General features: G+C 61.6%; 57 protein-coding genes and 2 pseudogenes (1 of these 59 running past the window's edge). 26 read left to right on the forward strand and 33 right to left on the reverse strand.

Annotated elements, in window-relative coordinates; all coding sequences use genetic code 11:
• Positions 1–29: 29 nt before the first annotated feature.
• From C7U61_RS01585 to dnaN, 5 genes are all read right to left on the reverse strand, one after another.
• Entirely contained in the window at positions 30–317 is a 288-nt protein-coding gene (locus tag C7U61_RS01585) for a DUF1330 domain-containing protein (protein ID WP_075856622.1), read from the reverse strand.
• A gap of 27 nt (positions 318–344) precedes the next feature.
• On the reverse strand, positions 345–1037 hold the full coding sequence (pyrF, locus tag C7U61_RS01590) for an orotidine-5'-phosphate decarboxylase (RefSeq protein WP_106996388.1): 693 nt from the start codon (positions 1035–1037) through the stop codon (positions 345–347).
• A gap of 1 nt (position 1038) precedes the next feature.
• Positions 1039–1626, reverse strand: a complete 588-nt coding sequence (locus C7U61_RS01595) for a histidine phosphatase family protein (RefSeq protein WP_106996389.1) — start codon at positions 1624–1626, stop codon at positions 1039–1041.
• 20 nt (positions 1627–1646) lie between these two features.
• On the reverse strand, positions 1647–2240 hold the full coding sequence (gene pmtA / locus C7U61_RS01600; protein ID WP_106996390.1) for a phospholipid N-methyltransferase PmtA: 594 nt from the start codon (positions 2238–2240) through the stop codon (positions 1647–1649).
• A 271-nt stretch (positions 2241–2511) separates the two neighbouring features.
• On the reverse strand, positions 2512–3630 hold the full coding sequence (gene dnaN / locus C7U61_RS01605) for a DNA polymerase III subunit beta (protein ID WP_106996391.1): 1119 nt from the start codon (positions 3628–3630) through the stop codon (positions 2512–2514).
• A 252-nt stretch (positions 3631–3882) separates the two neighbouring features.
• On the opposite strand from dnaN, the gene rsmI reads away from it, so the two are divergent.
• From rsmI to C7U61_RS01635, 6 genes are all read left to right on the forward strand, one after another.
• Positions 3883–4791 (forward strand): 16S rRNA (cytidine(1402)-2'-O)-methyltransferase, encoded by a 909-nt coding sequence (rsmI, locus tag C7U61_RS01610; protein ID WP_106996392.1) that lies wholly within the window; start codon positions 3883–3885, stop codon positions 4789–4791.
• A complete protein-coding gene (locus C7U61_RS01615) occupies positions 4784–5164 on the forward strand; it encodes a YraN family protein (protein WP_106996393.1) in 381 nt (126 codons plus the stop codon). Before rsmI ends, C7U61_RS01615 begins: the two co-directional genes overlap by 8 nt.
• A 102-nt stretch (positions 5165–5266) precedes the next feature.
• Positions 5267–6262, forward strand: coding sequence for an endonuclease/exonuclease/phosphatase family protein (locus C7U61_RS01620; RefSeq protein WP_106996394.1), 996 nt, complete (start codon positions 5267–5269; stop codon positions 6260–6262).
• A 98-nt stretch (positions 6263–6360) separates the two neighbouring features.
• Entirely contained in the window at positions 6361–6864 is a 504-nt protein-coding gene (locus C7U61_RS01625; protein ID WP_106996395.1) for a cupin domain-containing protein, read from the forward strand.
• Positions 6865–6987: 123 nt separating this feature from the next.
• Complete coding sequence (gene gshB / locus C7U61_RS01630; protein ID WP_106996396.1) at positions 6988–7935, forward strand: glutathione synthase; 948 nt, start codon at positions 6988–6990, stop codon at positions 7933–7935.
• 189 nt (positions 7936–8124) lie between these two features.
• Entirely contained in the window at positions 8125–9657 is a 1533-nt protein-coding gene (locus C7U61_RS01635; protein ID WP_106996397.1) for a YifB family Mg chelatase-like AAA ATPase, read from the forward strand.
• Between the two features lie 446 nt (positions 9658–10103).
• On the opposite strand, the gene C7U61_RS01640 is transcribed toward C7U61_RS01635, so the two are convergent.
• The 4 genes from C7U61_RS01640 to C7U61_RS01655 all read right to left on the reverse strand — a co-directional run bounded on the left by C7U61_RS01640 (position 10104) and on the right by C7U61_RS01655 (position 12643).
• Entirely contained in the window at positions 10104–10514 is a 411-nt protein-coding gene (locus tag C7U61_RS01640) for a DUF2442 domain-containing protein (RefSeq protein WP_106996398.1), read from the reverse strand.
• Positions 10507–10734, reverse strand: a complete 228-nt coding sequence (locus C7U61_RS01645) for a DUF4160 domain-containing protein (protein ID WP_106996399.1) — start codon at positions 10732–10734, stop codon at positions 10507–10509. The genes C7U61_RS01640 and C7U61_RS01645 overlap by 8 nt, the downstream gene beginning before the upstream one ends.
• Positions 10735–10920: 186 nt before the next feature.
• The gene (cysK, locus tag C7U61_RS01650; RefSeq protein ID WP_106996400.1) at positions 10921–11889 is read right to left on the reverse strand and encodes a cysteine synthase A; all 969 of its coding nucleotides are present in this window, start codon (positions 11887–11889) and stop codon (positions 10921–10923) included.
• Between the two features lie 136 nt (positions 11890–12025).
• Positions 12026–12643 (reverse strand): LysE family translocator, encoded by a 618-nt coding sequence (locus C7U61_RS01655; protein WP_106996401.1) that lies wholly within the window; start codon positions 12641–12643, stop codon positions 12026–12028.
• A 129-nt stretch (positions 12644–12772) separates the two neighbouring features.
• Here C7U61_RS01655 and C7U61_RS01660 point away from each other — a divergent pair, with 129 nt between their 5' ends.
• Together C7U61_RS01660 and C7U61_RS01665 are read left to right on the forward strand one after the other, a co-directional pair.
• Positions 12773–13330 carry a cysteine hydrolase family protein gene (locus C7U61_RS01660; protein ID WP_106996402.1) on the forward strand — a complete coding sequence of 186 codons (558 nt, stop codon included), beginning with the start codon at positions 12773–12775 and terminating at the stop codon, positions 13328–13330.
• Between the two features lie 24 nt (positions 13331–13354).
• The gene (locus C7U61_RS01665; RefSeq protein WP_106996403.1) at positions 13355–13987 is read left to right on the forward strand and encodes a LysE family translocator; all 633 of its coding nucleotides are present in this window, start codon (positions 13355–13357) and stop codon (positions 13985–13987) included.
• A gap of 48 nt (positions 13988–14035) precedes the next feature.
• Here the strand turns inward: C7U61_RS01665 and C7U61_RS01670 are convergent.
• Positions 14036–14339: pseudogene (locus C7U61_RS01670) on the reverse strand (NIPSNAP family protein).
• Entirely contained in the window at positions 14336–15250 is a 915-nt protein-coding gene (locus C7U61_RS01675) for a DMT family transporter (protein ID WP_106996404.1), read from the reverse strand. The pseudogene C7U61_RS01670 and the gene C7U61_RS01675 overlap by 4 nt, the downstream one beginning before the upstream one ends.
• Before the next feature lie 108 nt (positions 15251–15358).
• Between C7U61_RS01675 and C7U61_RS01680 the strand changes: the two genes are divergently transcribed.
• The gene (locus C7U61_RS01680) at positions 15359–15823 is read left to right on the forward strand and encodes an Lrp/AsnC family transcriptional regulator (protein ID WP_106996900.1); all 465 of its coding nucleotides are present in this window, start codon (positions 15359–15361) and stop codon (positions 15821–15823) included.
• Here C7U61_RS01680 and C7U61_RS01685 read toward each other — a convergent pair.
• Positions 15820–16713, reverse strand: coding sequence for a GNAT family N-acetyltransferase (locus C7U61_RS01685; RefSeq protein WP_106996405.1), 894 nt, complete (start codon positions 16711–16713; stop codon positions 15820–15822). The two genes, C7U61_RS01680 and C7U61_RS01685, sit on opposite strands and share 4 nt — an antisense overlap.
• Entirely contained in the window at positions 16713–17183 is a 471-nt protein-coding gene (gene dut, locus C7U61_RS01690) for a dUTP diphosphatase (RefSeq protein ID WP_106996406.1), read from the reverse strand. The genes C7U61_RS01685 and dut overlap by 1 nt, the downstream gene beginning before the upstream one ends.
• 91 nt (positions 17184–17274) lie before the next feature.
• Between dut and C7U61_RS01695 the strand changes: the two genes are divergently transcribed.
• The 3 genes from C7U61_RS01695 (at position 17275) to tsaA (ending at position 20545) form a co-directional block, all read left to right on the forward strand.
• Positions 17275–18858, forward strand: a complete 1584-nt coding sequence (locus tag C7U61_RS01695) for a peptide chain release factor 3 (RefSeq protein WP_106996407.1) — start codon at positions 17275–17277, stop codon at positions 18856–18858.
• A gap of 113 nt (positions 18859–18971) precedes the next feature.
• A complete protein-coding gene (locus C7U61_RS01700) occupies positions 18972–19997 on the forward strand; it encodes an ABC transporter substrate-binding protein (protein ID WP_106996408.1) in 1026 nt (341 codons plus the stop codon).
• A 23-nt stretch (positions 19998–20020) separates the two neighbouring features.
• Entirely contained in the window at positions 20021–20545 is a 525-nt protein-coding gene (tsaA, locus tag C7U61_RS01705) for a tRNA (N6-threonylcarbamoyladenosine(37)-N6)-methyltransferase TrmO (RefSeq protein WP_106996409.1), read from the forward strand.
• Between the two features lie 73 nt (positions 20546–20618).
• Here tsaA and betC read toward each other — a convergent pair whose 3' ends face one another.
• Together betC and C7U61_RS01715 are read right to left on the reverse strand one after the other, a co-directional pair.
• Positions 20619–22133, reverse strand: coding sequence for a choline-sulfatase (gene betC / locus C7U61_RS01710; RefSeq protein WP_106996410.1), 1515 nt, complete (start codon positions 22131–22133; stop codon positions 20619–20621).
• Positions 22134–22153: 20 nt separating this feature from the next.
• Positions 22154–23104, reverse strand: a complete 951-nt coding sequence (locus tag C7U61_RS01715) for a choline ABC transporter substrate-binding protein (RefSeq protein ID WP_181315782.1) — start codon at positions 23102–23104, stop codon at positions 22154–22156.
• Between the two features lie 96 nt (positions 23105–23200).
• Here C7U61_RS01715 and C7U61_RS01720 point away from each other — a divergent pair, with 96 nt between their 5' ends.
• Entirely contained in the window at positions 23201–24103 is a 903-nt protein-coding gene (locus C7U61_RS01720; RefSeq protein ID WP_106996412.1) for a LysR family transcriptional regulator, read from the forward strand.
• A gap of 10 nt (positions 24104–24113) precedes the next feature.
• Here the strand turns inward: C7U61_RS01720 and otsA are convergent, their stop codons facing one another.
• Together otsA and otsB are read right to left on the reverse strand one after the other, a co-directional pair.
• Entirely contained in the window at positions 24114–25490 is a 1377-nt protein-coding gene (gene otsA, locus C7U61_RS01725; protein WP_106996413.1) for an alpha,alpha-trehalose-phosphate synthase (UDP-forming), read from the reverse strand.
• A 47-nt stretch (positions 25491–25537) separates the two neighbouring features.
• The gene (gene otsB / locus C7U61_RS01730; protein WP_106996414.1) at positions 25538–26332 is read right to left on the reverse strand and encodes a trehalose-phosphatase; all 795 of its coding nucleotides are present in this window, start codon (positions 26330–26332) and stop codon (positions 25538–25540) included.
• Between the two features lie 662 nt (positions 26333–26994).
• On the opposite strand from otsB, the gene C7U61_RS01740 reads away from it, so the two are divergent.
• The gene (locus C7U61_RS01740; protein ID WP_106996416.1) at positions 26995–27810 is read left to right on the forward strand and encodes a class II glutamine amidotransferase; all 816 of its coding nucleotides are present in this window, start codon (positions 26995–26997) and stop codon (positions 27808–27810) included.
• On the opposite strand, the gene coaBC is transcribed toward C7U61_RS01740, so the two are convergent.
• Both coaBC and C7U61_RS01750 read right to left on the reverse strand, forming a co-directional pair.
• Positions 27797–29008, reverse strand: coding sequence for a bifunctional phosphopantothenoylcysteine decarboxylase/phosphopantothenate--cysteine ligase CoaBC (gene coaBC / locus C7U61_RS01745; RefSeq protein ID WP_106996417.1), 1212 nt, complete (start codon positions 29006–29008; stop codon positions 27797–27799). The two genes, C7U61_RS01740 and coaBC, sit on opposite strands and share 14 nt — an antisense overlap.
• Before the next feature lie 153 nt (positions 29009–29161).
• On the reverse strand, positions 29162–29926 hold the full coding sequence (locus C7U61_RS01750) for an SDR family oxidoreductase (protein WP_106996418.1): 765 nt from the start codon (positions 29924–29926) through the stop codon (positions 29162–29164).
• 119 nt (positions 29927–30045) lie between these two features.
• On the opposite strand from C7U61_RS01750, the gene C7U61_RS01755 reads away from it, so the two are divergent.
• Positions 30046–30951, forward strand: coding sequence for a LysR family transcriptional regulator (locus C7U61_RS01755; protein ID WP_106996419.1), 906 nt, complete (start codon positions 30046–30048; stop codon positions 30949–30951).
• On the opposite strand, the gene C7U61_RS01760 is transcribed toward C7U61_RS01755, so the two are convergent.
• Positions 30952–31827 (reverse strand): LysR family transcriptional regulator, encoded by an 876-nt coding sequence (locus C7U61_RS01760; protein ID WP_106996420.1) that lies wholly within the window; start codon positions 31825–31827, stop codon positions 30952–30954.
• A gap of 96 nt (positions 31828–31923) precedes the next feature.
• Between C7U61_RS01760 and C7U61_RS01765 the strand changes: the two genes are divergently transcribed.
• The 5 genes from C7U61_RS01765 to C7U61_RS01785 all read left to right on the forward strand — a co-directional run bounded on the left by C7U61_RS01765 (position 31924) and on the right by C7U61_RS01785 (position 34912).
• The gene (locus tag C7U61_RS01765) at positions 31924–33207 is read left to right on the forward strand and encodes an MFS transporter (RefSeq protein WP_106996421.1); all 1284 of its coding nucleotides are present in this window, start codon (positions 31924–31926) and stop codon (positions 33205–33207) included.
• Between the two features lie 14 nt (positions 33208–33221).
• Positions 33222–33608: a VOC family protein gene (locus C7U61_RS01770; RefSeq protein ID WP_106996422.1), complete on the forward strand. Its 387-nt coding sequence runs from the start codon at positions 33222–33224 to the stop codon at positions 33606–33608.
• Positions 33609–33694: 86 nt separating this feature from the next.
• A complete protein-coding gene (locus C7U61_RS01775) occupies positions 33695–34036 on the forward strand; it encodes a metalloregulator ArsR/SmtB family transcription factor (RefSeq protein WP_106996423.1) in 342 nt (113 codons plus the stop codon).
• Positions 34020–34502 carry an SRPBCC domain-containing protein gene (locus C7U61_RS01780; RefSeq protein WP_106996424.1) on the forward strand — a complete coding sequence of 161 codons (483 nt, stop codon included), beginning with the start codon at positions 34020–34022 and terminating at the stop codon, positions 34500–34502. The genes C7U61_RS01775 and C7U61_RS01780 overlap by 17 nt, the downstream gene beginning before the upstream one ends.
• A gap of 5 nt (positions 34503–34507) precedes the next feature.
• Positions 34508–34912 carry a GFA family protein gene (locus C7U61_RS01785; RefSeq protein ID WP_106996425.1) on the forward strand — a complete coding sequence of 135 codons (405 nt, stop codon included), beginning with the start codon at positions 34508–34510 and terminating at the stop codon, positions 34910–34912.
• 9 nt (positions 34913–34921) lie between these two features.
• Here the strand turns inward: C7U61_RS01785 and C7U61_RS01790 are convergent, their stop codons facing one another.
• From C7U61_RS01790 to C7U61_RS01820, 7 genes and pseudogenes are all read right to left on the reverse strand, one after another.
• Positions 34922–35590 (reverse strand): hypothetical protein, encoded by a 669-nt coding sequence (locus C7U61_RS01790; protein ID WP_106996901.1) that lies wholly within the window; start codon positions 35588–35590, stop codon positions 34922–34924.
• A 68-nt stretch (positions 35591–35658) separates the two neighbouring features.
• A complete protein-coding gene (locus C7U61_RS01795; protein WP_106996426.1) occupies positions 35659–37320 on the reverse strand; it encodes a urocanate hydratase in 1662 nt (553 codons plus the stop codon).
• Positions 37321–37381: 61 nt separating this feature from the next.
• The gene (locus C7U61_RS01800; protein WP_106996427.1) at positions 37382–37711 is read right to left on the reverse strand and encodes a cold-shock protein; all 330 of its coding nucleotides are present in this window, start codon (positions 37709–37711) and stop codon (positions 37382–37384) included.
• 109 nt (positions 37712–37820) lie between these two features.
• Positions 37821–38942, reverse strand: a complete 1122-nt coding sequence (locus C7U61_RS01805; protein ID WP_106996428.1) for a DUF917 domain-containing protein — start codon at positions 38940–38942, stop codon at positions 37821–37823.
• A pseudogene (locus C7U61_RS01810) lies at positions 38926–40220 on the reverse strand (Zn-dependent hydrolase); the annotation flags it as partial. The gene C7U61_RS01805 and the pseudogene C7U61_RS01810, both read right to left, overlap by 17 nt.
• On the reverse strand, positions 40217–41602 hold the full coding sequence (locus C7U61_RS01815; protein WP_106996430.1) for an amidohydrolase family protein: 1386 nt from the start codon (positions 41600–41602) through the stop codon (positions 40217–40219). The gene C7U61_RS01815 and the pseudogene C7U61_RS01810, both read right to left, overlap by 4 nt.
• Positions 41603–41628: 26 nt before the next feature.
• Positions 41629–43212, reverse strand: a complete 1584-nt coding sequence (locus C7U61_RS01820) for an aromatic amino acid lyase (protein ID WP_106996431.1) — start codon at positions 43210–43212, stop codon at positions 41629–41631.
• Between the two features lie 278 nt (positions 43213–43490).
• Between C7U61_RS01820 and C7U61_RS01825 the strand changes: the two genes are divergently transcribed.
• Positions 43491–43823: a DHCW motif cupin fold protein gene (locus tag C7U61_RS01825; RefSeq protein ID WP_106996432.1), complete on the forward strand. Its 333-nt coding sequence runs from the start codon at positions 43491–43493 to the stop codon at positions 43821–43823.
• A gap of 179 nt (positions 43824–44002) precedes the next feature.
• Here C7U61_RS01825 and ubiB read toward each other — a convergent pair whose 3' ends face one another.
• Positions 44003–45577 (reverse strand): 2-polyprenylphenol 6-hydroxylase, encoded by a 1575-nt coding sequence (ubiB, locus tag C7U61_RS01830; RefSeq protein WP_106996433.1) that lies wholly within the window; start codon positions 45575–45577, stop codon positions 44003–44005.
• Between the two features lie 62 nt (positions 45578–45639).
• Positions 45640–46416, reverse strand: a complete 777-nt coding sequence (gene ubiE, locus C7U61_RS01835) for a bifunctional demethylmenaquinone methyltransferase/2-methoxy-6-polyprenyl-1,4-benzoquinol methylase UbiE (protein ID WP_106996434.1) — start codon at positions 46414–46416, stop codon at positions 45640–45642.
• A gap of 246 nt (positions 46417–46662) precedes the next feature.
• On the opposite strand from ubiE, the gene mutM reads away from it, so the two are divergent.
• The 4 genes from mutM to dnaA all read left to right on the forward strand — a co-directional run bounded on the left by mutM (position 46663) and on the right by dnaA (position 51250).
• Positions 46663–47553 carry a bifunctional DNA-formamidopyrimidine glycosylase/DNA-(apurinic or apyrimidinic site) lyase gene (gene mutM, locus C7U61_RS01840; protein WP_106996435.1) on the forward strand — a complete coding sequence of 297 codons (891 nt, stop codon included), beginning with the start codon at positions 46663–46665 and terminating at the stop codon, positions 47551–47553.
• A gap of 33 nt (positions 47554–47586) precedes the next feature.
• On the forward strand, positions 47587–48360 hold the full coding sequence (locus C7U61_RS01845) for an enoyl-CoA hydratase (RefSeq protein ID WP_106996436.1): 774 nt from the start codon (positions 47587–47589) through the stop codon (positions 48358–48360).
• A gap of 193 nt (positions 48361–48553) precedes the next feature.
• Positions 48554–48829, forward strand: a complete 276-nt coding sequence (gene rpsT, locus C7U61_RS01850) for a 30S ribosomal protein S20 (protein WP_106996437.1) — start codon at positions 48554–48556, stop codon at positions 48827–48829.
• A gap of 870 nt (positions 48830–49699) precedes the next feature.
• The gene (dnaA, locus tag C7U61_RS01855; RefSeq protein WP_106996438.1) at positions 49700–51250 is read left to right on the forward strand and encodes a chromosomal replication initiator protein DnaA; all 1551 of its coding nucleotides are present in this window, start codon (positions 49700–49702) and stop codon (positions 51248–51250) included.
• A gap of 90 nt (positions 51251–51340) precedes the next feature.
• Here the strand turns inward: dnaA and gcvA are convergent, their stop codons facing one another.
• The gene (gcvA, locus tag C7U61_RS01860; protein ID WP_181315767.1) at positions 51341–52237 is read right to left on the reverse strand and encodes a transcriptional regulator GcvA; all 897 of its coding nucleotides are present in this window, start codon (positions 52235–52237) and stop codon (positions 51341–51343) included.
• Between the two features lie 155 nt (positions 52238–52392).
• Between gcvA and C7U61_RS01865 the strand changes: the two genes are divergently transcribed.
• Entirely contained in the window at positions 52393–53316 is a 924-nt protein-coding gene (locus C7U61_RS01865) for a DMT family transporter (RefSeq protein ID WP_106996440.1), read from the forward strand.
• 105 nt (positions 53317–53421) lie between these two features.
• On the opposite strand, the gene hemW is transcribed toward C7U61_RS01865, so the two are convergent.
• The 3 genes in view from hemW to C7U61_RS01880 are tightly spaced (at most 11 nt apart) and all read right to left on the reverse strand, a layout consistent with a single transcriptional unit that may run on beyond the window.
• Positions 53422–54624 carry a radical SAM family heme chaperone HemW gene (gene hemW / locus C7U61_RS01870; RefSeq protein ID WP_181315768.1) on the reverse strand — a complete coding sequence of 401 codons (1203 nt, stop codon included), beginning with the start codon at positions 54622–54624 and terminating at the stop codon, positions 53422–53424.
• Between the two features lie 9 nt (positions 54625–54633).
• Positions 54634–55278: an RdgB/HAM1 family non-canonical purine NTP pyrophosphatase gene (gene rdgB, locus C7U61_RS01875; RefSeq protein WP_106996903.1), complete on the reverse strand. Its 645-nt coding sequence runs from the start codon at positions 55276–55278 to the stop codon at positions 54634–54636.
• An 11-nt stretch (positions 55279–55289) separates the two neighbouring features.
• A protein-coding gene (locus tag C7U61_RS01880) for a VOC family protein (RefSeq protein WP_106996441.1) crosses the window boundary here: on the reverse strand, positions 55290–55317 show its end. Its footprint extends 389 nt past the window's final position; the window shows 28 of its 417 coding nt (coding positions 390–417); the start codon falls outside the window, past its right edge; its stop codon occupies positions 55290–55292.

Below are 55317 nucleotides of genomic sequence, written 5' to 3' on the forward strand. Positions count from 1 at the left end.
TGCATTGCAGCGTCGGTTTTTCAAGGGGTTTAAACCCCTTCTACGACGACCATTTCGGCATCTGCCACCTGCTGCCGGATTTTGGCCGCGATTTGGTATTCCGGCGAGTTGTAGCAATCGACGGCGTGCTGCAGCGACGGAAATTCGATAACGACATTACGGCCGCGCGCCTGTCCTTCAAGCGGCGTGAACGCACCGCCGCGAGCAAGGAAATTCGCGCCATATTTCTCGAAGGCCGGCTTCGCGGCGGCGACGTAATCCTTATAGCGCTCGGGGTCGCGGACATCCACGCGCGCGATCCAATATCCCTTTGGCATGTTTTCCTCCCTGTTTGTTCTGGTCGTTTAGATTGCCGCGTCGATCTCGGCGAGAATGGCGCGGGCCGCCTCTTTCGGATCGGCCGCCTTGACGATCGGCCTTGCAACGACGAGATGGCTCGAACCGGCCTTGATGGCGTCGGCAGGCGTCATCACCCGCTTCTGGTCGCCCTTGTCGCTGCCGGCCGGACGGATGCCGGGTGTCACCAGCGCCATATCGGGCCCGATGACCTTGCGGACGGCGGCGGACTCCTCGGCCGAGCAGACGATGCCGCCCATGCCGGCGAGATGCGCCTGTTCGGCCCTGCGCAGCACCAGCGTATGCGGATCATATTCATAGCCGGCGGCGATGAGATCGCCTTCGTCCATGGAAGTCAGGACCGTGACGCCGAGCAGGCAGAGACCGGAACCCTTGGCGGCTTCGACAGCCGCCTTCATCGTCTTCGGATAGGCGTGCAGCGTCAGCATCGACATGCCCATCTTGACGATATTCTCCACGCCGGAGGCGACCGTATTGTCGATGTCGAGCAGCTTCATGTCCAAGAAGATCTTCTTGCCGCTGGCGGCCAGATCGCGGGCGAATTCGAGGCCGCCGGCAAAGGCGAGCTGATAGCCGATCTTGTAGTAGAGAATATCGTCGCCGAGGGCGCCGACCACTTTCTCGGCCTCCTGAAGGTTTGGAACATCCAGTCCAACGATCAAGCGGTCGCGTGCGGTCATATCAAGCCCATCCCATCCAGTCTTCCATGGGTGTCCAGTCGCATGAGACGGCGCGCTTCGCAAGATCGAAACAGAAAAGATTGCCGCCGCCCGGCGGCTGATCGCCCTGCCGCGCGATCGGCTTTCCTTGCAGATGACATTTCAGCAGCGTGCCGACGCCGCCATGGCCGACGAAGGCGATCGGCACGTTCGGATCGTGCCGCGCAAGAACGGCCTCGACATTCGAGACGATTCTCGCCTGCGCATCGATGGCGCGCTCCCAGCCCTTGAAGCTTTCATGCGGATTGGCGAAGAACCAGTCCGCCGCCTTTTCGAACTCCGGCGGCGCCAGGAAGCCCGTGGCACTGCGGTCGTTTTCATGCATGGCTTCGATGACCTCGATCGGCGCGCCGCTTGCCGTCGCCAAAGCATCCGCCGTTTCGATCGCCTTGCGCTCGCCGCTGGAAACGATGAGGCCGAGCTTGCCCGCCCAGGGCCGGCTTGCCGCCAGCCGCGCCCGCTCGGCCCCTGTTTCGGATAAGCCCCACTCCGGCACGGGCACGGCGGGATCGATGCGCACCTGCGGGTGCGTAATATAAAGAGCGTACATGGGTTGTTCCAGCGGTTGGCTCAGCCGCGGCTATAGATCCAGAGCTGGGCCGGCGGAATGTTGCGCACGATGAAGTCGAAATGGCGGATATGGTATCGATCCGGTTTGGCGATGATCGGCGAAACCGGGCCGTAGGAGATCTGCACCACCGGCCGTCCGGGCGGTATGCGATCCAGCAGGCTTTCGAGAAGCGCGACGCGCGCCTTCATCGGGAAATTGAGGAGGGGAATGCCCGAGACGATGGAATCGAAAGTCTGGCCGCGCAGTACGCCCAGCGTCTTATCGAGATCAAAGGCGTCGCCATTGATGAAATTGACGCCGGGATAACGGCGGACAAGATGATTGTAGAAGTCGGTGGAATATTCGATGGCGATAAGTTTCTGCGGCTCTATGCCCCGTCCGAGGATAGCTTTGGTAATCGCTCCGGTTCCCGGTCCGAGCTCCAGAACGGGCAGGCCCGATTGCGGGTTTATGACGCTCGCCATCTTGCGGGCCGTGATCGACGAGGTGGGGGCGATCGAGCCAACCGTCTTGGGGCCCTGCATCATGCCCTTGAAGAAACGAATTTCCTCGTCGAATTTCTTGCCAAGCCGTTCCTTGAGACGCAGCGCCATGCTCTTCCCCACCAGATTTTATCGTAGCGACTTACATATTGCTTCTCTAGGATCTTGCAACGAAATGACGCAATAACAAGAGAAAATGTCGCAACCGACAAAGGATCAAATAAAAGCGCCCCTGCGTTGCATAAACGCATGAAAGAGCGCTTTGGTTTCCCATGAGCCGGATGATTCCAGGTCTGTTCGGTCCGGAATCATCCGGCTCATGATTCAAAAAAGTGGAGCATGATGTCGTCCGAAAACCGCTCACACTCTTTGGCATCATGCTCTACACCCGCATCGGCATCAGCACATAAAGCGCGTCGTCGCCGGCCGTGTCGCGGATGAGCGTCGGCGAGCCGGCATCGGCCAGCAGGAATATAGCCGCGTCGCCGGAAAGCTGTGCGGTGATGTCGAGCAGGTACTTGGCGTTGAAGCCGATTTCCATCGGGTCCATCTCATAGCCGACGGCGACTTCTTCCGTCGCACTGCCTGAATCCGGATTGTTCACCGTGAGCAGCAGCTGGCCGTCGGAAAGGGCGAGCTTCACTGCGCGCCCGCGCTCCGAAGAGATCGTCGATACGCGATCGACGGCCTGGGCGAAGCTCTGGCAATCGACCCGCATTTCCTTGTCGTTGTTGGCCGGAATGACGCGCTGATAATCCGGGAACGTGCCGTCGATCAGCTTCGAGGTCATGACGATGGAGCCGATGGTCAGGCGGATCTTGGCGTCGGAGACTTCGACGGTGACGATCGCATCCGGCGTGTCCACGAGCTTCTGCAGTTCGCCCACGGTCTTGCGCGGGATGATGATGCCGGGCATGCCTTCGGAGCCCGAAGGCGCGCTGACATCGGCACGGGCGAGGCGATGCCCGTCCGTGGCGACAGCCCTGAGCTTCAGGTCCCCGCCACTTTCGATTGTGTGGAAGAAGATGCCGTTGAGGTAATAACGGGTCTCCTCGGTGGAGATCGCAAACTGCGTGCGGTCGATCAGCATCTTCAGATCGGACGCCTTCAGCTTGAAGGAATGGCTGAAGCTGCCGGCGGTGAGATCCGGAAAATCGGATTCCGGCAGGCACTGCAGCGAGAACTTCGAGCGGCCGGAGGCGACCGTCATCGAGCTGCCGTCGGTGTTGGTGGCGAGAAGAACTTCCGAGCCGTCGGGAAGCTTGCGTACGATGTCGTAAAGCAAATGCGCGGGAACCGTGGTGGCGCCGGCCTGTTCGACATTGGCGGGCGTTGCCTCGGTGATTTCGAGATCCAGGTCGGTCGCCTTCATGTCGAGATTCGTGCCGTCGGCCTTGAGCAGCACGTTGGACAGAATCGGGATCGTGTTGCGACGCTCGACCACGCGATGCACGTGGTTCAGCGACTTCAGGAGGTTCGACCGCTCAATTGTTATACGCATGGATGCTACCGCTTTCGACCGTGACTAGCCGGGCGGCCCGAGGCGCCCGAGCGACATGTTTTCGGACAAGGCCCGAAAGATTGGACAGGCAACTTGGCAGACTTCTCCATCCGAATGCAAGAGGTATGGATCAATTGCCGAGCGCCAATTCGCCATTTCGTCGGCAATGCTCCACAGGAATTGCACCGCTCTTGCCGTCCGGGCGCGCCTCGCCCATAAAGGCTGCCTATCCGAGATGAATTCAGGACCGGCATGAACGAAGAACAATCAGGCGGCGGGATGCGCAGTTTCCGCCTGCATAACAATCAGATCCCGGCCCGTCCTCTCGAACCGGCGCTCTATCTCGTTGCGACGCCGATCGGCAATCTCGGGGATATCACGCTAAGGGCGCTGGAGACGTTGGCCGGTGCTGACGTGCTGGCCTGCGAGGATACGCGCGTGACGCGCGTTCTGCTCGACCGCTATGGCATCCAGAACAAGCCCTATGCCTATCACGAATACAATGCCGATGAGGCAGGCCCCCGGCTGCTGCAGGCATTGGAAGCGGGACGGTCGGTAGCGTTGGTTTCCGATGCCGGCACCCCGCTCGTCTCCGATCCCGGCTATCGGCTTGCGGTGCAGGCAATCGAGGCGGGATACAAGGTCGTACCCATTCCCGGCGCCTCGGCGCCGCTGGCTGCTCTCGTCGGCTCCGGCCTGCCGAACGACGCCTTCTTCTTTGCCGGTTTCCTGCCCGCCAAGGACAAGGGCCGCCGCGATCGTCTCGCGGAGCTGACAGCCGTGCCCGCAACCCTCATCTTCTTTGAATCGCCGCATCGCATTGCCGCTACCCTTGCCGCCGCTGCCGATGTGCTGGGCGGTGAGCGCGCAGGCGCCGTTTGCCGCGAGCTGACGAAGACCTTCGAGGAATTCCGGCGCGGCACGCTCTCCGAACTCGCCGCATTTTATGATGCCGTCGAGAATGTGAAGGGCGAGATCGTCTGGCTCGTTGGCCCGCCGGCGGAAAGCGTTGCCGCGCAGGCGGATGTCGATGCCATCCTCGCCGATCTCTCAGGGGCGATGCCCACCGCCAAGGCGGCAACGGAGGCTGCGCGCTTGACCGGCTTGCCGCGCAAGGAGCTTTACCAGCGCCTGCTCGGCATGAAGGAGCGCCATGGCTGATACGAAGCCCGGGTCCGGCGAGAAACTGAAGCGGCAAAAAGCCTGGCGACGCGGGCACGTCGCCGAATATTTCGCGGCCGCCTTCCTGATGCTCAAGGGCTATCGGATCCTGGCGATCCGCCATCGCACCAAGCTTGGCGAAATCGATATCGTCGCGCGCAAGGGCGATCTCGCCGTCTTCGTGGAGGTGAAATCGCGGCGAGGCGCGCAGGAGGCGATCGACGCCGTTTCCTTCTCTTCGCAAAGGCGCATCCGTGCCGCAAGCGACCTCTGGCTTGCCCGCCAGCCGGATTTTGCCCGCCTGTCGCAACGCTATGACATTGTCGCGATGCTGCCCGGCCGCTGGCCGCAGCATTTTCCGGACGCGTTTTGAGCGGGGCGTTACAGGGCCGTCACAAAATCAGCCTATTGCCGGGCGGCTAGCGCCTGCGATTTCTCCGCCGGCGCTCCTCAGTTCATTTCGACAGGCCCGACCATGATCCGCAACACTGTTTCCGCTTTTACCGTTCCCTCGCAGGAGGAGCGCAAGAGCTTCCTTTCGCTTGAAAGGACCCCGGCCGTTCATGTCCAGAAGCTTTCGTCACTCCACTGCCTGAATACGGTGCGCATTGGCGGGACGGATGCCACGGTCGAGGCTCTGTCCTTTCCCTTTACCGTCGCTGCCTGGAACCTCGAGCGCTGCCTGTTTCCTGGGGAAAGCGCGGCCAAGCTGAGGGAAACCGGTGCGCCGCTCATCCTGCTCTCGGAAATGGATCTGGGCATGGCCCGCACGGAGCAGCGCGATCCGACCGCGATTATCGCCGGTGAACTCGGCATGAAGCATGCCTATGGCGTCGAGTTCCTGGAGCTCAGCCTCGGTTCGGAAATCGAGCGCTCCTACTGCCGCGACGATTTCAACGAGAAGGGTTTTCACGGCAATGCCCTGATGGCCTCCGTCGCTTTGAAGGATGCTTTCATGATCCGCCTGCCCGGCGAGGCCGTCTGGTTTAACGACAGCAATGAGCAGCCGCGCATCGGCGAACGCTGCGCCGTCGGCGCCGTCGTCGAGACGGAAGCCGGCCCCATGGTCGCGGTTTCCGTTCATCTGGAAAGTGTTGCCACTGCTGCCTATCGCGAGCGGCAGATGGCGGCGTTGATCGATGAGGTCGAGGCCTTCGCGCCTGGTCTGCCGCTTCTGATCGGCGGCGACCTCAATACCGGCAATCACACCGGCGGCGATTATTCGACGGATACGCTGTTCGCCATGGCGGAAAGCCGCGGCTTCGAATGTCATGGTGGCCCGCTCGATCAGGCAAGCACGCGCCCGAGCCTGATCACGCGCTTTCCCGATCGCGCCATGAAGCTCGATTGGTTCATCGCCCGCGGCTTGAAGATCGGCGAGAGCCACCTTGTTTCCTCCCTAAATGAAGAAGGCAAGCCGCTCTCCGACCATGACATGGTCGTCTGCACAATCGAGGGTTTTTCCGCCTGACCGCTGCAATCGTTAAAATGCACTCGGTTTCATGAACCCTGCCGTTACCTCTTCCATGCGATGAGATTGCAGACGCACATGGAATTTTGGGGGATTGCATGGTCTTGAAACTGATGTTGGCGAGCATGGCGGCCTTTGCCACCCGTGCCGCGCCGGTCGTACTCGCGATGCCGCAGTCGAAGAGCTTCGTGGCGGGCGCCAGCGGCGACATGGAAATGAAGTCCTCGCCGATCGAACCCTCCTGGATCTTGTCGGGCAATCCCGTTGCCCGCATCGCCGAGCACTCGCGCGGGCAGGACGATGCCGCGATGACGGCGCTGTGGGATTGCACCGCAGGCGAGTTCCGTTGGTATTTCGGCTGGGACGAAACCGTGATGATCCTTGAGGGTGAGGTGCATATCACTACGGAAGACGGTGTCGAGCGCACGCTGCATGCCGGCGATGTCGCCTATTTTGCCGGCGGCACCTGGGCGACATGGCGCATCGACCGCTATCTTCGCAAGGTCGCTTTTCTGCGCAAGCCGTTTCCGAAGCCTTTGACCATGGCCTATCGCCTGCGCAACCTCGTCCGCCAGGGCAGCACGCAGGGCCTGGCCGCCTGAGCGTGGCCGGCCCTGACGAAAGAGGTTCCGCACGAAGACATGCTTGACGGAAGCCCTTGAATAGCCGTTGCGTTTGCAGGCAGGCCGACCTACATCTGTCCGCAAATCGAGCGAGGGCTGACTATGGCTGGTATCAAGAATGTTGCGGTCCAGATGGACCATGTCCGGAGTATCAACATTGCGGGCGACTCCACCTTCGCCATGAGCCTTGAGGCGCAGAACCGCGGCTATAAGCTCTTCCATTACACGCCCGAGCGGCTGAGCATGCGCGACGGCAAGATCTATGCCTCCGTCGAGCCGATGGTCCTGCGCGATGTCAAGGGCGATCACTTCGAGCTCGGCGATCCCGAGCGCGTCGATCTCTCGACCATGGACGTGGTGCTGCTGCGCCAGGACCCGCCTTTCGACATGGCCTATATCACCTCGACGCATCTGCTCGAGCGCATCCATCCGAAGACGCTTGTCGTCAACGATCCGGCATGGGTGCGCAATTCGCCCGAAAAGATCTTCGTCACCGAATTCGCCGATCTCATGCCGAAGACGCTGATCACGCGCGATCCGGCTGAAATCCGCCGTTTCCGCGACGAGATGGGCGATATCATCCTGAAGCCGCTCTATGGCAACGGCGGTGCCGGCGTCTTCCATTCGACGCGCGACGACCGCAACCTGTCGTCCCTGCTCGAAATGTTCGGCCAGCTCTTCCGCGAGCCCTTCATTGCGCAGCAATATCTACCCGACGTGCGCAAGGGCGACAAGCGCATCATCCTCGTCGACGGCGAGGCCGTCGGCGCGATCAACCGCGTGCCGGCCGAGCATGACGCCCGCTCCAACATGCATGTCGGCGGCCGCGCCGAAGCGACCGAGCTGACCGCGCGCGAACAGGAAATCTGCAAGCGCATTGGACCGGCCCTCAAGGAGCGCGGCTTCCTGCTTGTCGGCATAGACGTCATTGGCGACTACATGACCGAGATCAACGTGACGTCGCCGACCGGCATCCGCGAAGTCAAGCGCTTCGGCGGCGCCGATATTGCCAGCCTGCTCTGGGATGCGATCGAAGCCAAGAGGGCCTGATCGGCAGTTTCCTCCACGTTTTCGCCGGACGATCGTGGTCACCCCGGGACGTCGATGATGTCAACATCCCGAGGAAGTTTTTGTTCGTTTATTGTTCTTGTTTCATTCCTTGTCTTGTGCCAGATTGCAACCCGAAGTTTGCCGGTCGGGGCACGTAACGGCAAACGGTTCGGCGACAGGGGATAGGGCATGGTAGCGCGCGTCAGTACGGTGGCGTTTCAGGGCATTGAGGGCGTACCTGTCGAAGTGCAGGTGATGATCGCGCCGGGCAAGGTGCTGATGCATATTGTCGGCTTACCCGACAAGGCTGTGGCTGAGAGCCGGGAGCGGGTTCAGGCAGCTTTGCATGCCTCCGGTCTCGCTTTGCCGCCGAAGAAGGTCACCGTCAATCTTGCACCGGCTGATCTGCCCAAGGAGGGCAGTCACTTCGACCTTGCGATCGCGCTCGGCCTGATGGCGGCGCTGGGTGCGATCCCAGCCGATGCGCTTTCGTCCTACACCGTCATCGGCGAACTCAATCTCGACGGCACGATCGCGCCCGTTGCCGGCGCGCTTCCTGCGGCGATCGCCGCCAACGCCATGGGCAAGGGGCTGATCTGCCCGGCCGAGAGCGGGCCGGAGGCCGCCTGGGCGGGCAAGGAGATCGACATTCTGGCGCCGCGCAGCCTGATCGCGCTCGCCAATCATTTCCGCGGCACGCAGGTCCTGTTGCGGCCGGAACCGTCCGTTCGTGCCAGTGCGGCCAATCTGCCTGACCTTGCCGATATCAAGGGGCAGGAAAGCGCCAAGCGCGCCTTGGAAGTTGCGGCCGCAGGCGGACACAATCTGCTGTTCGTCGGACCGCCCGGTTCCGGCAAGTCGATGCTCGCCTCGCGCCTGCCGTCCATCCTGCCACCCCTGTCGACGAACGAGCTGCTGGAGGTGTCGATGATTCATTCGATCGCCGGCCAGCTTTCCGGCGGCAAGCTCTCGGACCGGCGGCCCTATCGCGCGCCGCATCACTCCGCCACCATGGCGGCGCTCGTCGGCGGTGGCCTTCGCGCTAGGCCAGGCGAAGTCTCACTCGCCCATCACGGCATTCTCTTCCTCGACGAGTTGCCGGAGTTTTCGCCGCAGGCGCTCGATGCGCTGCGCCAGCCGCTGGAAACCGGCGAATGCGTTATCGCAAGAGCGAACCATCGCGTCTCCTATCCGGCCGGCATCCAGCTCGTAGCGGCAATGAACCCGTGCCGCTGCGGCATGGCCGGTGAGCCGGGTCACACCTGCGCGCGGGGACCGCGCTGCGCCTCCGATTATCAAGGGCGTATTTCCGGCCCGCTGCTCGATCGTATCGATATCCGCATCGATGTGCCGGCGGTCTCCGCCGCAGACCTTATCCGGCCGACAGCTTCGGAAAGTAGCGCCGATGTCGCGCTACGCGTCGCCCGAGCCCGCGAACGGCAGCGCGAACGTTTCGAACGAGCCGGCATGAAGGATGTCAGCACCAACGCCCGATGCTCGACAGCGATGATCGAGACCATCGCCGAGCCGGATGCCGCCGGCCTGCAATTGCTGCGCGACGCGGCCGAGAAGATGAAATTCTCCGCCCGCGGCTATCATCGCATTCTGAAAGTCGCTCGAACCCTTGCCGATCTCGATGATAAACCAACCGTCGGGCGCATCCATCTTGCCGAAGCGATTTCCTACCGTATTGCCGGCGAGCGGCTGACGGCGCATGCCTGAAAATTCCGGACTCTGCAGCGCCTAATCGTCTTCATCCTGCCCAAATAGAAAAAGGGCGCCGCAGCCCAGCCACTTACCTAAATGTGGATTCGTTTGAATGATCGGTAGCAATGTCCGTTACAACACCCGTGGTCGGGGGTATTGCTGATGCCGGAGATTTTTGCGGAAAACCCAAAGCGGCTTCGGCTGGCCCTGGCGGACTTGCACTTCGAATAGTCACCAGGCGCGAAGAATTGGGGATGGGCCTTCCTTTGTCCGTGAGGTGCGATGACAACTGCGCGCAAATGCGGGCGTGTCCTTGCCCACAGTAGATGACCGGGTTGGCCGCAGGCGGGTATTTCATCTACGCCCGAGTCTTATCCTGGCAGCTAACAGTTGGGCGACTGGAGTGACAACGTCATCGAGCGCTCGTGACGGCGGGGCTTGCATCAGCTATCTGCAAACGCCTAGCCGTTCTTCCGGGGGCGTCCGCCCTTCGCACCGTTAGCGCGGCTTGCCTCTACCTTGGCCGTTGAACGGGACTGGCCGCCTCGGCGCTGCGCATCCATGAACTTCGCAGTGCCGAATATGCCATTCATCAACCCGGAGATGGTAAAATCTACATCCAAGCTTTCCCAATGCAGGCCGGTGCCGCCGAGAAGCTCGACCTCCGCCAACTGCGCAACGGTTGCATTCTCCAGGCCCTGTATCGATCGGGCAGGCACCATGAACGCAGCGCCATTGGTAAAATCCACGACGATGCGGCCGGATGCCTCATCGAAACGGGCTGATGCCGGGATGGGCGCGCGGGCGCGTTCCGCCTCCCCCTTCACGGTGGCTTCTCGGTAGTGCCGATCTTCAAAGACAACTTCACCCATGGATGCTCTCCCATTTTTCGATGAACAGGCGCTTGTTCGCCTGAACAATGGCAAGGGCTACGCTTAAATCCCGCTTCTTCATTCCCCGGTTTGATATCACGGTGAGATCAAGGATACTTATGCGGGCTTCCCCATCTCCATAGACATGGGTGTGCGCCGGTTCGTGGTCATCCGTATAAATGACAAATCGCATTCCTGCTTCACGGAGAACGGTGACCATGCTCGAAAATAACCTAACAACTTGGGTTTTTCAAGAGCCATAAGGCGCTCGACTACCAGCTTTCGAACGCGAAATTGCACCGACGAAGACGTTGCGGTGATGTGGAACCGCCACAAATCGACTCCACATTTGAGTGAGTGGCTGGGCGCCACAGCACCCCTTTCCCAATCAGTTGCTGCCGTTGGTTCAGCCGCCTAGCCCTTCGAACAGCGCCGTCGATAGATAGCGCTCGGCAAAGGACGGGATGATGACCACGATGGTCTTGCCTTCGTTTTCGGGGCGCTGGCCGATCTTGATGGCCGCCGTGAGTGCCGCGCCGGAGGAAATGCCGACCGGCACCCCTTCGAGCTTGGCGACGAGCCGCGCCTGCTGGAATGCCTCGTCATTGCTGACGGTCACCACCTCGTCATAGACATGGGTATCGAGAACTTTTGGCGCGAAGCCCGCGCCGATGCCCTGGATCTTGTGCGGGCCGGGATTGCCCCCGGAAAGAACGGGCGAATCCGTCGGCTCGACGGCGATGACCTTGATGTCTGGCTTGCGGGCCTTCAGCACCTGACCGACGCCGGTGATCGTGCCGCCGGTGCCGATGCCGGAAACGAAGATATCGACCTTGCCTTCCGTATCGTTCCAGATTTCCTCGGCCGTCGTCTTGCGATGAATTTCCGGGTTGGCAGGATTTTCGAACTGCTGTGGAATGATTGCATCCGGCAGCGACGCGGCCAGCTCTTCGGCCTTGGCGATGGCGCCCTTCATGCCCTTCGATCCCTCGGTCAGCACCAGCTCGGCGCCGAGCAGCGCCAGCATCTTGCGCCGCTCGATCGACATGGTCTCCGGCATGGTCAGGATCAGCCGATAGCCCTTGGCGGCAGCCGCAAAGGCAAGCGCAATACCCGTATTGCCCGAGGTCGGCTCGATCAGCACGGACCGGCCGGGAGCGATCTTGCCCTGGGCTTCCAGGCTCTCGATCATGGCAACACCGATGCGGTCCTTGACGGAAGCGATAGGGTTGAAAAATTCGAGCTTGGCCAAGAGGTTGGCCTTGACGCCCTTCTCCTTCGCCAGCTTGTCGAAGCGGACGAGCGGCGTATCGCCGATGGTCTCGGTAATCGAGGCATAGACGCGGCCGCGGCCGGGTTTGCGGGTGTCGGACATGGGTAGCTCTCCCTACATTGGATGTATGCAACGACAATAGGATCAAACGCGCGCGGAAACCAGAGTGCGCACTCGTTCTCCGGGTGAAGTGCGTGAGAAAAGAATCTCTCAACGAGCTTCTTTGCGGAAGCTTTTTTCAGGCCGCGCGCACAGCGATGAAGGCGGCGGTGGCGGCGAGGATGCTGGCGGCCACCCGGTTCAGGATCTGCAGGGCCTTCGGCTTCTTGAGAAAGCTGCGCGCCCGCGACGCCAGCAGCATATAGGGCACGAGAACGATCAGAAGAATGATGAAAGTCGCCGCAACCAGCGTCGCATATTCGCGCAGCCCGATGCTGCCGATATCGATCAGCGTCGGCACCAGCGCGACATAGAAGAGCATCGTCTTGGGGTTGCCGAGCGTGACAAGCAGGCCCGAGAGGAAGGACATGCCGGCACTGTTCGATTTCTTCGCGGCAATATCGGCGGCAAGGAGGCCGGCGGTCCAGAGCTTCCAGGCGATATAGCCGAGATAAAGCGCGCCGGCGATCTTGATGACGATGAAGACTTCGATGAAGGCTTGCGCCACGAAGGCGAGGCCGAGAATGACCGCTGTCAGATAGATCGTGTCGCCGAGCACGAGGCCGAGGCCCATGAAGAAGGTCTCGCGAAAGCCGGACCCGAGTGCCCGTGCCACGATCGCCGTGATGCCGGGACCCGGGATCGCGGCGGCGATGAAGAGAGCGCCGCAGTAGGCAAACAGGGCCGTAAGCGTCATGGAATTCTCCTCCTGAGATGGTATTCGCTCTATCTCACCACCTTTGCGTTTTCAAGCGATTGCGCCAATGCTGCGAACATATTACCAAGGGGTTAACGGCGCGTCGCAACCGCTTTGCCCAAGGATATCATGTCTTCCGCATTGCTCCTGATCGATCTTCAGAACTCCATCCTGGCGGGCCTCGGCACGCCGGATCGCCAGCCGGCTATCGATGCCGCGCTGGAGACTGTTATCGCCAAGCTCGCAGCGTTGAAACACAGCGCCCGCGCAGCCGGTATTCCGGCCTTCATCGTCCAGCATGACGGCGGCCCGACCCATCGTTTGGCCAAGCGCAGCGAAGGCTGGCAGCTGCGCCGGGAGATCGCGCCGGAAGCCGGCGATGTCGTCGTGCACAAGACGAGCTGCGATTCCTTCTTCGAGACGGATCTAGAGGCGCGGCTCAGGGGCCGTGGCGTCACCCATCTCATCGTCGGCGGCTGCATGACGCAGTTCTGCGTCGATACGACCGTGCGGCGTGCCGTATCGCTCGGCTTCGACGTCTCGCTGATTTCCGACGGGCACACCACGGCGGATATGGGCAGGCTGAGCTTCGAAGACATTGTCACCCATCACAATATGCTGCTTGACGGCTTCGATGCCGGGTCGCATGAAATCAAGCTTGTGGGATCCACCGGAATCTCCTTCTGAAGCCCTTTCTCCGCCGGAGCCTCCATGCCGCATCTGACCAGCATGATCACCTTTGCCCTGATCGCTCTCGGCATGGTGCTGACTCCCGGGCCGAACATGATCTATCTGGTGTCGCGCTCGATCTCACAGGGGCCAGCGGCGGGCCTGATCTCGCTTGGCGGTGTCGCCTGCGGCTTCCTCTTTTACATGTTCTCGGCCGCCCTCGGCATCACCGCCTTCGTCTTTGCCGTTCCCTTCGCCTATGATGCGCTGCGGCTGGCGGGCGCGGCTTATCTTGGATGGCTCGCCTGGAATGCGCTGAAGCCCGGCGGTCGCTCGGCCTTTCATGTGCGCGAACTGCCGAAGGATAGTACACGCCGGCTCTTCACCATGGGGCTGGTCACCAGTCTGCTGAACCCGAAAGTCGCGATCCTTTATCTGTCGCTGCTGCCGCAGTTCATCGATCCCGCCGCCGGCAGCGTCTTCACGCAATCGATTGTTCTCGGCTTTGCGCAGATCGTCATCAGCGTCACATTCAACGCCATCTTCGCGCTAAGTGCCGGCTGGATCGCGGTGTTCCTGACCCGTCGCCCGTCCTTCGCGCTGGTGCAGCGCTGGCTGATGGGCACGGTGCTCGCCGGGCTTGCCGTGCGCATGGCTTTCGAGGCGCAACGTTGATGCGGAGCGTTTCGCTGCCGCTCGCCGCCAGCATCCGGCTGGATAATATCAGAACACCGGCCGCATGAAGCTACGCTCGTAGCTGATGATGCAGCGCGTTTCCTCGCCATAGGCAAGGGCGGCCTGGCATTCCGCATCCTCGGGTATTTTCAACCGATATTCCTCACAGGCAACAAGGCTCGGGAAGCTGAAGAGCGCCAAGGCGATGTTGCTGGGCGCCTTCGTGCGGCATGAAATAGCCGTGATGCGTGCCGCCCAGCCGGTTGACCAGCGGAATCCAGAGCTTGGCGTAATGCTCGAACTGGGCAAGCTTGTAAGGATCGATGACGTAGCGAAGATAGCAGGTGATCATTCGGCCGTCTTTTTGGAAAGATGACCGCTTCTATGCCAGGGCAGGGCGATCGTCCAGCCAAGATTCATGCCGGCCGCAGCGCCTAGAATGATGATCGCGCCGACGATTTGTGCTGCGCCCAGCACATGGCCGAAGGCGAAGCGATCGACGATGATGGCGGCGATCGGATAGATGAAGGATAGCGCGCCAGTCAGATGCGTCGGCAGTTTCTGAATGGCGCCATAAAGCAGCACATACATCAGCCCGGTATGGACGAGGCCCATGGTGACGAGGATCGACCAGCCGCCGATATCTTGGGGTGCGGCAGAGAAATTGGTAAAAGGCGCCAGCATCAGGATACCAGTCGATACCTGGATCAGCGCGATCAGGTGCGGCGGCGTACCTTTCAGCCATTTGGCGGCAATCGCCGCCAGCGCATAGAAGAAGGCCGCACCCAGTGACAGCAGGATGCCGATCGCATAGCTCCCCGAGCCGGCGGCTTCGGTCGGCTTGCCTTCGACGATGACAGCCATGCCGGCAAAGGCGAGCCCCAGCCAGAAGAGCTTGGTGAAGGTGATCCGTTCGCCGAGGAACAATGCGCCGAGACCCAGCAGCATGAAGGGCTGCGTGTTGTAGACGGTCGTGGCGATGGAAATGGAGGCGTGGGAATAGGCGGCGAAAAGCAGCAGCCAGTTGAGCACGATGGCGATTCCGCCACCGACGGCGATGGAGAATGTCTTGAGATTAAGGATGCCGGGGCGCAGCAGGCCCATGGCGCCGCAGATGACAAGCAGCGTCAGCGCGCCGAAGAAGCAGCGCCAGAAGACGACCCCTGTCACGGCCTGCCCGGACATCAGCACGAACCAGCCGATCGTGCCTGAAATCAGCATCGCCGCCGTCATTTCCACCGTACCGCGTTTTATCTCGTTCATTGCCTTGGCTCCCGTCTATTTACCGCAATCATATTGCGGCATCGGCGCAGCTGATATAGATATAGTAAGGAAAATTTGCCAAGATACCTAAATAAATGAGGTTGAATGATGGGTGTTCCTAATGCAGTCCTTGGACTTGATGAGGTCGATCAGCGGATGCTGGACGCGCTGGCGCGCAATGCCCGGATATCCCTGAAAGAGCTCGCGGAGGCAGCCGGCCTGTCATCGCCGAGCGCGGCGGAACGCCTGCGCCGGCTGGAAGAGCGGGGCATTATTTCTGCTTTCACCGTTGATATCGCGCCGGAGGCGATCGGCTACCCCTTGCAGGCGATCGTCCGCATCAGGCCTCTGCCCGGCCAGCTGCATGTCGTCGAACGGATCATTCAGGAAACGCCAGAGTTCATCGAATGCGATAAGGTCACCGGCGACGATTGCTTTATCGGGAGACTGGTGGTGCGCTCGATGGGCGAACTTGACGGCATTCTGGACAAGATCGTCGAGCGCGCCGAGACGAATACGTCGATGATCAAGGCGACGCCGGTCAAGCGCCGGCTGCCGCCCCTATCGCGCTAAAATTCCGCCATCGGCGAAAGCATGAGCGGCCCGGCAATATCCTCTGCCGCTTTGCCGCGTACCATCAGCATCGTGTAGCCGTCGTAAGGTTCCGGCGATGCCTCGCAATCCAGGCGGTCCGGTGGAAAGCAGATCTCGATGCGCTCGGGTTCGATATCAAGTGCTGAGACGATGGTCGCCAGCGAGGGGATGGCAGTTCCGACAATGTCGAGAAGCCAGAAAGTCGCGCCGTCGAACGTCCATGCAATGACCGTGTCATCCGCAAGCGCCGTCAGGCGGATCGCGGAATTGAAGCTGGCGTTCAGCAGAAACATCTCCATCTGACCGACAACGGCAAAGCGGGCGGAGACCGGCTCGCGGTTTTGCAGGAGGGTCTTGATCACGCGCAGATCATCGGGCGTTACCACGGAAAGCTGCCGGGCTGTCAACTCGGTTTTCCGAAGCTTCGGCGCCATCGCAACGAAGATATGCTGGGGGAGGATGCGAAAGCCGTACCGCTCATAGAGGGCCGGCTTGTCGGTGAGCAGCAGATCGAGCTCGCAGCCTTCGGCGGCGGTTCGGTCAAAGGCGCGCTGCATGAGATCGCGATAGAGGCCACGCCCACGCCATTCCGGCCGCACCGCGCCGGATTGGTAGCCTGCAGCTTTGACGGTCCTGCCATTGATGATCATCGGCATGGAGAAGGCGCTGAAATTGGCGACGCAGCCCCCCTCACTATCGAAATAGCCGAAGGGCATGCTTGTGGGATCGGGGCCGCCAAACTGGTCCAGAAGGCTGACATCGATCGAGAACGTATCCTGCAGCAGATCGACAAGCGCGTTCCACGCGGCGGGATCGCCGAAATAATCCTGCCGGAGCGTCAGCCCGTGGTCTCGTCCCAGTTCGGACATCACACGCCGGTGGAGCCGAAGCCGCCGGCGCCGCGTGTGGTTTCGCTGATCTCGGAAATCTCGGCGACACGCACTTGCGTCACCGGCGCGATCACCATCTGCGCGATGCGCATGCCGCGCGTGATCTCGAAGGACTCCTCGCCGAGATTGATCAGCAGCACCTTCACTTCGCCGCGATAGTCGCTGTCGACAGTGCCCGGCGAGTTCAGGCAGGTGATGCCGTTCTTGAAGGCGAGGCCGGAACGCGGCCGGATCTGCGCCTCGAAGCCGTCCGGGACCTCGAAGATGAAGCCGGTCGGAACGAGCGCTCGCTTGCCGGGCGCGAGCGTCAGTGTCGCGCCGTCGTCGACCGCTGCGCGCAGGTCCATGCCGGCGGCACCCTTGGTCTCATAAGCGGGCAGCTCAAGGCCCTCGCCATGCGGCAGGCGGACGAGCTTCAGGGGCGGGGCGATATCGGCGTGAATGGTCATACCGCATTAGTTTGCGCGCGAACGGCGGAGGTCAATTGCATTTAGGCCTTCGAACCGCTAGATACGGCGCCAATTCACAGGATTCACACGCATGGCCGAAAGTCTCGCCGAGGCGGTCTCCCGCCGCCGCACATTTGCTATTATCGCTCACCCGGACGCGGGCAAGACGACGCTCACCGAAAAGCTGCTGCTGTTCGGCGGCGCCATTCAGCTCGCCGGCGAGGTCAAGGCGAAGAAGGATCGCATGCAGACGCGTTCCGACTGGATGAAGATCGAGCGCGAGCGCGGCATCTCGGTCGTGACCTCGGTCATGACTTTCGAATATGAAGGCAACGTCTTCAACATTCTCGACACGCCCGGTCACGAAGACTTTGCCGACGACACCTATCGCACGCTGACGGCTGTGGATGCCGCCGTCATGGTCATCGACGCCGCCAAGGGTATCGAGCCGCGGACGCTGAAGCTGTTCGAAGTCTGCCGCATGCGCGACATACCGATCATCACCTTCATCAACAAGATGGACCGCGAAAGCCGCGATCCCTTCGAGATTCTCGATGAAGTCGAAGAGAAGCTGGCGCTGGATACGGCTCCGGTCACCTGGCCGATCGGCCGGTCGAAGACTTTCTGCGGCTCCTATCATCTGGCCGACAACACGGTTCGCGGTTCCGATACCGAGGTCGAGGCGACCAAGGTGAACGGCCCGCAGGCAGTCGCTGACCGATTGCCGGAAAATGAGCGCCAGGCCTTCATCGACGAGACGGAACTCGCGATCGAGGCTTGCCGTCCTTTCGACCGCGAATCCTTCCTCGAAGGCCATATGACGCCGGTCTTCTTCGGCTCGGCGCTGCGCAATTTCGGCGTTCGCGATCTCATCAATGCGCTTGGCGAATTCGCTCCGCCGCCGCGTGACCAGGTCGCCGATGTCAGGACGGTGCACGCCACGGATGACAAGATGACGGCCTTCGTCTTCAAGATCCAGGCCAACATGGACCCGAACCACCGCGACCGCATCGCCTTTGCCCGCATCTGCTCCGGTAAGCTGGAGCGCGGCATGAAGGCGCGGCTGTCGCGCACCGGCAAGCAGCTCGGTTTGACCGCGCCGCAATTCTTCTTCGCCTCGCAGCGCCAGCTGGCCGATACCGCCTATGCCGGCGATGTCGTCGGTATCCCGAACCACGGAACGCTGCGCATCGGCGATACGCTGACGGAAGGCGAAGCCCTCGTCTTCCAGGGCGTGCCGAACTTCTCGCCGGAAATTCTGCGCCGTGTCCGCCTTGAAGATGCGATGAAGGCGAAGAAGCTCAAGGAAGCCTTGCAGCAGATGGCCGAAGAGGGCGTCGTGCAGCTCTTCTCGCCGGAAGATGGCTCGCCCGCCATCGTCGGCGTCGTCGGCGCCCTGCAGCTCGACGTGCTGAAGGAGCGGCTGATGGCCGAATACGGCTTGCCGGTGTCCTTCGAAATGTCGCGTTTTTCCGTCTGCCGCTGGATCTCGGCCGACCAGCCCGCCGATCTCGAAAAATTCGTCACGGCACGGCGCGGCGATATCGCCCGCGATCTCGACGGCGATCCGGTCTTCCTGGCTCAGGACGGCTTCTCGCTACGGTATGAAGCAGAGCGTTATCCGGCTATCAAGATGGCCGCGATCAAGGAATATCATGCCGCGAAGGCGGCGTGATCGGTCCGGATGCGTTTCATTTTGGAATAGTGTCTCCGCGATGTTCCATCCGATATAGCGCTATGCCATAGTGCCGGTCCGGAGGATCTCTTCGATCAGGACGGGCAGTTTTCATGATGAAATTCCTTGCGGTTCTTGCTCTGGCCCTCGTCGGCGTGATGCCGGTTGCGGCAGAAGCGCGAATCATCACCGATGCGGCCGGACGCACGGTCTCGGTGCCGGACAAGATCAACCATATCCTGGTGGCTGGGCCGCCCGCCGCCGTGCTGATCTATGTGCTGGCGCCGGAAAAGCTGGTGGGCTGGGTGCATGCGCCCGATGATGCCGCCAAGGCCTATCTGATGCCTTCGGTGCGGTCGCTTCCCACCGTCGGGCGTTTGACTGGCAAGGATGGCACCATCAGTTCTCAGGCCATCGTGGACGCCACGCCCGATATCATCCTCGATGCCGGCACGGTCGACCCCACTTACAAGGCGCTGGCCGACAAGGTGCAGTCTGAAACGCATATTCCCTATATTCTTGTCGATGGCAGCTTCGCCCGCACAGCCGATACGCTTCGCGATGTCGGGGCGCTGATCGGCGTCGAGGACCGCGCCAACAAGCTGGCGGACTATGCCGATTCGGCGATCAAGAACCTGAATGACAAGCTCGCGGCATTGCCGAGCGATCCGCGACCGCGCGTCTATTATGGCCGCGGTGCCGATGGCCTCGAAACCGGGCTTTCGGGCTCGATCAATCTCGAAATCCTCGATGCCGTCGGTACGATGAATGTCGCCGCCGCTGCCGGCAAGGGCGGCCTTGCCAAGGTGACCGTCCAGCAGGTCGTCGGCTGGAACCCGGATATCATCATTGCCGAAAATCCTGCTTTCGCGGCTTCGGTGAAGAGCGATCCGCAATGGGCCGGGATCAAGGCCGTCAAGGACGGCAAGATCTTCGTGCCGCCCTCGCTGCCCTTCGGCTGGTTCGATTCCCCGCCCGGCGTCAATCGGCTGCTCGGCGTGCGCTGGATGGAGAAGCTCATTTATCCGAAGCTCTTCCGCAGCGATTTTTCCGGCGATGTGAAGGAGTTCTACAAGCTGTTCTATCAGGTCGATCTGACCGACGATCAATTGGCCGCATTGCTGAAGGGCATGAAATAACCGCCCTGATAAGGAAGGCACTTATGGTCCGGGAAAACGAAATTCGCGAAAACGAAGTGGCCGTCGAGCGGCCCGTAGCCTCGGATGCGGGTCTCACCTTCATCGGCCGCATTTCCACACCCTGGACCTCGCGCATGGAAACCCCGCGCCAGGGCCGTCATGACGGCCCCATCTGCCGGATCGAGATCTTCGAGTCTTGGGTGGCGGCGCTGCAGGGTGTGGAAGCCTTCGAGCGGCTGGAGGTTCTCTATTGGCTGGATCGTTCCCGCCGGGACCTGGTGCTGCAGAGCCCGGCTAACAGCGGCGAGGTGCACGGCACCTTCTCCCTGCGCTCGCCGGTTCGGCCCAATCCCATCGGCACATCCATCGTCAAGCTGGAGGCGGTCGAGGGTCCGGTGCTGCTTGTGCGCGGGCTCGATTGTCTTGATGGCACGCCCTTGCTGGACCTGAAGCCGGATCGCACGCTGTTCAAACCGATCGCGCCGCCGCAGCCCGGAGATTTCCAGACCGGCGATGGCGAGACGGCGCATTACTGCCAGAAGGCGTAGGGCAGGATTCAAAAAGTGCGTAGCGCTTTTTGAATAAGATCATGCCGGCGACCAACTGCCGAAATCTGTTGCCCTATTCGCCGCGCGGATAACGCTGGTTCTCCTCCAGCACATTCAGGTCCATGTGATTGCGCATGTAGCGCTCCGAAGCTTTCTGCAGTGGCTGATAGTCCCAGGGATAATAGGCGCCGTTGCGAAGCGCCGTGTAGACCACCCACCGTCGTGCCTGGCTCTCGCGCACGGCAGCGTCGAAGTTTTCAAGGTTCCACCGTTCCATGGCCTGCCCCGTCAAGCGCTTCAGCGTTTCTGCATAGGCCGGGTCGCCGGCCAGATTGGTGAGTTCCTTCGGGTCCGCCTCGATGTCGAAAAGCATCGGTGGGTCCTTCTCGCAAAGGGTCAGCTTGTAGCGGCCGTCGCGTAAGGCCACGAGCGGCGCTTCGGAACCTTCCGCGGCATATTCCATCGGCACCGGGCTGCGGCTTCCCGTGTTGAGAGCAAGCGGTGTCAGGTCCTCGCCATCCGTCCAGCGGCGCAGCGATGCGATGTCGATCCCGGCCAGGGCGGCGAGCGTCGGCGTCACGTCGAGCGTCGACACCGGCTGATCGATCCGTTGCGGCTGCCAGCCGGGCGCCGATATCATCAGCGGCACGCGGGCCGAACCTTCGAAGAAGTTCATCTTGAACCAGAGGCCGCGCTCGCCGAGCATGTCGCCATGGTCCGAGACGAAGAGGATGATGGTGTCATCGGCCATGCGGCCGCGCTCGAGCGTTTCCAATATCTCGCCGATCTTCTCGTCGACATAGGAGATATTGGCGAAATAGCCGCGCCGCGCACGGCGGATCTGTTCCGGCGTGATGTCGAAGGCGGTGTGATCGCAGGCCTTCATCAGCCGCTGCGAATGCGGGTCCTGCTGCTCGAAGGGAATTTCGCCGACTTCCGGGTCAAGCGCCGGGCAATCCTCATAGAGATCCCAGAAGCGGCGGCGCGCGACGTAAGGGTCGTGCGGATGCGTGAAGCTGACGGTCAGGCACCAAGGGCGCTCGTCATGCCGGCGCGAGAGATCATAGAGCTTGCGGGTCGCGTGATAGGCGACCTCGTCGTCATATTCCATCTGGTTGGTGATCTCGGCAATGCCGGCCCCTGTCACCGAACCGAGATTGTGATACCACCAGTCGATGCGCTCACCGGGCTTGGTGTAGTCAGGCGTCCAGCCGAAATCGGCAGGGTAGATGTCGGTCGTCAGCCGCTCCTCGAAACCGTGCATCTGATCCGGGCCGACGAAATGCATCTTGCCCGAGAGCGCCGTCTGATAACCGGCGGCGCGCAGGTGATGGGCGAAGGTCGGTATGTCCGAGCAGAATTCGGCGGCATTGTCGTAGACGCGCGTGCGGCTCGGCAGTTGCCCGGACATGAAGGAGGCCCGCGCCGGAGCGCAGAGCGGGCTTGCCGTATAGCTGTTGGCAAAGCGCACGGAGCGCTTCGCCAGGGCCTTGAGGACAGGCGCATGCAGGAACTCGGCCGGTCCGTCGGGAAAGAATGTCCCGTTAAACTGATCGACCATGAGGATAAGGATATTCGGGCGGGACATTTGAGCGTCTTTCTCGGAAATTAAAGGCCGATGGCGGCTTTGACGGCATCGAGGCCGGGCTTGCCGTCGATAGTGGTGACGCCGGCAAGCCATGGCGTCAAGGCGTCCGGATGCGCCTTCAGCCATGCCGTCGCCGCGTCCTTGGCGCTCTCGCCGCCAAGGATCGAACCCATCAGCGAATTCTCCATGCCGATGTCGAAAGTGAGATTATGGAAGAGCTTGGCGGCATTCGGGCATTGCGCTGACCAACCGGTGCGCGCCAGCGTATAGACTTCGGCGCCGCCGTAATTCGCGCCGAAAGAGGCGTCGCCGCCGGAGAGATAGGCAATCTTGAAGCGCTCGTTCATCGGATGCGGCGCCCAGGCGAGGAAGACGATCGCCTGCTTGTCCTTGGCGGCGCGTTCCACCTGCGACAGCATCGCCTGCTCGCTCGATTCCACCAGCTCCCAGCCCTTGAGACCGAAGTCGTTGGCGTCGATCATCTTCTGGATATTGGCATTGGCCGGCGCGCCCGGCTCGATGCCGTAGATCTTGCGGCCGAAATCGTCGGCATGCTTCTGCAGGTCGGCAAAGTCCTTGATGCCCTTGTCGGCGGCATAGGTCGGGACGGCGAGAGTGAACTTCGCGCCCTCAAGATTGCGGTTCAGCACCTCGGCTGCCTTCGCCTTGTTGAGATCGTCGACGAAAGCCTTCTGCGCCGGCATCCAGTTGCCGAGGAAGACATCGATCTCGCCCGTCTTCATCGCCTGGTAGCCGATCGGCACGGAAAGCGTCTTGATATCCGGCTCGTAGCCGAGTGCGGTCAGCAGTACGCCGGTCACGCCGTTGGTCGAAGTGATGTCGGTCCAGCCCGGATCCGAAAGATGGATGGTCTTGCAGCTTTCGCCATCGGCCCGGGCGATGCCGGCAAGGGAAAGGACGGAAAGAAGAACGCCGGCAGTCAGCCGACCCATTGAAGACGAGCGCATGATGGTGGTTCCCTCTTGTTATTGGATTATTTTATTGAACATCACTAGAGTTCACGCTGTGAAGCAGGCATTTTTCGATAGCTTCCAAAAGGAAATTTTATGGCAGAACGTTTGGTGGATCTCGGCTGGCTTAGAATCTTTCTGGAAGTCGGACGTTCCGGCAGCCTGTCTGCTGCCGCCTCCGGGCTTGGCCTGACGCAACCCGCCGTGAGCTATCAGATTCGTCGTATCGAGGAGCAGATGGGCGTTGCCCTGTTTCGTCGCCAGCATCGCGGGGTCGTGCTCTCGCCGGAGGGGCAGCGTCTGTTCGAGATCGTCGAAAAGGCGGTCGGCGGCGTCGACCATCTGGTGCGCAGCTTCCGCGTGGAAGCGGAGCGGCCCTCCGTTCGCCTGCGCACGGATTATGCATTTTCCGCTCTCTGGCTGATCCCTCGTATGCATGCCTTCCGGCTTCTCCACCCGGAGGTGGATATCCAGATCGTCGCCACGCAGCGGCTGGATCGTGGCGCGCCGGAGAGCGGCGATATTGCCGTCTTCTTCGGAGCGCGCAGCGAGTTCGGTCCCGCGGCCACGCTGCTCCTGCCGGAGAAGGTCGTGCCGATCTGCACCAGAGGTTTTGCGGAGCGGAACGGTCCGTTCACCGATCCCTCGCAGCTCGCCGGCGCTACGCTTGTCCATCTCGACTCGGAAATGCCGTCGCCATGGTTCGAGTGGGAGAGTTACCTTTCTGCCTTCGGCATTGTCCGGGACGCCTATGCCGGCCGCGGTGACCTGCGCTTCAATACCTATTCGCTGGTCGTGCAGGCCGCCCTCAGCGAACAGGGCGTTGCCATCGGCTGGATGGGGCTTGTCGATTCCCTGCTTGCTGCCCGGACACTGGTGACGGCGGGTCCCATGCTGGAGGCGCCCGAGCGCGGCTATTGGCTGCTGCCGCCGCCCGATCCCAACCCGGAGGCGGAGCGGCTGGCGCAATGGCTGCTCACCGAAGCCGCTGCCGTATGATAATCATGCTCTATTCCGCCGTAAGATCGGCAAGAAAGGTCTCGCACCAGCGCGATACGTCGTTTTCAAGCAGGTAATCCATCATGCCGCGCCAGCGCTCCTGCCGCTCCTGCAGCGGCATGTTGATGGCGCGCGCCAGCGCATTGGCGGTGCCGTCGACATCATAGGGGTTGACCAGCAGGGCACCCTTCAGCTTTCGCGCTGCCCCGGCAAAGCGCGAGAGCACCAGCACGCCGGGGTTTTCGGGGTCTTGCGCCGCCACATATTCCTTGGCGACCAGGTTCATGCCGTCGCGCAGCGGCGTCACCAGCCCGACTTTTGCAATCCGGTAGAGACCCGCGAGGATCGGCCGGCTGATCGAGCGGTTGATATAGCGGATCGGCACCCAGTCAACCGTGCCGATCGCGCCGTTGACCCGGCCGGCCTGTTCGGCAACCGCATGTTGCATCGCCTCGTATTCCGGGACTTCAGAGCGCGACTTCGGAGTAATCTGCAGATAGGTGACGCTGCGCTGGTGGGCGGGATTATTGGTGACGAAACGCTCGAAGGCGTCGATGCGCTGCGTGATGCCCTTGGAATAGTCGAGCCGGTCGACGCCGAGGATGAGGTCGCGGCCCTCAATGCTCTGGCGCACCTTGTGCACCATGCTGTGGGACGCTGCCTTGCGCGCGAATTCGGCAAAGCCTGCCGTCTCGATGCCAATGGAATAGGCGCCACCGCGAAAATCATGGCCATGGGCGCTGAAATGGCCGGGACTTTTCTCGATGCCCATCCCCTCGCGCTTCAGGCAGCCCGCAAAATTTTCCAGATCGTGATCGGTCTGGAAGCCAAGCAGATCGTAAGAGGAGAGGCCCCGCATGATCTCCTCATGCACCGGCATGGCGAGCACGACGTCTGCCGGCGGCCAGGGAATGTGCAGGAAGAAGCCGATGCGGTTCTTCAAGCCCATCTGCCGCAGCTCCGCCGCCAGCGGAATGAGATGATAGTCGTGGACCCAGATGATGTCGTCAGGCTCGATCAGGGGCGCAAGTCGTTGGGCAAAGAAGCGGTTGACGCGGAAATAGCCGGTCATTTCCTTGCGGGCATATTCGGCGAGATCGAGCCTATAGTGGCAGATCGGCCAGAGCACGCGGTTGGCAAAGCCCTGGTAATATTCCTCGACGTCGGTCTGCGTCAGATCGGTGAGCGCATAGGTGATATTGCCGTCCTGCGTCATCTGCAGCGGCTCAGGCTCCATGTCGCCGCTCGATTTGCCGGACCAGCCCATCCAGATGCCGCCCCGCTCGGCCAGCGCCGCCTGCAGCGCCACCGCAAGGCCGCCTGCCGCAGCGGCGCCTTTATGGTCGGGCACGGAAACACGATTAGAAACAATGATGAGTCGACTCACGAATTCTTCCTTTCGAGAAGGCTGGGAGACATCGTCATGATCGAAAATTACTTGACGAGCGTTCCCAGCACGTCCCTTAAACGCGCAGGTGAGCCAATGGATGCACGCGCCAGTGTTTTTCCGTTGGCATCGCCGATGCGCACGGATTGGCCGCCGAGACGATTGGCGGCGGCAAACATGGTCTCGTCGGTCACGTCGTCGCCGATCGTTACCGGACGCCGCCCTTCGAAGGGGGCTTCTGCCAGAAAAGCCTCGACGGCATGTCCCTTGCTGGCGTGAGCGGGGCAGATTTCGAGGACCATCTTGCCCCGCTGAAGGTTCCAGTCGGGACCCGCTTCCTCCAGATGGCGCTGCATGGCCTGGCCGATCTCCATCTCGTAGGCGGGTGCATGCCGGAAATGAACCGCGACCGCAGCCCCCTTGTCTTCGACGATGGCGCCCGGCCAGGCTTGGGCCTCATATGCAATGGTCTGCTTCATCGCCTGGAAGGCGGGCGGAATATGCGCCCGCCGCAGCCGTCCGGCCGCATCACGCCGTTCCGCGCCATGCAGGCCGGCAACGGGAAAACGAAATGGCGCAAAGAGAGGATCGACGAATTCGATGGCGCGGCCGGTCACCAGAGCGAGCGCACCGCCAAGCTGGCGGGAGAGCGCATGCAGCGTTCCGGGCAGATAGTCGGGCACGACGATCGCTTCCGGCCTTTCAGCGAGATCGAGCAGGGTTCCATCGATATCGAGGAACAGCGCCCAGTCCTGCGGATACAATGAGAGTGCGGTAAGGGCCGGCTCGTTCAGCGGCCTCGGCTTGGCGTCACCCGGTCCGGGCTGTTCCTGAGAAGACATAATGGGTTAGCTAAGGCGCTCTTCCCATTTGGCAAGGCAAAAAATAACGGATGAAAATCAAAAGGGGCCGCCTTAAGCGACCCCCCATGAGCTTTGGCCCGTAACTGGCCTGAAGCGGCGAACGCTTCGGGAAGGTGTTGATCAGAGCGAGGGCTGCCTCGCAACGCTCACAACCATTTCCATGCCATATACAAAGACCGAAATCTCACTAGACATTGGATCACCTTCCTTTCGTTACGTTTCAGACAAGATAAACGTAGCTCAAATTCGAGCCGCTGCAAGAGGCGCGGTCTTGGAAAGCTTCACACTTATTGTCGCACTGAAATGTCTTGCCTCGCGATGTCCTTGGCCAGACGGTTGTCGCGGCGCCTTTCACGATGAACATGTTGCGATGCAAAATGTGAGCGGACGAAGCATCAAATATCTGTCATCTTGCGCCGCGGACGACGGAAAATTAAGACTTTATTACCCATTCCGCATAAACAATCATCCTTGAGCCGGATGATTTTAGGTCGGCTAGACCTAAAATCTGAATCCGCTCTAGAATCGAAGAAGTGGAGCGTGATGTCGTCCGAAAACCGCCTACACTTTTCGGCATCACGCTCTGGATTTGCCATTCTCCCGCGGGACAGGAAGACAGCGGGAATCGGAGTAGAAGACGCATGTGTCGCTGGGCAGCCTATCGTGGAGACCCCCTCTACCTGGAGGAGCTGGTGTCTTCGCCTGCCCACTCCCTGATCGAACAATCCCATTGCGCCACGCGCGCCAAGACGGCGACCAATGGCGATGGTTTCGGCATTGCCTGGTATGGTGACCGGCCGGAACCCGGCCGTTACCGCGATATTCTGCCGGCCTGGTCCGATTGCAATCTGAAGAGCCTGGCGCGGCAGATCCGTTCGCCGCTCTTCCTCGCCCATGTCCGCGCGGCCACCGGCGGCGGTACGCGCCGCGACAATTGTCATCCCTTCGTCTTCGAAAACTGGTCGTTCCAGCATAATGGCCAGATTTCCAATTTTGACCGCCTGCGCCGGCCGATGGAAGCCATGCTCGACGACCGGCTGTTCCATGCCCGCAGCGGCACGACCGATTCCGAGCTGCTCTTCCTGCTGGCGATGCAGTTCGGTTTGGCGGCCAATCCGATTGCAGCGATCGCTCAGACCATCGGCTTCGTCGAAGGCCTTTCATTGCATCTGACCGGTTCGGTTCTGGTGCGCTTCACGGCGGCGTTTTCCGACGGAAAATCGCTCTACGCCATCCGTTATGCCACCGACCGCAAGGCGCCGACGCTCTATGCCTCCCCGGTCGGAGCGGGATACTGCCTCGTATCGGAACCGTTGAACGACGACATCGATGCCTGGCGCGAAATTCCCGATGGCAGCGCCGTCATGATCGACGATACCGGTGTCCATGTCATGCCCTTCCAGCCGGAAGAGCGAGCAACCGTCGAGCACCGGCCGATAGCCGCTATCCCTGCTTGAATCGTTCGGCGATCAGGGCTGCGAGCCGCGCCGCCACTTCATCCTTATCGAGATCGGGCCATTGCTCGACGCCACCATGGCTGATGATCTTCACCCGGTTTCTTGTGCCGCCCATGATACCCGTTGCGGGGGAAACGTCGTTGGCAACGATGAAGTCGGCGCCCTTGCGCTCCAGCTTCGCGCGGGCATTGCTCTCCACATCCTGGGTTTCGGCGGCAAAGCCAATGACGAGTTTCGGTCGCTGCGTATGGTGGCCGACCGTCTTCAATATGTCGGGGTTTTCCGTGAGCGCGAGCGTCGGGATCGACTCGCCCGGATGCTTCTTGATCTTCTGATCGGATGCGGAGGCCACCTTCCAATCGGCGACCGCCGCCACCATGACGGCAATATCTGCCGGCAGAGCAGCCAGAACGGCATCGCGCATTTCGTCCGCACGCTCAACATGGATGACATGCAAGCCGACCGGATCAGGTATGGTGACGGGACCGGAAACGAGGGTGACATCGACGCCGAGCGCCGCAAGCGCTGCGGCGATCGCATGGCCCTGCCGTCCCGACGAGCGATTGGCGATATAGCGCACGGGGTCGATCGGCTCATGCGTCGGGCCGGAGGTGACGACCGCCTTCTTGCCGGCGAGCGGCTTGGCGCCGTCATCCAATCGACGCTCGACGGCGGCGACGATGTCGAGCGGTTCCGCCATCCGGCCGGCACCCGCCTCGCCAGTTTCGGCCATTTCACCCGTCATGGGCCCGACAAAGGCGATGCCGTCGCCGCGCAGGGTCTCGACGTTGCGCCTGGTCGCCCGATGGGCCCACATCTTCGGGTTCATGGCGGGAGCCGCGAGGACTGGCCGGTCCGTGGCAAGCAGTACGGTCGAGGCGAGATCGTCCGCCAGCCCGTTTGCCATCTTTGCGAGCAGATCGGCCGTCGCCGGCGCGATCAGCACGAGGTCGCAGTCGCGCGCCAGCCTGATATGGCCGACATCCTGCTCATCCTCTCGCGAAAACAGATCGGTAAACACATGGTCGGCGGCGAGCGCGCCGACGGCGAGCGGCGTGATGAACTGCTGTGCGCCAGCAGTCATGACCGGTCGCACGCTTGCGCCGCGCTCGCGCAGCCGGCGGATGAGATCGAGGCTCTTATAGGCCGCGATACCGCCGGAGATGATGAGGAGGATGCGCTTTCCTGCGAGAACCATGCTGAACCCGTCGCCTTTCTTTTGCCGACAAGCCTAAGCCTTTGGCGTGTCATAGGCAATCGCGGCATTCTCTCATTACGGTTGTGAGCCATCCTTCCCCCATTGTGACATACGATCACAATGGTCTCACGCTTGCGCCGGGATAATGGGCTGTCAGGTACGCGTGATCGACAGGCCGCCGTCGACGAGCGAAGCCGTGCCGCTGACGAAGCTTGCATCATCGGAGGCGAGATAGAGGACCGAGCGAGCGATCTCTTCCGGGTCGGCGACGCGCTTCAGCGCATGCAGATTAGTGATAAAAGCCTGCTTTTCGGCCGTATCGTTCATGTCGCGATACATATCGGTATCGACGGCACCCGGCAGTACGGCATTGACGCGTACATTTTGCGGGCCGAATTCGGCGGCGAGCGTTTGCGTCAAGCCGATCAGGCCGGACTTGCTGGCAGCATAGGCGGCAACGCCGGGGAAGCTGACGGTATGGCCGACAAAGGTCGACGTGAAAATCACGGACCCGCCTCCGTGCTTGATCATTTCGCCGACCTGATGCTTGGCAGCCAGGAACGATGCTGTGAGATTGATCGCCAGCGTTTCGGCAAAGCCCGCCTCCGAAACCTCGGTGCTGGAACCGGCTTCGCCGAGCGTGCCGGCATTGTTGAACGCAATATCGAGCTTGCCGTAGCGCTCGACCGCAAGGGCGACCAACGCCTTATGATAGTCTTCCGACCTCACGTCACCGGCCAGTACGGCGGCTTCGCCACCGGCTGACTTGATCTCAGCGGCAAGGCTTTCCAGCTCTGCTGCCCGACGAGCGCCGACGACGACCTTGGCTCCCTCGGCGGCGAAGAGCTTGGCCGTGACGCGGCCGATGCCGGAGCTTGCGCCGGTGATGATTGCAACTTTTCCATTCAAGCGGTTCATTGTTCCATCTCCTGTATGAGGACGTGTCTTTCGGTTTGTTCGATACATGCAAGATGGCCTTTTCCGATCGTTCGGATTAGTCTGTAAATAATGGAACTCGAATTCGGAATTGCCGAACGATGTTGAAAATCGACGGAATCGTGACGTTCGTGGCCGTAGCCGAGGCTGGCTCGATCAGCGAGGCGGCGCGACGCCTGCGCCTGTCGAAATCCGTCGTCAGCGAGCGCCTGTCGGAAATGGAGAAGGCGTTGGGGGCGACCCTGCTTCACCGCACGACCCGCAAGCTGACCTTGACGGAGGATGGCAGCGCCTTTCTGAAGCGCGCGACCCGCATCGCGCAGGAGGTTCGCGAGGCCGCCGCCGATCTTGCGGAGCGGCGCGGCACGCTAATGGGGCCGTTGCGCATCGCCGCACCCGTCACCTTCGGGCGCCTGCATCTGGGGCCGGCCCTCTATCCGTTTCTCGCCGAGCATCCGGAAATCGAACTGACGCTCGATCTCGACGACCGCAGGGTCGATGCCGCCTCGGACGGTTATGACGCGATCATTCGGCACGGCCTGATTGCAGATTCGCGTCTCGTCGCTTGGAAGCTCGCGCGCAGCCGCCGTCTTCTGGTGGCGTCGCCGGACTATCTGAGCCGCCACGGCAAGCCAGCTTCGCTTTCCGATCTCGAGGGCCATCGCGGTATTTTTTATACCAATCGCGGCGTTGCAGACTGGCGTTTCGAGGGGCCAGACGGGGCTATGGTCATTCGGGCGAAGCTGGCACTGGGCGTCAACAACGGCGACGTGCTCCATGATGCCGCGATTGCCGGACTTGGTATCGCTCTGCTGCCGGCCTTCATCGCCGGGCCATCCGTGAGGGACGGCCGGCTTGTCGAGATCGATGTCGGCTACCGCCCGGAGCCGGAGTTCATCTTCATGGCACATCCGGAAGGCCGCAATCCTTCGGTAAAGCTTCGCGCGATGGCCGATCACCTGAAGAAGGCGTTCGGCGATCCGCCTTATTGGGAGCGGATCAAGTAGTTACGCAATCAGGCTCATGAGGTTGGCGATAACAGGCGATCGCTGCGCCTTGAGGCTGGCGAGGCCGAGACGCGCCACGACCGGTGGCCCATCGATTTGCCGATAGGCAACGCCGTCTAGCTTGATCTGCGCGATCGAAGCTGGAACGATGGAAACGCCCAAGTTTGCGGCGACGAGATTGACGACGGAGGGGATCTGCGGCGCCTCCTGCGTCACCACGAGCTCGAAACCCGCCTCGCGGCAGGCACCAACGATGTCGTCGTAGAGGCTGAGCCCCACCATGCGCGGGAAGAGAATGAAGGGCTCGCCGGCGAGCGCTGCGATCGGCACGCTCTCCTTCTTTGCCAATGGATGATGGGCGGGCACCGCGATCAGCATTGGCTCGTCGGCAAAACGCTTCAGCCGCACATCCCGCGGATCTTCCAGGCCCGGGCGAATGAAGGCTGCGTCGATCTCGCCGCGCATCAGCCGTTCCATCAGCGCATTGGTGTTCATCTCGGTTAGCGATATCAGCACTTCCGGCCAGTGACGACGAAATTCGCGGATGGTTGCCGTGACGATGGTGTTGAAGGCGGAGGAGGCGGTGAAGCCGAGCGCCAGGCGGCCGATTTCGCCGCGATTGGCGCGCTGGGCGGCAAGCTTTGCCTTTTCAGCCGCAGCGACCGCCGTTTTTGCTTCCGCGAGAAAGGCCTCGCCGGCTGCGGTCAACTCCGCGCCATGTGGCACGCGGTGGAACAGTTGCGCACCCACCTCGTTTTCCAGATCCCGGATCTGCTGGCTGAGCGGCGGCTGGCCGATGCCGAGATTGGCGGCCGCACGGGTGAAGTTTCCCGCTTCGGCCAGCGCCAGAAAATAGCGGATATGACGCAGCTCCATCGCTATCTCCAAAAGCTATTGAGATCGCCTGTTCCATATATTGGACTAATGGAGCTGGTCTGGCTAGATTCCAGGGCAAGAAAGGTCAGGTGCCCCATGTTTCGCGCCGTAAGCAAGCAGCAAACCACTGCGTCCGAAGTTTCCTCCCGCCCCGAATTGACGCTCGTCAGGAGCGAGGCTTCGACCGAGTCCCGCCAGTTTCTGACGCGCGGCACGCCTGCCTTTCGCCGCGCGACCATCGGGCTGTTTCTTTCGGGTTTCGCCACCTTCTCGCTGCTTTATTGCGTCCAGCCGCTGATGCCGATCTTCTCTCAGGATTTCGGTGTCACGCCTGCTGCAAGTTCGTTATCGCTCTCGCTTTCGACAGGCTTCCTGGCCTTCGCGATCTTTGGTGCCGCTGCTGTTTCCGAAAGCCTCGGCCGCCGCAGCCTGATGTTCATATCGCTGCTCGGCGCGGCCATCTGTACGTTGGTCTGCGCGGTATCGCCAAGCTGGCATATGCTGCTTGCCGCTCGTGCGCTCGAAGGCTTTCTGCTGGGCGGCGTGCCGGCTGTCGCCATGACCTATCTGGCTGAGGAAATCGAACCGCGCGGGCTTGGCGGCGCCATGGGCCTCTATATCGCCGGCAACGCCTTTGGCGGCATGGCGGGCCGCGTGGTCACGGGTACGATCGCGGAATATCTGAGCTGGCGGCCGGCACTGGCAACGGTCGGTATTCTCGGCCTTTTCGCCGCCGTCGGCTTCCTTTACCTGCTGCCGCCGTCGCGCAATTTCACCCCGCGCAAGGGTTTTGATGTTGCCTTTCATGTGAAGGCCTGGAGCGGACACTTCGGCAATGCGGCGCTGCCGCTGCTCTTTGCCATCGGCTTTCTCGTCATGGGCTCCTTCGTCACGGTCTATAACTATGCCGGCTTCCGTCTGGTCGCCGATCCCTATGATCTCAACCAGACCGAGCTTGGGCTGATCTTCACCGCCTATCTCTTCGGCATCGTCGCCTCTTGGGCGGCAGGCCTCCTCGGCGATCGCATCGGCCATTTCATCGTGTTGCCGGTGGGCGTGCTGATCGCCGGGCTCGGTGCGGCGGTGACGCTTTCCAGCTCGTTGCCGCTGATCATTCTCGGCATCGTCCTGGTGACGATCGGTTTCTTCATGGCCCACTCCGTCGCCAGCGCACTGGTGGGACGGCTTGCCCATGGCTTCAAGGGGCACGCCTCCTCGCTCTACCTGCTCGCCTACTATCTCGGCTCCAGCATTGCCGGCTCGGTTGGCGGCTATTTCTGGCTTGCCGATGGCTGGAATGCGGTGGTTGCCTTCATCCTCATCATGCTGGCACTATGTCTCGCCAGCGCCCTTGCCGTTGCCAGGCTGGCGCGCCGTTAACGTAGGAGGCTGCCATGATCCGCATCGATCACCTCGATCATCTGGTGCTCACGGTGGCGAGCATCGAGCGGAGTTGCGATTTCTATACTCGCGTCCTCGGTATGGGCGTCGAAACTTTCGGGGAGGGCCGCAAGGCTCTTGCCTTCGGCAACCAGAAGATCAATCTGCATCAAGCCGGCCATGAGTTCGAGCCCAAGGCCGAACGCCCGACGCCAGGTTCGGCCGATCTTTGCTTCATCAGCACGACGCCGCTTGATGATATCGTCGCTCATCTGCGGGGCCAAAATGTTGCAATCGAGGAAGGTCCCGTTCGCCGAACCGGCGCGACCGACCCCATTCTCTCGGTCTATTTCCGCGATCCGGATCGGAATCTGATCGAAGTATCCAACCTCATTTCCTGAGATTATGTGCCCGTGGGCGCTTCTTGACATCGCTCGATTGCGTCATATATTAAACCAATAAGTTAATTAACTACATGGTTTATCGAATGGACACATTGAGCATGACTCTTTCGGCCCTAGCCGATCCGACCCGCCGGGCGATCCTGGCAAGGCTGGCGAGCGGCGAGGCGTCCGTCTCCGAACTGGCCGAACCGTTCGATATGTCGCTGGTCGCCGTCTCCAAGCATTTGAAGGTGCTGGAGAAAGTCGGCCTGATCTCCAAGGGGAGGGAGGCGCAGTGGCGGCCTTGCCGGCTGGAACCGAAGCCGCTGCGGCAGGTCGATGACTGGCTGGAGAATTATCGCCAGTTCTGGAACGGCAATCTCGACCGCTTAGAGGACTATGCGGCACTCTTGCAAAAGGGAGGAAAGAATGACCCCACAAACTGAAGGCGGCGGCATGCGGCCGCCGCGCGAGATCGTGCTGACCCGCGACATTGCCGCGCCGCGCGCCATGCTGTTTCGCCTGTGGACCGAGCCGCAACATCTCATGCGCTGGTGGGGGCCGCAAAACATGACCGCGCCGTCCGTCTCCGTCGACCTGCGGGAAGGGGGCGCCTGGCGGCACTGCATTCTCACGCCGGACGGCAGGGAATATTGGAGCCACGGCCGCTATCTGGAGATCGTCCCGCCCGAGCGTCTCGTCTTCACCTTCGCCTGGGAAAACCAGGAGGGGAGGCCCGAACACCCGATGCAGGTGACCGTGGAATTTTATGAGCTTGAAGAGAAGACGCGCCTCGTCTTTCGCAAGGTCGAACTGCCTGATGATACCGAGCTGAGATTGCAGACTGGCGGCTGGGAGCAGGCGCTCGACAAATACCTCGCTTACGCAGAAGCCATCTCAAGGGAAGGATGAGAGTAATGAAGAAGACCTATCACGGAAGCTGCCATTGCGGCGCCGTCGCTTACGAAGCCGATCTCGATCTGCAGGGCGGCACCTTCAAATGCAACTGCTCGATCTGCAGGAAGAAGCGCAACTGGCTGGCCGTCGCGACACCCGCCGATTTCCGCCTGACCTCGGGCGAGGACAGCATCGGCGAATATCAGTTCGGCCCGCGCATCCTGCATCATCTTTTCTGCAAAAATTGCGGCATCAGTTCCTTCAACTGGGGTGAAAATCCGGCACTCGGCGGAAAATTCTATGCGATCAGCATTAGCTGCCTGGACGATGCCACCGACGAGGAACTCGCCTTGCTTCCCGTCGGCTACTTCGATGGCCGCGAGGACCGCTTCGATCGCGCGCCGGAGGAAACGCGTTATCTTTAGCGAAATGGTCTAGCTTTTGGTGGCTAGCCAGATGACGTGACGCGCGCCGGTCTTGCCATTGGCGCGCGTGTTGACCACCTCGGCGGTAAAGCCGCTGTCGCGCAGACGCTTTGTAAAGCGCTCGTCAGGTCCCGAAGACCAGACCGCAAGGACGCCACCGGGCCGCAGCGCATCACGCGCCGCCTTCAGACCCTGATAGTCGTAAAGGCCGTCATTGGCCTCCGACGTGATGCCATCAGGCCCGTTGTCGACATCGAGCAGGATGGCGTCGTAAGCAGCCTTGCTCGCGCGGATGAGCGGACGCACGTCGGCCTCATGAATGGCGACGCGCGGGTCGTCGAGACAGCCGTCGAAGACCGCCGCCATCGGTCCGCGTGCCCATGTGACGACAGCCGGCACGAGTTCCGCGACCGTAACCTTGGCGTCCGCGCCGAGTTCGCCGAGGGCCGCGCGCAAGGTAAAGCCCATGCCGAGACCGCCGATCAGTATGTGCGGCATCTTCCGGCCTTTGATCTTCTCGCAGGAAAGCGTCGCAAGCGCGCGCTCGGAGCCGCTCAGGCGGCTGTTCATCAGCTCGTTGGTGCCGAGCATGATGGAAAATTCCCGGCCGCGCTGCTTCAAGCGCAGCTCGCCGCCACCGGGTATTTTCGCAGTGTCGAGTAAGGTCCAGGGGATCACGGGCAACACTCAAATTCGTTCAAATTGCCCGGGACCATAGTCTTTCGATGCCGCCAAGAACAGACGCCCTATTCCAAACGGATATAGGGCACATCCCTTTTCGCAACTTCGTCCAGCGCTTCCTCATAGCCGGCATCCGCATAGCGCATGACGCCGAGCGCCGTGTCGTTGGTCAGCGCGTGGTCGAGCCGTTCGTCGGCGGCAGCCGTGCCGTCGGCGATCACGGTGACGCCGCAGCTTGTCATATAGCCGGCATAGCCGCCACCGCCGGAATGGACGACGACGAGATCAGCCATGGACGAGCAAAGCATCATGGCATCGAGCAGCGGCCAGTCGGCAATGGCGTCGGAGCCGTCCTTCATGCGCTCGGTCATGATGTTCGGATGTGCCATGGCGCCCGCGTCGAGATGGTCGCGCGAAAACGCAATCGGACCCTTCAGCTCGCCACTCGCCACAAGCTCGTTGACACGGCGGGCAAGCGCCGTGCGCTCGCCATGGCCGAGCCATGCGATGCGTGCCGGCAGGCCTTCGAAGGGCACATGCTGGCGGGCAAGCCTGATCCAGTTGGTGATGATCTTGTTGTCGGGGAACATTTCCAGCAGCAGATCGTCGATACGGGCAATATCGCTTTCCTCGCCGGAAAGCGCCATCCAGCGGAACGGCCCGATGGCGCGGCAGAAGAGGGGCCGCAGATAGGCTTCGGTGAAGATGGGGATATCGAATGCGTTGGCGACGCCGCCTTCCTTCGCCTGGGTGCGGATCAGATTGCCGTTGTCGAAGACTTCGGAGCCCTTTTTCTGGAAATCCAGCATGGCCTTCACGTGCTCGACGATCGAGGCGCGGCTGGCGGCCATGAGCTGGCCCTGGCCATCGTCGCGGAGATCCCTGACTTGTTGCAGGCTCATACCCTTCGGCACATAGCCATAAACGAGATCGTGGGCGGAGGTCTGATCGGTGACGATATCCGGCACGATGCCGCGCCGCGCGATCTCGGGATAGATCTCGGCCGCGTTGCCGACGAGGCCGACGGAAAGCGCCCGCTTCTCCTTGACCGCCGCGTCGATCATCGCCAGCGCGGAATCGAGATCGGGTGCGATTTCCTGCAGATACCCGATGTCCTGGCGCTTTCTGGCGCGCTCGGCATCGATATCCACGCAGAGGATGGCTGCACCCGCCATGCGGCCGGCGAGCGGCTGCGCGCCGCCCATGCCGCCGAGACCGGCCGTCAGCACGAAACGGCCGAAGAGATCGCCGCCGAAGCGACGCTCGGCAATGCGCATGAAGATCTCGTACGTGCCCTGAATGACACCCTGGCTGCCGATATATTGCCAGGCGCCAGCCGTCAGGCCGCCCCAGCAGATCAGGCCCTTGCGCTGCAATTCGTAGAAGACTTCTGCCTTCGCCCATTGCCCGACGATGTTGCAGTTCGCCATGATGACGAGCGGCGCCTTGTCATGCGTGCGGATGAGGCCGATCGGCTTGCCGGACTGGATGAGCAGGGTCTGGTTCTCATCCATTTCGGTCAGCGCCTTCACGATGCCCTTATGAGCCGCCCAACTGCGGGCCGCCTTGCCGAGAGCGGCGTAGACGACGAGATTATCCGGATCCTCGCCGACTGAGAGCACGTTTTCGAGTAGGCGCAGCAGGGCCTCCTGCCGCCAGCCCTTGGCACGCAACTCCGGCCCGCCCGGAATGGGGAATTTCGGATGACGTGGATTGGCTTTCGGCATGATTGCTTTCCCTTTGTTTGATAATCTCCTCTTCTCCCCGTGGGGAGAAGAGGAATGCTCGTTACTTCGGGGGCAGGCCTTCGACGAAGTTCAGCGCCGTCACAAGCAGCCGCTTGCGCAGCATGTCGTTGCCATAGGCCTCCGGCCCGGCGCGCACCCATCCCTGCATTTCGCGGCCGCCCGACAGCATGGATTTGATATCAGGCTGCTCCAGCGCCCAGCCATCGTTGCCCTTGCCGAGGCGAATCAGCATGCCGTCTTCGCGGGCGCCGCAAAGTAGGTGGCCATTGAGCAAAAAGGCCCAGCCGGCGAACATCGCTTTCTCGCTGAGCCCGGGTCGCTCCCCAAGCTCTTCTCGCAGCAATTCCTCCAGACCGGCGTCGCGGGCCATTCAAGCCTCCTGTGCTTTCAGCCTTTCTTGCCGGCCAGCGCGTGATGCCGAAAAGTGTAGGCAGTTTTCGGACGACATCACGCTCCACTTCTTTGTCTCTGGAGCGGATTCAGATTTTAGGTCGAACAGACCTAAAATCATCCGGCTCTAGTGTGTATTTGGCGATCTCGATCCCCATGGCCTTTTCGACGGAGGGATAGACCGTGGGGTCGAGCACGCTGGCAGACAGCGGAATGATATCCATCGGCACATGCAGGATGAAGACCTTCATCCCCTCGTACAGCTGGCCGACGCTCAAGGGTTCACCTTCCGGCGAGAGTGTGGTTATGACGGAGGGGAAGGTCGCCAGCCGCTTTCCACCGGTATCCTCGACGGCCATGTATTCGTTCATCACATGCATGATGACCGCCTTGTCGCCGCTGCCGAGCGTGATGGTGCCAATATCGAAGGCTTCCTTCGTGTAGACGACGTCCTTCCCGGTGATCGTGCCTTCCGCCAGGATATGCCCGCCTGTGGTCTTGCAGATGGCGTCGATGACGGCGCTGCCGCCCTTCTTTTCCGCCTCGATGATCGCTTCGCCGAGCGAAAGCGCCATGGATATGCCGCCGAGCGCCGCATGCGTGCGGACGTAAGACGCGCGCAACGGGTTGCGGCATGAGGCGATGAAGCCGCCGGACTGGTCGGAGGCGGCGCGCAGGATCGGCGAAATCTTCGCCGTCGCGCCCTTCACGACCAGCTCGATATAGCGGTTTTCAGCGCGATTGCCGCCGACGGCGGTCTGGATCATCTGCTCGGGCGAGCCCGCCATGCCGATCGAACCCATATCACCCGTCGGATGGGCGCGGATGTCACCCACCGCGTCCACCACCTTCGTTCCCAGGATGGCCGATGGCAGCCAGCCGTTCAGCGTTGAGGACCGGCCGTTCTGGCCGATGATCAGGCCGGAAAGCTTCTCGCCAAGCTCGTCCTGCAGCAGCTGCACGGCTTTTACGTAGTCGATGCCCTGCATTTCCCAGGGGGTCGTGGAGGCCGGCGCGCCGATGGCGGCGGCTGTGGCAATCCAGTCGTTGTCGTTCAGCTCGTCGATCGACACCAGCTCCGGCTTGCCGACGTTGACGGCCGCATAGCCGAGCATGCGACCATGATCGGCCCAGCCGCCACCGCCCGCGGCGTAAACGGAGCCGCCCCTGACGGCCGCTTCCACATCCTTGGCAACGAGTACGCGTCCCATCGGCTACTCCCGGTTCTGTTTGAGATTCTTGTCCATGTCGCGCACCGCTTCAAAGAGTACGGCGGCGCCCATGGCGATGTCGTCATTCTCGGCCCACTCCTCCGCGCAATGGCTGCGGCCTTCCTTGCAGGGCACGAAGATCATGGCGGCAGGCGCAACCTTGGCGATCCAGGCCGTGTCGTGTCCGGCGCCGGAGGCCATGCGGCGGTGCTTAGCGCCGACCGTGTCGCAGGCGCGCTCGAGCGTTTCGAGCAGCACCGAAGCGCCCGGCGTCGGCATATTGTCGGAGACGCGCACCGGCGGGTTGATCGTCACGCCGTAATCGGCGGCGATGGTCTTCACCTCACCGTCGATCCACGCCAGGAAATCTTCCATGTCGCTGCGGATTTCGGCGCGGCCGTCGATCAGCAGCACGACCTTGGATGGCACGACATTGGCGGCATTCGGCTCGATGCGGAATTCGCCGACGGTGGCAGCGAAATGGCCCGGAGTCTTCGCCTGCTCTGCTGCCCGTTGGCGGATATCGAGGACCAATTGCGAGGCTGCCACCAGCGCATCCGCGCGGCGATCCATCGGCGTCGTGCCGGCGTGGTCGGCGCGGCCTTCAACAGTAATTTCAATGCGGGTGATTCCGGCGATCGCGGTGACGATACCGATATCCTTGTTCTCGGCTTCCAGCACCGGACCCTGCTCGATATGCAGCTCCAGGAACCCGGCGAGATCCGGCCGCTTCTGAGAAAGCAGCACGGAGGGATCGCCACCGACCTCGGCAATGCCCTGCCAAAGCGTGCGGTCGCCGCTCACGCGGGAAAGCCACGCCACGGGGATCTGCCCGGTCATGCCGCGGCTGCCGATGCAGGAGACGCCGAAGATGCTGACTTCCTCAGCCAGGAAATCCACGATCTCCAGATCATGGTCGAGCTCGATGGCGCGATCCTTCAAGGAGCGCGCCACTTCGAGCGCGGCAATCGTGCCAGCGATACCGTCGAAGCGGCCGCCATCGGGAACCGTGTCGGAATGCGAGCCGACAAGAATCGTGCCGAGGCACGGCTTGGTGCCGGCGCGCCGGCCGATCAGATTGCCGGCGGCGTCGATGCGGGTCTCAAGCCCTGCCGCCTTCATCCTCGCCTCGATATAGGCACGCCCTTCGAGGAAGAGCGGCGAGAAGGCGCGGCGCGTCCACGGGTGGCCCGGATCGGTAATCCTTGCCAGCGCCTCGATATCCTCGGCGATACGATCGGCGTTTACGGGCAGGTTGTGGCGCTTGGTTTCGGTCATCGGGCTGCATCTCCGGCAAGAATTTGGCGAGGCAAGGGGCGGACGAAGCTGCCGGAGCCGGGCTCTGCCAGCACTTTCTGTCCCTCGGTGATCTGCTTGCCTCTAAGATAGGCGGCGGACACAGTCCAGGGCAGGCGGATGCCGTTATAGGGGCTCCATCCCACAACATTGTTGCCGCTCGTCGTCGCGTCATAAACCATTTCGCGCGGTTCCAAAACGACGATATCGGCGTCCTTGCCAGGGGTCAGCGCGCCCTTGATATGATCGAGGCGGAAATGCTTAGCCGGGTTTTCTGCCATCAGCTTTGCTGCCCAGGTCAGCGGCACGCCGCGTTCTAGAGCACCCTTAACGAAAAGCGGCACCATGACCTCCAGGCCCGGTACGCCGGAAGCGTTCGCCAGCATGTCCGGATTGGTTTTGCGGTTTTCCGACCAGCTGACATGATCGGTCGAGACGAGCCAGACATTGCCTTCCGCCACCTTGCGCCACAAGGTTTCCACTTCGGCGTGCGGGCGGATCGGCGGATTAATTTTCGCCTTGCCGCCGAGACGCCGCACATCATTTTCCTCGTCAAGCGTCAGATAATGGATGCAGCATTCGACCGTCGCCTCGAAGCCGTCGCGGCGATAGGCGCGGGCGATGTCGTAGCCTCGCCCTAGCGAGCAATGCACGACATGGGCCGGGCAGCCGGTATTCGCACCCGTCTCGAAGATCGTGTGCATGGCGAGAAGTTCTGTGATCGGCGGGCGGGAGAGGCCGTGAGCGCGATAGTCGATGATGCCGCTTGCCTTTACCTGCTCCATATAGGCGCGCACCGCTTCGTCGTCCTCATTGTGCACGCCGGCAGTCAGGCCTGTCGGCGCGATCGCGGCAAAGCAGGCGTCAAGCAGGGCAGGCGGAATGCGTGGAAAGCGCTTGGGATCGGTGCCGAAGGTGGAGAACTTGAAGGCGGCGACACCGGCCTCGACCATCTCGGCGATGCGCGCCGGACCCTCTTCCGGATCGACGGTGCCGTAGAGGGCGAAGTCGACACGGGATTGCGGCGCGGCATGATCGATTTTCTTCTTCACCGCCGCTGCCGAGCAGACGAGATTGCCTTCGTCATAGGGCATGTCGACAATGGTGGTGACGCCGCCGGCGGCTGCCGAGCGGGTCGACCAGATGAAATCCTCCTGGTCCTTCTGCGAGAGGGAGTGAACCTGCGCGTCGATCGCACCCGGCAGGATCAGCGCCTTGCCGAGCAGGTGCCGCTCGCGCGCTGCCGGCGGCACGCCGATGCCGATTTCGGCTATCTTGCCGTCGCGCACGGCAACATAGCCGGCTTCCACGATGCGTTCAGGCAGAACCACGGTGCCTTGCAGAACAAGATCGAAATCGGCCATGTGCGTTCCCTCCGCGCGTCGTTGATTCAGATGGCGACGGTGTCGCGATAAAGCCGCTCTTCGACCCGCTCCAGCGAGCCGAGCGCGAAGAAATCATCATAGGCGAGGATCGGCTTGTGAGCGATCAATTCTGAAACGAAAGCCTCCGAGCCCAGTTCCTCCTCGATCGCCTCGACTTCGGCCGAAAGCGGCCGATCGACGACATAGAAGTCGGCATGCTTGCGCACGACATCGTAGAGCATGCGCGCCACGCCTTCCGGCTTGTCGCCGAGAATGTCCATCGCCTGTGCGGACAATAGGGCTTCAAGCGCGGCCAGACGCTTCAGCGCCCGCATCTGCCGCTCGAAACGCTCGATGACAAGAGGCAGGAAGGCAGCTTCGTCTTCCATGCCGGCCGCAACCACCAGCGACTGCGCCGAGACTGGATTGGACATAGAGAGAACACGCGAGAAGATCTCGCCGGCTAGCTTGATGATCGGGCCGAAACCGGTCGCGATCCTGCCTTCCGGCACAAGATTGACGGGCAGGCCGCGCCGCTGACCATTGCCGAGCAGGACGCAGCGGTTGAAGGCGTTGCGGGCAGCATGGGCCATGCAGATGACGGCGGCTTCCAGCAGCACGGTGACGTCGAGCGGGAGAGAGCCGCCGGAGGTCATCACACGCCCGTCAACGATGACCGGATTGTCGTCCGAGCGGCCGGTGGCAGCGAGAATCTTGTGGCCGGCCGTCAAGAGGTTTTCGATGACGGCGCCGAAGACCTGGGCGATCATGCGCAGGCTCAGCGGGTCCTGCACATGGGTTGCGACCGGCCAGGGCCATTCATCCGAAGCGTTGCAGAGCCAGGCGCCGATCAGGGCCTCCCGGGCGGTGCCGACATGGCGCACGGAAATCCATGGATCGCGTGAGGCGCCGAGCGCGCCGGCGGCCATCATGCCGGTTGCTAGCAGCACCCGGATGGAGGCGGCGGCATTGCGGGTGGTTTCTGCGGCGGCGGCGAAGCTGACCGCATTGACGCTGAGCGAAGCCAGGCTGTCGCGCGGCATCATCCTGACGGGAGCGATACCGGCTGCATCGAAGGCATCGGCCGCCTGCATGCGGCGGCCGCGATAGACGGCCTCGCCAACGCCGGTCAGAACCGCGCCGATCTGCCCCATCAGGCCGATATCCGCGCAGCCGATCGAGCCCGTGCGCCTGACGACAGGAATGACATCAGCGCTCAGCAGCTGCAGATAGGCCTGGATCAGCTCCTGCGAACAGCCGACCTGGCCGGTGAGCGCGGTGTTGACCCGGATCGCCATGGCATTGCGCACGACCGACATGGAGAAGGGGGCGCCCGTGCCGAAATGATGGGCGCGCACGAGGCCAAGATTGAAGGCATCGAGATCTTCCGGAGACCACTCGATATCCTTCATGGCGCCGACGCCGGTGGTGGAGCCGTAGACCGGCATGCCGGATTGGATCGTGCTTTCAAGAACGCTGCGCGCCAGCCGCACCCGCGCCATGCCGGCTTCTGATGCGGAGGGCAGCGCGGCGCCCGCGCCGATCCGCACCAGATCGCTGAACCCCAGGGGCTGCCCGGTGAGTTCGATGCCGGCTCTCTGACGCTCCATGTCTTTTGTTCTCCTTTTCCGCAAGGCTATGCGAGCCTCATCGCTAATGGGATATCCCAAATGGCGAACACCTGATATGCCGTGCGAGCGGGAGTACTCGCAACGCAGGCAGCCTCATCATGCATTATAGCCGAAAGAGAGACATCCGCTCCCGTCGCGCCGGCGCTTTTAAATTCAGCACGGCCCGATTATTCGGGCTCGATCAGGCAGGATTGACGAATGGACACTGCAGCCGTTTCTATGCGGAACGATCGGTCAACATCCGGAAAGTCATTGCGATGAAGATTCCTGAACTGCCTTTTACGGTAACCAATTGGGATGAGGTTGCTGCCACCAGGCATGCGGGCGAAAGCGGCCATGCGCTCTGGAAGACAGTGAACATCGGAGACATCCGCGTTCGGATTGTTGAATATACGCCCGGCTATGTTGCCGATCACTGGTGCGATCGCGGCCATATCATCTACGTGATCGAGGGGGAATTAATTTCCGAGTTGAAGGATGGGCGGATATCGATCCTCACTCCGGGCATGAGCTATCAAGTGTCCGATTTTGGCGACGCCGCGCACCGGTCATCGACAAAGACAGGCGTCAAGTTATTCATCGTCGACTAGAGCCGAATGATTATAGATCGGATCAATCTACAATCTGAATCCGCTCTAGAATCAAAGAAGTAGAGCATGATATCGCCCAAAAACCGCGCATACTTTTCGGTGTTATGCTCTGAAATCGCGCCGGGGAGAAACTGAACTTGGCTGACGTGCCTGCTGTAGCCGCAATAGGCGGCCGCAGCTCAACTCAGATGCCAGGCGATGTAGAGCAGCGTCAGCGCGATCACCCATAGCGCGCGCCGGCCGGAGCGGCTGTGCTTGGCCTCGGCCTTGCCGATCGCCTCGGCGGTCTGCGGATCGAAGCGCAGGCCGTTTTCGCTCATATGCAGCAGTTCGTGGTGGAATTTCTCGGTCTTGGCGGCAATTTCTGGTGCGGCTTCGGCGAGCTTCACCGCCGCTTTCAAGCCATCCTTCAGATCGGTCATGATCCGCTTCGGGCCGAGATTGGTGCGGATCCAGTCGCCGACCACCGGTTCGGATGCCTTCCACATGTTGAAGCGCGGATTGAGCATGCGCGAGACGCCCTCCACCACGACCATGGTCTTCTGCAGCATGACCAGCTCGGGTCGGGTCTCCATGTCGAAGAGTTCGGTCACCTCGAAGAGCAGGGTCAGAAGCTTGCCCATGGAAATGGTTTCGGCCGGCTGGCCATGGATCGGCTCGCCGATGGCACGGATGGCCTGCGCAAAGCTTTCTATATTGTGATGGGCGGGTACGTAGCCGGCTTCGAAATGTACTTCGGCGACCCTGATATAATCGCGGGTGATGAAGCCGTAGAGGATTTCGGCAAGGAAGCGGCGTTCCTTCTTCCCCAATCGCCCGACAATCCCCATGTCGACGGCAACGATCATGCCCGCTGCATCGACGAAGAGATTGCCGGGGTGCATGTCGGCATGGAAGAAGCCGTCGCGCAGTGTGTGACGCAGGAAGGACTGGATCAGCGTATCGGCAAGCGCGTTGAGATCGTGTCCGGCCGCTTTTAAGCCCTCGACGTCCGACATCTTCACGCCGTCGATCCACTCCATGGTGATGACGTCGCGCCCAGTACGTTCCCAATCGACCTTCGGAACGCGAAAGCCCGGATCCTTGTCGGTGTTTTCAGCAATTTCAGAGAGCGCGGCGGCCTCCAGCCGCAGATCCATCTCCACCTTGGTGGTCTGCTCGAGTGTCTTCGTCACTTCCACGGGCCGAAGGCGCCGGCTGGAGGGCATGAAGCGCTCCTGCAGCCGTGATACGAGATACATCGCCTTGATGTCGTTGGAAAAGCGCTGGCGCACGCCAGGCCGGACCACCTTGACGGCAACGCGCTTGCGGCCCTCTGCCGTCTTGATTTCGGCCGGATGCACCTGTGCTATCGAGGCGGCGGCGATCGGCTGGCCGAAGCTGGCGTAGAGATCGTCGATCCGCCGGCCGAGCGAAGACTCGATGGCCGCCGTTGCCGTCTCATGCGGAAAGAAGGCCATCCGGTCCTGCAGCTTCGACAGGTCGTTCGCCATCTCCACGCCGACGACATCGGGTCGGGTCGCCAGGAACTGGCCGATCTTCACATAGGAGGGGCCGAGCCGCTCGACCGCTTGTGCCAGACGGTCGCTGCGGGCCTGGCTCTTCGCCTTTCGGCGCGCAAAGATGCTGACGAAGGACTTGGCGAGGCTGATGGAGGGCGGCAGCCCTTCCGACGGCAGCGCCATGACCACGCCTTCGCGCACCAGCACCCAGCCGACCCGAACAAGGCCGAAATATGCGCTGAAAGCACTCATATCGTCTCAAGGTCTCGGAATGTGGAGGCCATCAGCCGCATCGGGTGACTGGATATCATGCTTCAGAGCTTCCAGCCGGAATGCAGCGCGGCGATGCCGCCGGTGTAGTTGGTGAAGTTCACGCGCGAGAAGCCGGCCTCGCGGATCATCGTTGCGAAATCCTGCTGGTTGGGGAACTTGCGGATCGATTCCACCAAATATTGATAGGGCTCGGCATCGCCGGTGATCGCCTTGCCGAACTTCGGAATGGCGTTGAAGGACCAGGCGTCATAGACGCGGTCGAGCAACGGCAGGTCGACTTCGGAGAATTCGAGCACGAGCAGCCGTCCGCCGCGCTTCAGCACGCGATAAGCCTCCTTCAATGCCACATCGATATGCGGGACGTTGCGGATACCGAAAGCGATCGTATAGGCGTCGAAGGAGTTCGGCTCGAAAGGCAATTCCTCGGCATTCGCCTCGACGAAGGTGAGGTTGTCGGAAAGCTTCTTTCTCTCAGCACGTTCGGCGCCGACGGCCAGCATCGAGCCGTTGATGTCGAGCACCGTTGCATGTGCCAGCCGGTTCGAGGCTTCCACGATGCGGAAGGCGATATCGCCCGTGCCGCCGGCAACGTCGAGCACCTTGTAGGCAGGGTCCTTGCGCGGGTTGAGCGCCGATATCATCGCGTCCTTCCAGGCGCGGTGCATGCCCATGGACATGACGTCGTTCATGACATCGTAGCGCTTGGCGACCTTGTGGAACACCTCGTTGACGAGGCCCTGCTTTTCGCCATCGGCTACTTCGCGGAAACCGTAGGATGTTTCCATGCCGCCATCGGCGGAGGTGCGGCTTTCTGCCATCGGCTCAACTCCGTTACGCTCTAGCGCCGCGCGTCACGATGTGACGCGCAAGGGTCGCTGCAGCACTTTAAACCTGCTGCATAATCGATCCCCAAATCGATGCCGATCCAAGGAATTACGCAGTATTCAGCGGCGGACCATAGCGAAATCGCATTTGCCACGCTATCTCATCAGCCTGATCACCGGCCGCAATGCCTTGGGCTATAGCTCAGATCATAAGCGGTTGAAACATAAAGATGGATAGCAATGCCGGAATTACCAGAGGTCGAAACCGTGAGACGGGGCCTTGTGCCTTCCATGGAAGGTGCTGTCCTGAAGGAACTGGAACTGCGCCGCAACGATCTGCGCTTTCCGTTCCCGGCCGATTTCGCGCAGGCCGTTTCGGGGCGTGGCATCGCATCGCTGTCGCGCCGTGCCAAATACCTGCTGATCGATCTCGAAGACGGCAATACGATCATCGCCCATCTCGGCATGTCCGGTTCGTTCCGGATCGAGGAGGGCGTGACGGCCGGGGCGCCCGGAACCTTCCATCATCCCCGCTCCAAGGACGAGAAGCACGATCATGTCGTCTTCCATCTGGCGGGCGCAAGCGGCGATGCGCGCGTCATCTATAATGACCCGCGGCGGTTCGGTTTCATGGATCTCGTCCGGCGGGCCGAGATGGCCGGCCACCCCTTCTTCCGTGATCTCGGGCCGGAACCAACGGGCAATGAACTGAGCGCCGATTACCTGGCTAAGCGCTTTGGCGGCAAGGCACAGCCGCTGAAGAGCGCGCTGCTCGACCAGAAGAACATCGCCGGTCTCGGCAATATATATGTATGCGAGGCGTTGTGGCGCTCTCATCTGTCGCCGTTGCGCGCCGCCGGGACGCTTGTCACGGACGCCGGCAGGCCGACGGAGGCACTGTTCGCGCTTGTCGACGCTATCCGCGGGGTCATCGCCGATGCGATCGCCGCAGGCGGCTCGTCGCTGCGCGACCATATCCAGACGGACGGTTCGCTCGGCTATTTCCAGCACTCCTTTTCCGTCTATGATCGTGAAGCGCAGCCTTGCAGTACGCCCGGCTGCGGCGGTACGGTCAGTCGCATCGTCCAGGCGGGGCGCTCTTCTTTCTATTGCGCTTCCTGCCAAGGCTGATTGTTGGGCCAAAGCTGACAAAGGGAGAGAGACGTGGCTTACGAAACCCTCATCGTCGAAATACATGGGGCCGTCGGCCTCATCCGGATCAATCGGCCGCAGGCGCTGAATGCGCTGAATTCAACGGTCCTCTCCGAGCTGAAGCAAGCCTATGCCGCTCTTCATCTTGACGATGCCATCGGCGCGATCGTGCTCACCGGCTCGGAAAAGGCCTTTGCCGCCGGCGCCGATATCAAGGAAATGCAGTCGCTGGATTTCGTCGACGCCTATAAGAACGACTTCTTCAGCGGCTGGGCCGAGATTGCCAATGCTCGCAAGCCTGTCATCGCCGCGGTCAGCGGCTTTGCGCTTGGTGGCGGCTGCGAAGTGGCGATGATGTGCGATTTCATCATCGCCTCGGAAACCGCCAAATTCGGCCAGCCGGAAATTACGCTCGGCGTCATCCCTGGCATGGGCGGCTCACAGCGTCTCACGCGCGCTGTCGGCAAGGCGAAGGCGATGGACCTCATATTGACGGGCCGAATGATGGATGCCGCGGAAGCGGAGCGCTCCGGCCTTGTGGCGCGCGTCGTGCCGGCGGACAAGCTGATGGAGGAAGCGTTGGCCGCCGCCGCCAAGATCGCCTCTCATTCGCGTCCTTCGGTGCTGATGGCCAAAGAGGCGGTCAACCGTGCTTTCGAGGCCACGCTCGAGGAGGGGCTGCGCTTCGAACGCCGCCTGTTCCATAGCCTGTTCGCCACGCAGGATCAGAAGGAGGGCATGACGGCCTTCGTCGAGAAGCGCAAGCCAGCCTTCAAGAACCGGTAGGGACCAAGATTCCGGAATTACGCGGGTTTGGCGAGAATCCGCGTTGACGCCGCGGCTCATTCCGGTTATATGCCCGCCACAGTTTGGAAAGCCGCTCTGGTTTTCCGCAATTGCTCCCGCATTGCTGGATGAAGTGGCCGTGGGGCCCGCGCCGCAACGATGGAGTTTTGTTCGAATTCTAAGAGAGGCATACATGGCCAATACTACCTCGGCGAAAAAAGCGACCCGTAAGATCGCCCGCCGCACCGATGTCAACAAGGCTCGTCGCTCGCGCGTTCGCACGTTCGTTCGCCAGGTCGAAGAAGCCATCGCATCGGGTGATGCGGATCGTGCAAAGGCAGCTTTCATTGCTGCTCAGCCGGAACTGGCTCGCGCCGCCACCAAGGGCGTGCTTCACGCCAACACCGCTTCCCGCAAGGTTTCGCGTCTTGCCAAGCGGGTGAAGGCCCTTTCGGCCCCGTCTGCATAATCTTTCGTTAACGAGTCTATCGTTAGAGTTAAGCCCGGCCCCTGCGCCGGGCTTTTCGGATTCAGCCAAAAAAATGCCGTATTGCTAAAATTGCCTGCCCGATCATGTCAGTGACGTGACAGAAATATAAGTTTGAAAACAAGAACTTACGGCAGGATATCCCAGCGTCCTGTGATCTGCATGACGCGTTGCCGGCTCACAACTGAGTCAAGGGATTTTTTATTTTTTTTCTTTTGAAAGCTGTGGGAATCGCGTCTGGCAGGAATCTCTTTGATTCAACAGCGATTCTTTTTTGAAGGGCTTGTGACAGTCAAAAATGGCTTCTTGAGTCAATGGCCGCCTCTTAATTTTGTGTAAAATTCATCGTTGATATCTGCCTTCGATCCTGCCTAAATGCATTTCAACAAGGGGCGCGGATTTCACCTTAAACGGCTTCGGAAAACACCGTTACGTATGACGGTGGAGGTGGTTTTGTCTCTTGTGACGGAGCAGTTCAGTTCCGTTTTTTCAAACAGTTGACGAGTAAGAACCGGAAGCGGCAACGCTTGTGGAACGAGGAAGCTTGTCTGTCCTTTGCGGCCCAGGTTATTGGCGGGGCTACGGGGAGGGGAGAAAAATTGACAGCCATTGGAGCAGTCAATCGGAATACGAGGGTCGATTGAAGCTCCGATACGGAGATGCGACGAAGACAGCTTTAAAGAGCGGTTTTCGCCACAGTGTTTCTGTAGAGCTCGCTGGCCGGGCGCGGCTGATGAACCGGTATGCGACGCAGCTTGGGACAACCAACGCGATCGTCATGCCATGGCGAAGAACCAAGGGCGGCAGTGAAGTGCTCCCGCCCTATAAAGAGACTGTGGAAGGCGGCACTATATGCAGATACATACGAGGGCGACGGGTGCGTTGGAAAATGGGGACAATGCGCAGGCGTTCGGTGCGGTTTGCTTAGAAGCGGCGGGGGAAAAGGGTGACGTGGCGCAAAGTAATTTGTTCGAGCGCGTCAGCGCGCGCTTGAAGGCTCAGGTCGGACCCGATGTCTATGCCAGCTGGTTTGCGCGGCTCAAGCTTCATTCGGTATCGAAGAGCGTCGTCCGTCTCACGGTCCCGACGACATTTCTGAAATCCTGGATCAACAATCGCTATCTCGATCTCATCACCGGCCTGTTCCAGGCGGAGGATGCCGAGATCCTCAAAGTCGAAATTCTGGTGCGCACAGCAACGCGGCAGGGCGCGAAGCCCGGTGCCGATGAGCAGCCGGTGGTGCCGGATCAAGCGGCTGTCGCGCCGATCCGTCGCGCCGTTGCCCAGCCGGCAGGCCAGGCAGTTGCCCAGGCGGTGAGTGCGGCTGCGGCCGCCCGGCCGGCAACTGCGGGTTCGCCGCTGTTCGGCTCTCCGCTCGATTCCCGGTTTACCTTCGATACTTTCGTCGAAGGCAGCTCGAACCGCGTCAGCCTTGCAGCGGCAAAGACCATCGCCGAAGCTGGTTCCGGCGCTGTTCGCTTCAACCCGCTTTTCGTCCACGCGACGGTTGGTCTCGGCAAGACCCACCTTCTGCAGGCGATCGCCAATGCTGCCGTGCAGAACCCGCGCGGCCTGCGGGTCGTCTATCTGACGGCGGAATACTTCATGTGGCGCTTCGCAACGGCGATCCGCGACAATGACGCACTGACGCTGAAGGACTCGCTGCGCAATATCGACCTGCTCATCATCGACGACATGCAGTTCCTGCAGGGCAAGATGATCCAGCACGAGTTTTGCCATCTCTTGAACATGCTGCTCGACAGCGCCAAGCAGGTCGTCGTTGCTGCCGATCGCGCTCCCTGGGAGCTGGAATCGCTCGATCCGCGCGTGCGTTCGCGCCTGCAGGGCGGTGTGGCGATCGAAGTCGAGGCGCCGGACTATGAGATGCGTCTCGAGATCCTCAAGCGCCGTCTCGATGCCGCCCGCCAGGACGATCCGTCGCTGGAAATCCCGGCCGAGATCCTCTCGCATGTCGCCCGCAACGTGACCGCCAGCGGCCGCGAGCTGGAAGGAGCCTTCAATCAGCTCATCTTCCGCCGCTCCTTCGAGCCGAACCTGACGGTCGAGCGCGTCGACGAGCTGCTGGCGCATCTGGTCGGCTCCGGCGAGCCGCGCCGCGTCCGTATCGAGGACATCCAGCGCATCGTCGCACGCCACTATAACGTGTCGCGCCAGGAACTGGTTTCGAACCGCCGCACGCGCGTCATCGTCAAGCCGCGCCAGATCGCCATGTATCTGTCGAAGACGCTGACGCCGCGTTCCTTCCCGGAAATCGGCCGTCGCTTCGGGGGCCGCGATCACACCACGGTTCTGCATGCGGTGCGCAAGATCGAGGAACTGATTTCCGGCGACAGCAAGCTGTCGCACGAGATCGAGCTTCTGAAGCGCCTCATCAACGAATAGGACGGGCGACCGGCATCGGCTATGAATTCTACGGCCGGCTTCATCGCCGGCCGTTTCTTTTGTGCGATCAGGGGGCGCGAGGAAGCGCGCCTACGCTGGCGGCGTCGTGCGTGAGACCTCGGAAAACAGCCAGGCACGCAGCGCCGCGACCGCCGGCCTTTCCAGCGCGCCGGGCTGATAGACAAGGTGATAGGCAAGAGCGCTCGCAACTCCGGTCGGGAAGGGCGCAACGAGCGTGCCGTCAGCCAATTCCTGCTCCACGAAGGAGCGGCGCATCAAGGCGATGCCGAGCCCCGCCTTCATGGCGTGGTAGGCGCCCATGCCGTCGGTGAAGACCGGCCCATGCGTGGCATCCACCCGCGTTGCGCCCACCGCCTTCAGCCAGAGCTGCCAGTCGCGCCGGTAGACATCATGGATCAACGTCAGCTTGGCGAGATCGTCGACCGCGGGGGAGGGGCCGAGTGCGGCCGCCATCTCCGGCGTACAAACCGGAACATATTCGTCATCGAGAAATCTCTCGCTTGCCAGCCCCTCGTAGCCGCCGAGGCCGTGGCGAATGGCAATGTCGATCCCATCCCGCTGGAAATCCATCACGCGATAGGAAGCGCTGATGCGCAGGTCGATATCGGGATGCGCCTCTTCGAAGCGTCGCAGCCGCGGCACCAGCCAGTGTGTGGCAAAGCCGGCGGTGCAGGTAAGGGTCAGCACCGTATCCTTGGAGCGCATTGCAAGAGCCGCTGTCGCCTCGCGGATGAGGCGGAAGGCCGTTCGCATCGTCGCGAAATATTCGGCACCTTCGCTCGTCAGCGCCAGGCTGCGCACCCGCCGCTCGAAAAGCCGCACGCCGAGTGCGCTTTCGAGGTCGCGGATCTGCAGGCTGATGGCGCCCGGTGTCACACGCAGCTCGTTTGCGGCAAGCGTCATGCTGAGATGCCGGGCTGAGGCTTCAAAGGCGCGCAGCGCCGAAAGGGACGGCAATTGGTCCATGATGATTGAGCTCAGCTAAATCATGATGTGAAAAAGACTCGTTTGTCAGAGCCTCCATATATCAGGATTATTCCAGCAATTTAGGTGGTTGGCAATCATGTCGCCATTGATCACCGCTAAGAAAAACTCAATCAGCTGATGCTGGAGATAATCAGATGTCACAGAAATTCATGGGCGCGGTCGAATGGAGCATGCTGGTGGGGCTATCCATCCTGTGGGGCGGCTCCTTCCTGTTCAACGGCATTCTGGTGCGTGAACTGCCGCCCTTCACCATCGTCACCGCACGCGTCGCGCTCGCCGCCATCGCCTTGCATGTTATCGTACGCGCCACCGGCCATGCCATGCCGAGAGACGGTAAGACCTGGCTCGCCTTCTTCGGCATGGGCTTCCTGAACAATGTCATTCCCTTCCTGCTGATCGTATGGGGGCAGACCCATATCGCCAGCGGCCTCGCCTCCATCCTCAATGCCACCACGCCGCTCTTTGCCGTCGTCGTCGCCCATTTCCTGACGGAGGACGAGAAGATAACCGGCAATCGTCTGATCGGCGTCATCGTCGGGTTTGCCGGCGTCGCCCTGATGATTGGGCCCTCGGTGCTGGCGAGCCTCGGTTCCAACATGCTGGCGCAGCTCGCTGTATTGGGCGCCGCTTTCAGCTACTCGCTCGCAGGCATTTTCGGGCGGCGCTTCCGCCGCATGGGGCTGGCGCCGATCATTCCCGCCGCCGGCCAGGTGACGGGCTCGGCGATACTGCTTCTGCCGATCGCGCTTTTCGTCGATCGTCCCTGGACGCTGGCAATGCCGTCCACCGAGGCCTGGCTGGCGCTCGCAGGCCTCGCAATCCTATCGACCGCCATTGCCTATGTGCTGTTCTTCCGCATTCTCGCGACTGCGGGTGCCACCAACCTGATGCTGGTTACCTTCCTCATTCCCGTCAGCGCGATCCTGCTCGGCGCCCTCATTCTCGGCGAGAGCCTGCAGCCGAAGCATTTTATCGGCATGGCGCTGATCGCGGTCGGCCTGGCGGCAATCGATGGGCGGCTATTTACCCTCCCCTTGAGGGGGAGGGTGGGCACATAAGTGCCGGGGGTGGGCTGATCTCGGTAGAAACAGAGACATCATCTTAGCCACGGGATCACCCCCATCCGCCGCCTTGCGGCGATCTACCCCCTCAAGGGAGAGATGCTAACAAGCGAGATCGGCGACGACCGAGTCGAGAACCAGCATTCCCGCGGGCGTGCAGCGCAGGCGGGAATTGCCGATCCGCTCTATGAAACCGTGTTCCAGTAAAAACGCCTCCCGCTGCGGATCGGGATCGCGCCCCGACAGTTGCTGCCAGCGGGCGAGATCGACGCCCTCCCGCAGCCGCAGGCCCATCAGCAGCAATTCGTCGGCCTGTTCGTCGAACCCAAGCATTTCTTGGTCGACCATGCCGTGACCGTCGCGCTCGACCATCTCGAGCCAGCTCTCAGGCTTACGTTCGGTGGCCGTCGCCAGCTTCTGCGGCCCGCGCGTCAGGCGGCCATGGGCGCCAGGGCCGATGCCGGCATAGTCGCCGTAGCGCCAATAGGTGAGATTGTGCCGGCTCTCGGCGCCGGGCCGCGCGTGATTGGAGACCTCATAGGCCGGCATGCCCTCGCGCTCGGTAATCTCCTGCGTTGCCTCGTAGAGCAGCGCCGATTGATCGCCGTCCGGCACGATCAACTTTCCGGCCTTGTGCAGGCCATAGAAAGGCGTGCCTTCTTCGATCGTTAGTTGATAGAGCGAGAGGTGATCGACCGCATAGGAGATCGCCTCTTTCAGCTCGCGTTCCCATTCTTCGACCGTCTGGTTCGGGCGGGCATAGATGAGATCGAAGGACATGCGCGGGAAGATCTCGCGTGCCAGCTTGATCGCCTTCAGCGCATCGGCGACATCATGCAGCCGCCCTAAGAATTTCAGGTCGCGGTCGTTGAGCGCCTGCACGCCCATCGATACGCGATTGACCCCGGCGGCGCGATAGCCCCGAAACCGCTCCGCCTCGACGCTCGACGGATTGGCCTCGATGGTGATCTCGATGCCATCGGGCACATGCCAGGTCTTGGCAATGCCGTCGAGGATCGCACCCACGGTTTCCGGCTTCATCAGCGACGGCGTGCCACCGCCGAGAAACACGCTGGTCACCGTCTTCGGGCCGCTGATCATCCGCATCGTCGCCATTTCCTTCAGGAAGGCGGCAGCGAAACGCTCCTGATCGACAGGCTGATGGCGGACATGGCTGTTGAAATCGCAATAGGGACACTTGGCCGCACAGAAGGGCCAATGCACGTACACGCCGAAACCGGGTTCGCCGGTATCGGGCAGCAATCGCGCTCCGCGCACCAAGTCCTGCGTATCCAAGATTTCCACGAAGTAAGCTTACGCCTCCAGGCAGGTTTCGACAAAGACCTTGAAGGCGCGGGCGCGGTGCGACAGTGCCTGCTCGTCGCCTGGCCTCCAGCCATGCTTCTGCTCGGCGCTCATTTCGCCGAATGTGGTCTGATATCCCTTCGGCTGGAAGACCGGGTCATAGCCGAAGCCTTGGCTGCCGCGCGGCGGCCATACGACCGTGCCTTCCACTTCTCCCCGGAAAAGCTCGGTATGCCCGTCAGGCCAGGCGAGGCAAAGCACGCTGACGAAGCGGGCCGTGCGGCTCTCCGGGGTGGTGGCGCCGGCCTTTTCGAGGGCGGTCTCGACCTTCCGCATGGCTATGGCAAAGTCGCGCGTACCGTCAGCCGTCTCGGCCCAGTCGGCCGTGTAGACGCCGGGATCGCCGCCGAGCGCATCGATCACCAGGCCGGAATCGTCCGATAGCGCCGGTAGACCGGAGGCATGCGCCGAGGCGAGCGCCTTGATCGCAGCATTTTCCTCGAAGGTCGTGCCCGTCTCGTCCGGTTCGATAAAGTTGAGATCGGCTGCGGACTTGGCGGTAAAGCCGAGCGGTCCGATCAGATCGCGAATTTCCTGGATCTTGCCGGCATTGTGGCTGGCGACGACGATGGTCTTGGTATCGAGCTTGCGCATATGCTGTCCTGTCATAAGCCCCAGATGCGGGGTTCGGCG

Source organism: Rhizobium sp. JAB6 (genome assembly GCF_003024605.1).
Classification (GTDB): Bacteria; Pseudomonadota; Alphaproteobacteria; order Rhizobiales; family Rhizobiaceae; genus Rhizobium.

Bases quoted from the DNA above. Each gene is read 5' to 3' on its own strand.
- C7U61_RS01585 (WP_075856622.1), bottom strand. From the start codon at position 317: ATGCCAAAGGGATATTGGATCGCGCGCGTGGATGTCCGCGACCCCGAG.
- pyrF (WP_106996388.1), bottom strand. From the start codon at position 1,037: ATGACCGCACGCGACCGCTTGATCGTTGGACTGGATGTTCCAAACCTT.
- C7U61_RS01595 (WP_106996389.1), bottom strand. From the start codon at position 1,626: ATGTACGCTCTTTATATTACGCACCCGCAGGTGCGCATCGATCCCGCC.
- pmtA (WP_106996390.1), bottom strand. From the start codon at position 2,240: ATGGCGCTGCGTCTCAAGGAACGGCTTGGCAAGAAATTCGACGAGGAA.
- dnaN (WP_106996391.1), bottom strand. From the start codon at position 3,630: ATGCGTATAACAATTGAGCGGTCGAACCTCCTGAAGTCGCTGAACCAC.
- rsmI (WP_106996392.1), top strand. From the start codon at position 3,883: ATGAACGAAGAACAATCAGGCGGCGGGATGCGCAGTTTCCGCCTGCAT.
- C7U61_RS01615 (WP_106996393.1), top strand. From the start codon at position 4,784: ATGGCTGATACGAAGCCCGGGTCCGGCGAGAAACTGAAGCGGCAAAAA.
- C7U61_RS01620 (WP_106996394.1), top strand. From the start codon at position 5,267: ATGATCCGCAACACTGTTTCCGCTTTTACCGTTCCCTCGCAGGAGGAG.
- C7U61_RS01625 (WP_106996395.1), top strand. From the start codon at position 6,361: ATGGTCTTGAAACTGATGTTGGCGAGCATGGCGGCCTTTGCCACCCGT.
- gshB (WP_106996396.1), top strand. From the start codon at position 6,988: ATGGCTGGTATCAAGAATGTTGCGGTCCAGATGGACCATGTCCGGAGT.
- C7U61_RS01635 (WP_106996397.1), top strand. From the start codon at position 8,125: ATGGTAGCGCGCGTCAGTACGGTGGCGTTTCAGGGCATTGAGGGCGTA.
- C7U61_RS01640 (WP_106996398.1), bottom strand. From the start codon at position 10,514: ATGGGTGAAGTTGTCTTTGAAGATCGGCACTACCGAGAAGCCACCGTG.
- C7U61_RS01645 (WP_106996399.1), bottom strand. From the start codon at position 10,734: ATGGTCACCGTTCTCCGTGAAGCAGGAATGCGATTTGTCATTTATACG.
- cysK (WP_106996400.1), bottom strand. From the start codon at position 11,889: ATGTCCGACACCCGCAAACCCGGCCGCGGCCGCGTCTATGCCTCGATT.
- C7U61_RS01655 (WP_106996401.1), bottom strand. From the start codon at position 12,643: ATGACGCTTACGGCCCTGTTTGCCTACTGCGGCGCTCTCTTCATCGCC.
- C7U61_RS01660 (WP_106996402.1), top strand. From the start codon at position 12,773: ATGTCTTCCGCATTGCTCCTGATCGATCTTCAGAACTCCATCCTGGCG.
- C7U61_RS01665 (WP_106996403.1), top strand. From the start codon at position 13,355: ATGCCGCATCTGACCAGCATGATCACCTTTGCCCTGATCGCTCTCGGC.
- C7U61_RS01675 (WP_106996404.1), bottom strand. From the start codon at position 15,250: ATGAACGAGATAAAACGCGGTACGGTGGAAATGACGGCGGCGATGCTG.
- C7U61_RS01680 (WP_106996900.1), top strand. From the start codon at position 15,359: ATGGGTGTTCCTAATGCAGTCCTTGGACTTGATGAGGTCGATCAGCGG.
- C7U61_RS01685 (WP_106996405.1), bottom strand. From the start codon at position 16,713: ATGTCCGAACTGGGACGAGACCACGGGCTGACGCTCCGGCAGGATTAT.
- dut (WP_106996406.1), bottom strand. From the start codon at position 17,183: ATGACCATTCACGCCGATATCGCCCCGCCCCTGAAGCTCGTCCGCCTG.
- C7U61_RS01695 (WP_106996407.1), top strand. From the start codon at position 17,275: ATGGCCGAAAGTCTCGCCGAGGCGGTCTCCCGCCGCCGCACATTTGCT.
- C7U61_RS01700 (WP_106996408.1), top strand. From the start codon at position 18,972: ATGATGAAATTCCTTGCGGTTCTTGCTCTGGCCCTCGTCGGCGTGATG.
- tsaA (WP_106996409.1), top strand. From the start codon at position 20,021: ATGGTCCGGGAAAACGAAATTCGCGAAAACGAAGTGGCCGTCGAGCGG.
- betC (WP_106996410.1), bottom strand. From the start codon at position 22,133: ATGTCCCGCCCGAATATCCTTATCCTCATGGTCGATCAGTTTAACGGG.
- C7U61_RS01720 (WP_106996412.1), top strand. From the start codon at position 23,201: ATGGCAGAACGTTTGGTGGATCTCGGCTGGCTTAGAATCTTTCTGGAA.
- otsB (WP_106996414.1), bottom strand. From the start codon at position 26,332: ATGTCTTCTCAGGAACAGCCCGGACCGGGTGACGCCAAGCCGAGGCCG.
- C7U61_RS01740 (WP_106996416.1), top strand. From the start codon at position 26,995: ATGTGTCGCTGGGCAGCCTATCGTGGAGACCCCCTCTACCTGGAGGAG.
- coaBC (WP_106996417.1), bottom strand. From the start codon at position 29,008: ATGGTTCTCGCAGGAAAGCGCATCCTCCTCATCATCTCCGGCGGTATC.
- C7U61_RS01750 (WP_106996418.1), bottom strand. From the start codon at position 29,926: ATGAACCGCTTGAATGGAAAAGTTGCAATCATCACCGGCGCAAGCTCC.
- C7U61_RS01755 (WP_106996419.1), top strand. From the start codon at position 30,046: ATGTTGAAAATCGACGGAATCGTGACGTTCGTGGCCGTAGCCGAGGCT.
- C7U61_RS01760 (WP_106996420.1), bottom strand. From the start codon at position 31,827: ATGGAGCTGCGTCATATCCGCTATTTTCTGGCGCTGGCCGAAGCGGGA.
- C7U61_RS01765 (WP_106996421.1), top strand. From the start codon at position 31,924: ATGTTTCGCGCCGTAAGCAAGCAGCAAACCACTGCGTCCGAAGTTTCC.
- C7U61_RS01770 (WP_106996422.1), top strand. From the start codon at position 33,222: ATGATCCGCATCGATCACCTCGATCATCTGGTGCTCACGGTGGCGAGC.
- C7U61_RS01775 (WP_106996423.1), top strand. From the start codon at position 33,695: ATGGACACATTGAGCATGACTCTTTCGGCCCTAGCCGATCCGACCCGC.
- C7U61_RS01780 (WP_106996424.1), top strand. From the start codon at position 34,020: ATGACCCCACAAACTGAAGGCGGCGGCATGCGGCCGCCGCGCGAGATC.
- C7U61_RS01785 (WP_106996425.1), top strand. From the start codon at position 34,508: ATGAAGAAGACCTATCACGGAAGCTGCCATTGCGGCGCCGTCGCTTAC.
- C7U61_RS01795 (WP_106996426.1), bottom strand. From the start codon at position 37,320: ATGCCGAAAGCCAATCCACGTCATCCGAAATTCCCCATTCCGGGCGGG.
- C7U61_RS01800 (WP_106996427.1), bottom strand. From the start codon at position 37,711: ATGGCCCGCGACGCCGGTCTGGAGGAATTGCTGCGAGAAGAGCTTGGG.
- C7U61_RS01805 (WP_106996428.1), bottom strand. From the start codon at position 38,942: ATGGGACGCGTACTCGTTGCCAAGGATGTGGAAGCGGCCGTCAGGGGC.
- C7U61_RS01815 (WP_106996430.1), bottom strand. From the start codon at position 41,602: ATGGCCGATTTCGATCTTGTTCTGCAAGGCACCGTGGTTCTGCCTGAA.
- C7U61_RS01820 (WP_106996431.1), bottom strand. From the start codon at position 43,212: ATGGAGCGTCAGAGAGCCGGCATCGAACTCACCGGGCAGCCCCTGGGG.
- C7U61_RS01825 (WP_106996432.1), top strand. From the start codon at position 43,491: ATGAAGATTCCTGAACTGCCTTTTACGGTAACCAATTGGGATGAGGTT.
- ubiB (WP_106996433.1), bottom strand. From the start codon at position 45,577: ATGAGTGCTTTCAGCGCATATTTCGGCCTTGTTCGGGTCGGCTGGGTG.
- ubiE (WP_106996434.1), bottom strand. From the start codon at position 46,416: ATGGCAGAAAGCCGCACCTCCGCCGATGGCGGCATGGAAACATCCTAC.
- mutM (WP_106996435.1), top strand. From the start codon at position 46,663: ATGCCGGAATTACCAGAGGTCGAAACCGTGAGACGGGGCCTTGTGCCT.
- rpsT (WP_106996437.1), top strand. From the start codon at position 48,554: ATGGCCAATACTACCTCGGCGAAAAAAGCGACCCGTAAGATCGCCCGC.
- dnaA (WP_106996438.1), top strand. From the start codon at position 49,700: ATGCAGATACATACGAGGGCGACGGGTGCGTTGGAAAATGGGGACAAT.
- gcvA (WP_181315767.1), bottom strand. From the start codon at position 52,237: ATGGACCAATTGCCGTCCCTTTCGGCGCTGCGCGCCTTTGAAGCCTCA.
- C7U61_RS01865 (WP_106996440.1), top strand. From the start codon at position 52,393: ATGTCACAGAAATTCATGGGCGCGGTCGAATGGAGCATGCTGGTGGGG.
- rdgB (WP_106996903.1), bottom strand. From the start codon at position 55,278: ATGCGCAAGCTCGATACCAAGACCATCGTCGTCGCCAGCCACAATGCC.